The 54,827-nt window shown below is 63.2% G+C and carries 59 protein-coding genes and 4 tRNA genes (2 of these 63 cut by a window edge); 22 read left to right on the forward strand and 41 right to left on the reverse strand.

Annotation, left to right across the window (positions count from 1 at the left end):
- The 14 genes from JCM7686_RS14780 to JCM7686_RS24480 all read right to left on the reverse strand — a co-directional run.
- Nucleotides 1-134 carry the beginning of a phage major capsid protein gene (locus JCM7686_RS14780; RefSeq protein ID WP_020950959.1) on the reverse strand. It extends 1,132 nt beyond the left edge of the window, so the window shows 134 of its 1,266 coding nt (coding positions 1-134); it begins with the start codon at nt 132-134; its stop codon lies beyond the left edge, outside the window.
- A gap of 92 nt (nt 135-226) precedes the next feature.
- A complete protein-coding gene (locus JCM7686_RS14785) occupies nt 227-832 on the reverse strand; it encodes an HK97 family phage prohead protease (protein ID WP_041527304.1) in 606 nt (201 codons plus the stop codon).
- Nucleotides 816-2,039, reverse strand: a complete 1,224-nt coding sequence (locus JCM7686_RS14790) for a phage portal protein (RefSeq protein ID WP_201769408.1) — start codon at nt 2,037-2,039, stop codon at nt 816-818. Before JCM7686_RS14790 ends, JCM7686_RS14785 begins: the two co-directional genes overlap by 17 nt.
- Nucleotides 2,040-2,101: 62 nt before the next feature.
- Entirely contained in the window at nt 2,102-3,613 is a 1,512-nt protein-coding gene (locus JCM7686_RS14795) for a terminase large subunit (RefSeq protein WP_158442358.1), read from the reverse strand.
- 247 nt (nt 3,614-3,860) lie between these two features.
- Nucleotides 3,861-4,310, reverse strand: coding sequence for a hypothetical protein (locus JCM7686_RS14800; RefSeq protein ID WP_020951611.1), 450 nt, complete (start codon nt 4,308-4,310; stop codon nt 3,861-3,863).
- 200 nt (nt 4,311-4,510) lie between these two features.
- Complete coding sequence (locus JCM7686_RS24085) at nt 4,511-5,212, reverse strand: HNH endonuclease (protein ID WP_236635822.1); 702 nt, start codon at nt 5,210-5,212, stop codon at nt 4,511-4,513.
- A gap of 302 nt (nt 5,213-5,514) precedes the next feature.
- Entirely contained in the window at nt 5,515-6,222 is a 708-nt protein-coding gene (locus tag JCM7686_RS14810; RefSeq protein WP_020952174.1) for a hypothetical protein, read from the reverse strand.
- On the reverse strand, nt 6,219-6,791 hold the full coding sequence (locus JCM7686_RS14815; protein ID WP_020950963.1) for a hypothetical protein: 573 nt from the start codon (nt 6,789-6,791) through the stop codon (nt 6,219-6,221). The genes JCM7686_RS14810 and JCM7686_RS14815 overlap by 4 nt, the downstream gene beginning before the upstream one ends.
- A 250-nt stretch (nt 6,792-7,041) precedes the next feature.
- Nucleotides 7,042-7,671, reverse strand: a complete 630-nt coding sequence (locus JCM7686_RS14820; RefSeq protein WP_020950964.1) for a hypothetical protein — start codon at nt 7,669-7,671, stop codon at nt 7,042-7,044.
- Nucleotides 7,668-8,177 carry a helix-turn-helix domain-containing protein gene (locus JCM7686_RS14825; protein ID WP_020950965.1) on the reverse strand — a complete coding sequence of 170 codons (510 nt, stop codon included), beginning with the start codon at nt 8,175-8,177 and terminating at the stop codon, nt 7,668-7,670. Before JCM7686_RS14825 ends, JCM7686_RS14820 begins: the two co-directional genes overlap by 4 nt.
- Complete coding sequence (locus JCM7686_RS14830) at nt 8,174-8,587, reverse strand: SAM-dependent methyltransferase (protein WP_236635841.1); 414 nt, start codon at nt 8,585-8,587, stop codon at nt 8,174-8,176. The genes JCM7686_RS14825 and JCM7686_RS14830 overlap by 4 nt, the downstream gene beginning before the upstream one ends.
- A gap of 261 nt (nt 8,588-8,848) precedes the next feature.
- Nucleotides 8,849-9,085: a hypothetical protein gene (locus tag JCM7686_RS14835; RefSeq protein WP_041527391.1), complete on the reverse strand. Its 237-nt coding sequence runs from the start codon at nt 9,083-9,085 to the stop codon at nt 8,849-8,851.
- A 284-nt stretch (nt 9,086-9,369) separates the two neighbouring features.
- Nucleotides 9,370-9,639 carry a hypothetical protein gene (locus JCM7686_RS14840; protein ID WP_041527103.1) on the reverse strand — a complete coding sequence of 90 codons (270 nt, stop codon included), beginning with the start codon at nt 9,637-9,639 and terminating at the stop codon, nt 9,370-9,372.
- Nucleotides 9,640-9,719: 80 nt separating this feature from the next.
- Entirely contained in the window at nt 9,720-9,932 is a 213-nt protein-coding gene (locus JCM7686_RS24480; protein ID WP_148292631.1) for a hypothetical protein, read from the reverse strand.
- A gap of 88 nt (nt 9,933-10,020) precedes the next feature.
- On the opposite strand from JCM7686_RS24480, the gene JCM7686_RS14845 reads away from it, so the two are divergent.
- Nucleotides 10,021-10,353 (forward strand): hypothetical protein, encoded by a 333-nt coding sequence (locus JCM7686_RS14845; RefSeq protein ID WP_020951616.1) that lies wholly within the window; start codon nt 10,021-10,023, stop codon nt 10,351-10,353.
- A 291-nt stretch (nt 10,354-10,644) separates the two neighbouring features.
- On the opposite strand, the gene JCM7686_RS23580 is transcribed toward JCM7686_RS14845, so the two are convergent.
- A complete protein-coding gene (locus JCM7686_RS23580; RefSeq protein ID WP_051201580.1) occupies nt 10,645-11,136 on the reverse strand; it encodes a DUF2513 domain-containing protein in 492 nt (163 codons plus the stop codon).
- 207 nt (nt 11,137-11,343) lie between these two features.
- On the opposite strand from JCM7686_RS23580, the gene JCM7686_RS14855 reads away from it, so the two are divergent.
- The 10 genes from JCM7686_RS14855 (at nt 11,344) to JCM7686_RS25190 (ending at nt 16,768) form a co-directional block, all read left to right on the forward strand.
- Nucleotides 11,344-11,619, forward strand: coding sequence for a hypothetical protein (locus JCM7686_RS14855; RefSeq protein ID WP_041527392.1), 276 nt, complete (start codon nt 11,344-11,346; stop codon nt 11,617-11,619).
- Nucleotides 11,616-11,864, forward strand: coding sequence for a hypothetical protein (locus tag JCM7686_RS14860; protein ID WP_020951618.1), 249 nt, complete (start codon nt 11,616-11,618; stop codon nt 11,862-11,864). Before JCM7686_RS14855 ends, JCM7686_RS14860 begins: the two co-directional genes overlap by 4 nt.
- Nucleotides 11,864-12,067 (forward strand): hypothetical protein, encoded by a 204-nt coding sequence (locus JCM7686_RS24485; RefSeq protein ID WP_020952175.1) that lies wholly within the window; start codon nt 11,864-11,866, stop codon nt 12,065-12,067. Before JCM7686_RS14860 ends, JCM7686_RS24485 begins: the two co-directional genes overlap by 1 nt.
- Nucleotides 12,067-12,267: a hypothetical protein gene (locus tag JCM7686_RS14865; RefSeq protein WP_041527393.1), complete on the forward strand. Its 201-nt coding sequence runs from the start codon at nt 12,067-12,069 to the stop codon at nt 12,265-12,267. The genes JCM7686_RS24485 and JCM7686_RS14865 overlap by 1 nt, the downstream gene beginning before the upstream one ends.
- 168 nt (nt 12,268-12,435) lie before the next feature.
- On the forward strand, nt 12,436-12,690 hold the full coding sequence (locus JCM7686_RS14870; RefSeq protein ID WP_041527394.1) for an Acb2/Tad1 domain-containing protein: 255 nt from the start codon (nt 12,436-12,438) through the stop codon (nt 12,688-12,690).
- 71 nt (nt 12,691-12,761) lie between these two features.
- Nucleotides 12,762-13,088, forward strand: a complete 327-nt coding sequence (locus JCM7686_RS14875; RefSeq protein WP_020949522.1) for a hypothetical protein — start codon at nt 12,762-12,764, stop codon at nt 13,086-13,088.
- 27 nt (nt 13,089-13,115) lie between these two features.
- Nucleotides 13,116-13,970 carry a YfdQ family protein gene (locus JCM7686_RS14880; protein ID WP_020949521.1) on the forward strand — a complete coding sequence of 285 codons (855 nt, stop codon included), beginning with the start codon at nt 13,116-13,118 and terminating at the stop codon, nt 13,968-13,970.
- Between the two features lie 72 nt (nt 13,971-14,042).
- Nucleotides 14,043-14,300, forward strand: coding sequence for a hypothetical protein (locus tag JCM7686_RS14885; RefSeq protein ID WP_041527395.1), 258 nt, complete (start codon nt 14,043-14,045; stop codon nt 14,298-14,300).
- Nucleotides 14,297-14,992 carry a hypothetical protein gene (locus tag JCM7686_RS14890; protein WP_020951620.1) on the forward strand — a complete coding sequence of 232 codons (696 nt, stop codon included), beginning with the start codon at nt 14,297-14,299 and terminating at the stop codon, nt 14,990-14,992. The genes JCM7686_RS14885 and JCM7686_RS14890 overlap by 4 nt, the downstream gene beginning before the upstream one ends.
- Nucleotides 14,993-15,100: 108 nt before the next feature.
- Nucleotides 15,101-16,768, forward strand: coding sequence for a recombinase family protein (locus tag JCM7686_RS25190; protein ID WP_020951621.1), 1,668 nt, complete (start codon nt 15,101-15,103; stop codon nt 16,766-16,768).
- Here the strand turns inward: JCM7686_RS25190 and JCM7686_RS14900 are convergent.
- Both JCM7686_RS14900 and gltX read right to left on the reverse strand, forming a co-directional pair.
- Nucleotides 16,725-16,801, reverse strand: a tRNA-Met gene (locus JCM7686_RS14900). The two genes, JCM7686_RS25190 and JCM7686_RS14900, sit on opposite strands and share 44 nt — an antisense overlap.
- Nucleotides 16,802-16,931: 130 nt before the next feature.
- Complete coding sequence (gene gltX, locus JCM7686_RS14905) at nt 16,932-18,257, reverse strand: glutamate--tRNA ligase (RefSeq protein ID WP_020951622.1); 1,326 nt, start codon at nt 18,255-18,257, stop codon at nt 16,932-16,934.
- A gap of 77 nt (nt 18,258-18,334) precedes the next feature.
- Here gltX and JCM7686_RS14910 point away from each other — a divergent pair, with 77 nt between their 5' ends.
- Nucleotides 18,335-18,742, forward strand: coding sequence for a metallopeptidase family protein (locus JCM7686_RS14910; protein ID WP_020951623.1), 408 nt, complete (start codon nt 18,335-18,337; stop codon nt 18,740-18,742).
- A gap of 108 nt (nt 18,743-18,850) precedes the next feature.
- Here JCM7686_RS14910 and JCM7686_RS14915 read toward each other — a convergent pair whose 3' ends face one another.
- From JCM7686_RS14915 to rpmH, 10 genes are all read right to left on the reverse strand, one after another.
- Nucleotides 18,851-19,369, reverse strand: coding sequence for a SixA phosphatase family protein (locus JCM7686_RS14915; protein WP_020951624.1), 519 nt, complete (start codon nt 19,367-19,369; stop codon nt 18,851-18,853).
- 102 nt (nt 19,370-19,471) lie between these two features.
- The gene (gene argB, locus JCM7686_RS14920) at nt 19,472-20,371 is read right to left on the reverse strand and encodes an acetylglutamate kinase (protein ID WP_041527397.1); all 900 of its coding nucleotides are present in this window, start codon (nt 20,369-20,371) and stop codon (nt 19,472-19,474) included.
- Between the two features lie 109 nt (nt 20,372-20,480).
- A complete protein-coding gene (gene yihA / locus JCM7686_RS14925) occupies nt 20,481-21,131 on the reverse strand; it encodes a ribosome biogenesis GTP-binding protein YihA/YsxC (RefSeq protein ID WP_020951626.1) in 651 nt (216 codons plus the stop codon).
- Entirely contained in the window at nt 21,131-21,886 is a 756-nt protein-coding gene (locus JCM7686_RS14930) for an MOSC domain-containing protein (RefSeq protein ID WP_020951627.1), read from the reverse strand. Before JCM7686_RS14930 ends, yihA begins: the two co-directional genes overlap by 1 nt.
- Nucleotides 21,883-23,757, reverse strand: coding sequence for a membrane protein insertase YidC (gene yidC, locus JCM7686_RS14935; RefSeq protein ID WP_020951628.1), 1,875 nt, complete (start codon nt 23,755-23,757; stop codon nt 21,883-21,885). Before yidC ends, JCM7686_RS14930 begins: the two co-directional genes overlap by 4 nt.
- Nucleotides 23,758-23,931: 174 nt before the next feature.
- A complete protein-coding gene (locus tag JCM7686_RS14940) occupies nt 23,932-24,900 on the reverse strand; it encodes an EAL domain-containing protein (protein WP_020951629.1) in 969 nt (322 codons plus the stop codon).
- 60 nt (nt 24,901-24,960) lie between these two features.
- The gene (gene ttcA, locus JCM7686_RS14945) at nt 24,961-25,872 is read right to left on the reverse strand and encodes a tRNA 2-thiocytidine(32) synthetase TtcA (RefSeq protein WP_020951630.1); all 912 of its coding nucleotides are present in this window, start codon (nt 25,870-25,872) and stop codon (nt 24,961-24,963) included.
- Nucleotides 25,869-26,159 carry a membrane protein insertion efficiency factor YidD gene (gene yidD / locus JCM7686_RS14950; RefSeq protein ID WP_020951631.1) on the reverse strand — a complete coding sequence of 97 codons (291 nt, stop codon included), beginning with the start codon at nt 26,157-26,159 and terminating at the stop codon, nt 25,869-25,871. The genes ttcA and yidD overlap by 4 nt, the downstream gene beginning before the upstream one ends.
- Nucleotides 26,156-26,707, reverse strand: coding sequence for a ribonuclease P protein component (gene rnpA, locus JCM7686_RS14955; protein WP_084621174.1), 552 nt, complete (start codon nt 26,705-26,707; stop codon nt 26,156-26,158). Before rnpA ends, yidD begins: the two co-directional genes overlap by 4 nt.
- Before the next feature lie 35 nt (nt 26,708-26,742).
- The gene (gene rpmH, locus JCM7686_RS24100; RefSeq protein ID WP_017998233.1) at nt 26,743-26,880 is read right to left on the reverse strand and encodes a 50S ribosomal protein L34; all 138 of its coding nucleotides are present in this window, start codon (nt 26,878-26,880) and stop codon (nt 26,743-26,745) included.
- Nucleotides 26,881-27,146: 266 nt separating this feature from the next.
- On the opposite strand from rpmH, the gene JCM7686_RS14960 reads away from it, so the two are divergent.
- The 3 genes from JCM7686_RS14960 (at nt 27,147) to JCM7686_RS14970 (ending at nt 29,052) form a co-directional block, all read left to right on the forward strand.
- A complete protein-coding gene (locus JCM7686_RS14960) occupies nt 27,147-28,577 on the forward strand; it encodes a sensor histidine kinase (protein ID WP_020951633.1) in 1,431 nt (476 codons plus the stop codon).
- A 115-nt stretch (nt 28,578-28,692) separates the two neighbouring features.
- A tRNA-Arg gene (locus JCM7686_RS14965) sits at nt 28,693-28,769 on the forward strand.
- A gap of 206 nt (nt 28,770-28,975) precedes the next feature.
- Nucleotides 28,976-29,052, forward strand: a tRNA-Arg gene (locus tag JCM7686_RS14970).
- A gap of 161 nt (nt 29,053-29,213) precedes the next feature.
- On the opposite strand, the gene ptsP is transcribed toward JCM7686_RS14970, so the two are convergent.
- From ptsP to JCM7686_RS15015, 9 genes are all read right to left on the reverse strand, one after another.
- Complete coding sequence (ptsP, locus tag JCM7686_RS14975) at nt 29,214-31,457, reverse strand: phosphoenolpyruvate--protein phosphotransferase (RefSeq protein ID WP_020951634.1); 2,244 nt, start codon at nt 31,455-31,457, stop codon at nt 29,214-29,216.
- A 30-nt stretch (nt 31,458-31,487) separates the two neighbouring features.
- On the reverse strand, nt 31,488-32,744 hold the full coding sequence (locus JCM7686_RS14980) for an aspartate kinase (RefSeq protein WP_041527398.1): 1,257 nt from the start codon (nt 32,742-32,744) through the stop codon (nt 31,488-31,490).
- A gap of 136 nt (nt 32,745-32,880) precedes the next feature.
- Complete coding sequence (locus JCM7686_RS14985; protein ID WP_148292632.1) at nt 32,881-33,480, reverse strand: hypothetical protein; 600 nt, start codon at nt 33,478-33,480, stop codon at nt 32,881-32,883.
- Complete coding sequence (locus JCM7686_RS14990; RefSeq protein ID WP_020951637.1) at nt 33,477-33,923, reverse strand: hypothetical protein; 447 nt, start codon at nt 33,921-33,923, stop codon at nt 33,477-33,479. The genes JCM7686_RS14985 and JCM7686_RS14990 overlap by 4 nt, the downstream gene beginning before the upstream one ends.
- 39 nt (nt 33,924-33,962) lie before the next feature.
- On the reverse strand, nt 33,963-34,532 hold the full coding sequence (locus tag JCM7686_RS14995; RefSeq protein WP_020951638.1) for an SUKH-4 family immunity protein: 570 nt from the start codon (nt 34,530-34,532) through the stop codon (nt 33,963-33,965).
- 153 nt (nt 34,533-34,685) lie between these two features.
- On the reverse strand, nt 34,686-35,231 hold the full coding sequence (locus JCM7686_RS23585; RefSeq protein ID WP_020951639.1) for a hypothetical protein: 546 nt from the start codon (nt 35,229-35,231) through the stop codon (nt 34,686-34,688).
- A 5-nt stretch (nt 35,232-35,236) separates the two neighbouring features.
- The gene (locus JCM7686_RS15005) at nt 35,237-40,072 is read right to left on the reverse strand and encodes an RHS repeat-associated core domain-containing protein (RefSeq protein WP_020951640.1); all 4,836 of its coding nucleotides are present in this window, start codon (nt 40,070-40,072) and stop codon (nt 35,237-35,239) included.
- A 4-nt stretch (nt 40,073-40,076) separates the two neighbouring features.
- Nucleotides 40,077-40,505 carry a DUF1795 domain-containing protein gene (locus JCM7686_RS15010; RefSeq protein ID WP_020951641.1) on the reverse strand — a complete coding sequence of 143 codons (429 nt, stop codon included), beginning with the start codon at nt 40,503-40,505 and terminating at the stop codon, nt 40,077-40,079.
- Complete coding sequence (locus JCM7686_RS15015) at nt 40,505-42,535, reverse strand: type VI secretion system Vgr family protein (protein WP_020951642.1); 2,031 nt, start codon at nt 42,533-42,535, stop codon at nt 40,505-40,507. The genes JCM7686_RS15010 and JCM7686_RS15015 overlap by 1 nt, the downstream gene beginning before the upstream one ends.
- Nucleotides 42,536-42,925: 390 nt before the next feature.
- On the opposite strand from JCM7686_RS15015, the gene JCM7686_RS15020 reads away from it, so the two are divergent.
- Nucleotides 42,926-43,693, forward strand: coding sequence for an alpha/beta fold hydrolase (locus JCM7686_RS15020; RefSeq protein ID WP_020951643.1), 768 nt, complete (start codon nt 42,926-42,928; stop codon nt 43,691-43,693).
- A 178-nt stretch (nt 43,694-43,871) separates the two neighbouring features.
- Nucleotides 43,872-43,945, forward strand: a tRNA-Cys gene (locus JCM7686_RS15025).
- Nucleotides 43,946-44,195: 250 nt separating this feature from the next.
- On the opposite strand, the gene JCM7686_RS15030 is transcribed toward JCM7686_RS15025, so the two are convergent.
- The 5 genes from JCM7686_RS15030 to JCM7686_RS15050 all read right to left on the reverse strand — a co-directional run bounded on the left by JCM7686_RS15030 (nt 44,196) and on the right by JCM7686_RS15050 (nt 49,071).
- Complete coding sequence (locus JCM7686_RS15030; RefSeq protein WP_020951644.1) at nt 44,196-44,615, reverse strand: DUF1178 family protein; 420 nt, start codon at nt 44,613-44,615, stop codon at nt 44,196-44,198.
- A gap of 18 nt (nt 44,616-44,633) precedes the next feature.
- On the reverse strand, nt 44,634-45,899 hold the full coding sequence (locus JCM7686_RS15035) for a 3-deoxy-D-manno-octulosonic acid transferase (protein WP_051201583.1): 1,266 nt from the start codon (nt 45,897-45,899) through the stop codon (nt 44,634-44,636).
- A 169-nt stretch (nt 45,900-46,068) separates the two neighbouring features.
- Nucleotides 46,069-46,764: a ribulose-phosphate 3-epimerase gene (gene rpe, locus JCM7686_RS15040; RefSeq protein WP_020951646.1), complete on the reverse strand. Its 696-nt coding sequence runs from the start codon at nt 46,762-46,764 to the stop codon at nt 46,069-46,071.
- Nucleotides 46,765-47,214: 450 nt separating this feature from the next.
- Entirely contained in the window at nt 47,215-48,087 is an 873-nt protein-coding gene (locus tag JCM7686_RS15045; RefSeq protein ID WP_020951647.1) for a phosphoribulokinase, read from the reverse strand.
- Nucleotides 48,088-48,096: 9 nt separating this feature from the next.
- Complete coding sequence (locus tag JCM7686_RS15050) at nt 48,097-49,071, reverse strand: class 1 fructose-bisphosphatase (RefSeq protein WP_020951648.1); 975 nt, start codon at nt 49,069-49,071, stop codon at nt 48,097-48,099.
- A gap of 94 nt (nt 49,072-49,165) precedes the next feature.
- Between JCM7686_RS15050 and cbbR the strand changes: the two genes are divergently transcribed.
- From cbbR to JCM7686_RS15075, 5 genes are all read left to right on the forward strand, one after another.
- Nucleotides 49,166-50,092, forward strand: coding sequence for a LysR family regulator CbbR (gene cbbR / locus JCM7686_RS15055; RefSeq protein WP_020951649.1), 927 nt, complete (start codon nt 49,166-49,168; stop codon nt 50,090-50,092).
- Nucleotides 50,093-50,253: 161 nt separating this feature from the next.
- Complete coding sequence (gene hslO, locus JCM7686_RS15060) at nt 50,254-51,324, forward strand: Hsp33 family molecular chaperone HslO (RefSeq protein ID WP_020951650.1); 1,071 nt, start codon at nt 50,254-50,256, stop codon at nt 51,322-51,324.
- Nucleotide 51,325: 1 nt separating this feature from the next.
- On the forward strand, nt 51,326-51,919 hold the full coding sequence (locus JCM7686_RS15065; RefSeq protein ID WP_020951651.1) for a CoA pyrophosphatase: 594 nt from the start codon (nt 51,326-51,328) through the stop codon (nt 51,917-51,919).
- The gene (locus JCM7686_RS15070) at nt 51,916-53,100 is read left to right on the forward strand and encodes a CCA tRNA nucleotidyltransferase (protein WP_020951652.1); all 1,185 of its coding nucleotides are present in this window, start codon (nt 51,916-51,918) and stop codon (nt 53,098-53,100) included. Before JCM7686_RS15065 ends, JCM7686_RS15070 begins: the two co-directional genes overlap by 4 nt.
- A 12-nt stretch (nt 53,101-53,112) precedes the next feature.
- Nucleotides 53,113-54,827, forward strand: partial view of an ABC transporter ATP-binding protein gene (locus JCM7686_RS15075; RefSeq protein WP_041527400.1) — the 5' portion only. Its footprint extends 139 nt past the window's final position; only the first 1,715 of its 1,854 coding nucleotides appear in the window; its start codon is at nt 53,113-53,115; the stop codon falls past the right edge of the window.

Below are 54,827 nucleotides of genomic sequence, written 5' to 3' on the forward strand. Positions count from 1 at the left end.
GCCATGATCGTGTCGTGGCGCTGATCCAGTTCAGCGGCACGGCTCTCATCGGTGTTCTTGGTGATTTCATCCAGCGCGGCGCGGGCGTCGGTCACAAGCTTATTGCGCTTTTCGATCAGGTCTTTGAGGGCCATCTTGGCTTCCTTCTATGTGAGAACGCACAAAATCCGCCTGAAGCGGGTCAAAGGCAGGTACGCGCTGCCGACTCCGGAAAGACCGGGTGATTTCAGAGGATGCCGCGGAAACGCGCCTCGGCATTGGCGCGCCGCGCCGAAACTCGGCGCTCGGCGGCGGTGAAGTTCTGGGCCCGACGCTCTTTGCGGGCCGCGTCCAGCGAACGCATAGCGATCGAGGTGCCGTCATAGGCGGGCTCGGAGACGATGCTGACCTCGCGCAGCTCGACCTCATGGATCGTGCGCTTGGGCGTCTCGCCGGTTTCATCCCACTCTTCGCGCGTCACGCGGAAGCCGAAGGACATGCCGCGGATGTCGCCGCGTTCGATCAGGGTGCGCACGTCGCGACCGTCCGACGTGTCGGGCAGATCGATCTCGACCGCGAGGCCTTTGGCATCTTCGCTCAGGCGCAGCGTTCCGCTGGTCGAGCGGCCGAGAATGCGGCCACGGTCATGGTCAAAATAGGCCAGAACATCCGCCACCTGAAGCGTCTTGGTGAAGGCTCCGCGCGCCAGAACCTCGTCGAAATACCCGCCAATGCTGGTCACCTCGCCGAAGACGGCAGCGTAGCCGCCGACCGTCATCTTGCCGTCGGCATCCGCGCGGCGCTCGACCGGCAGGATGACGGAGCGCTTTTCGTCGTCAGGTTTTGTCGGCATCGACCTCTCCATCATCGGCTTGGGATTCGCTCGGCGCTTCTGGCGGCGGCACGCCAGCGCCATTGGCGGCACTCCCTAAAACCACGGTTGCGCCCTGCACCAACAATTCGTCAGCCGCCGGATTGCTGTGGCGGGGCCGGTTTTCCAGCTCGCGCGCTTCGTTCGGGGTCAGCTGACCGGTCTGGATGCCGCGGGCAATGCCCTCGATCCGGGTTTTGAAATCGCCGCGCATCAGGCCGGCGAGATTATGCTCGACATAGCGACCGCCAACCTCGTGCCTCGACTTGCGCCCGAACAGCTTCAGATTGGCCTCGCCCTCGAAGGCCTTCACCCATTGGCTCAGCAAGTGTTTGATCAGGCTGAGGTCTTGCTGTTCGACATTTGCGCGGATGCCGTGGCTGAGATCATGCAAGAATACCGGCGGCAATTGCCACACTCGCGAGAACTCCTGGATCTGGAACAGGCGCGCCTCGGTCATCTGGCCTTTGGCCGGATCGAAACCGACCTGCTTCAGCTCATGGCCGGGCGGGATCGGGAACACGGGCTTTTGCGAGGACTTCGCCGCGTCAATGGCGCGCGTCATGTCGGCCATGGCCCGCTTGAGCCCATCAGCGCCCTGCGGCAACGGCCCCGACAGAGCCAAAGGCGGCACCCCGCCACCGGCGAAGAAATTGCTACCGTAATCGCCCATGGCCAACGCGAGCTGGATTGCCTTGCGTGCCTTGTTGATCGGGCCGTCATGGCCGATCATGTCTTCCTTGAGCATGAAAGGCACGTCAATCACATCGGCCGCCGGATACCGCTTGCCGTCGAAGGTATAGACCAGCCGCATGTTGACGCGCTTGACGCTGACCTTGCGCGGATCCATCGGCCAGATCCCGACGACCTCGTCGCCCTTACGCTCAATCCAAGCCAGCCCACGGCCGCCGGTGAATACCTGCTGCCAGAAATACTGGCGCATCTTGAACCCGTCCATTTCCTCGTTCGGAAACTCGCTGATGGTCAGCGCGGTATCGCCGCTCAGGCGCTCGGCACCCTCTGCCGTGCGGCGGAAGGCATGGAGCGGAATCGCCGCCAAGGTGCGCGACAGAAAGGCCACGGCGCAGAAAACGGCTGGCACGGTCAAGGCGTTGCTGATCGTCACATGGGGCAGCGCCACCTTCTCGATCCCGAAGAACGAAAGGATATTGTCGGAACTGAGCGCCACGCTCGGGCTCTCTACCGTGGCGGAACGCGTCTCCGCGCGCCGCACTTCCAAGCCAAGAATGTTCATGGTCCCACCAAACTGAATTCGGGATCGTCCCAAGGGGAGACGACCGTCTCTTCCTCATCGGGATATTCGATTGCCCAGAGCGCGTTGATCAAAGCGACGACGCCATCGATCTTGTCTTCGGGGTTAGCCCTGGTCGGGAAAATGTAATCACCGCCCAGAACCCGCTTTTGCAGGACGTTGCCTGCCATCCATTCCAGCACCGGATCTCCATCCGTTACCAACCGGCCATCATCGACGGCGGAGATGAGCCGGTTGAACGGCTCATGCATGTTCTTGGCCTTAGTTTGGAGCTCGATGCAGGTCAGACCCTTCGCCTCGAATGTCGCCACCATCTGGTGAGCGAACTGCGGGTCGTAGATGACTTGTTGGACATTGAGATTGAGCAGCGGAAAGTCGAACTCATCCGAGGCCACTCCTATCAGCGCTAAAACATAGGCTTGCACCATATTCAGATCCAGCTCGCCCGCTTCCGGCGTGGTCAGGATCCTACCTTCTTCGGCCCAAGCCAGAAGTTGCTCGTTGCCGGGGGCTTCGATCACGGCCCGATTGAGGAAATGGCGCGCGAAAGCATAGAGCTTACGGCCTCGCAAAAACACGACGACGACATCTGCGAAGTCCTGCCGCGTCGCGAGATCGATGCCGACAAAGCAAGGCTCACCGGCGAAATCCGCGATCGAGAGCGCGGGATCGAACGCGGCCCGCCACCTGGTAAGATCCAGCGCCGATGCGCCGACGCTCGTCCAGATGTCGAGGTGCTTGCGCAGGAACTCTCCCATCGCGACGGGAGATGCGCTGGCCTTGGTCCATTGCCGCTGCATGTACTCCAGACTTTTCGCACGGCCTAGGCCCGGATTCGCTTTCGCCCAGGTCAGAGGATCGCCCGGATCGTCGCCCTCGTCGGCCTCGTAAATCAGCCCGAAATACTCCTCGTCCACCTGTGTGCGGTTGAGAATTCGCGTCAGATAGGTCCGCTGCTCGTAACAGACGCCGGCGGTGTTGCTGCCCGCCGTGGTGATTGCGATCAGCAAAGGCTGTTCGCGCGCGCCAAGCGCCGAATCCATCGAATCCCAGACATCGCGGTTTTGATGCTCGTGCAGCTCGTCGACGATCGCGCAATGCGGGTTCTTGCCGTCCTGCGATTTGGTCTGCGCCGCGACAGGCCGAAAGACCGCGGCCTCATCCGTCGTTTTGATCCGGTGTTGTTCAACCGTGAGGCCGAGCGCCTCGACGGCGGGCTTTCCTTCCACCTCGGCACGCAAAATCATGTTGCGCGCCGATTCGAAGACGATGCGGGCCTGATCGCTCGAGCTCGCTGCGGAATAGACCTCTGCCCCCGGCTCGCCGTCCACGATCAGAAAATAGAGCCCCATTGCCGACAGCAGGGTCGATTTACCCTGCTTGCGCGGAACCTCGACATATGCCGTCTTGAAGCGGCGCATCCCCGTTGTGGCATGAACCCAGCCCGCAATATTGGCGATGAGAAAGCACTGCCAATCGTCGAGCCGCACCAACTCGCGCCGCGCTGCCCATCGCCCTTTGATATGCGGCATGGCCTCGATGAAGGCCGCCATGTGCTCGGCCGCGTCCGGATCGAAGACATAGGGAAAGTCCGATGTGCATTGCCGATCGAGATCATCAAGGAAGCGCTGGCATGCCTGTATCACCTTGCGACACGACGGCAGATCCCCGGAAACGACCAGATCGGCATAGGCAACCGCGCGATCCGTGCAGGACCATGCGATCGACGCAGCACCGTCAGCCACCCACCGGCCTCCGGCGCGGACGGAACGGCGTCACCGCCCCAACCGGATCGACAGGCGCCGATGTCGCCTTCTCGGCGCCGGTCAGGAGGCTCATGAAGGAGGCCTGCTCCGAGCCGAGGCCCTCCTTGCGCGACGCCGGCGTGAAGAAAAGCTCGCGCTCAAGTGGCGTGAGCACCTTGTCCAGATAGGCGAGGCGCTGGACCTTCGGCGAACCGAAACCCTTCTCATCCTCTCCGTCATCGGTTTCCAGATCGAAGTTGATATCGTCCCATTTGAGACGGTGCACGGCATATCGCTGGACCTGCAACCATACCGCCTCGTCGAACGTTCCGTCGCGCAGCAGGACCGAAGCGAGAGAGCGGACAATCTCCATATGGCGTTCGGTGAAATAGTCCGGCACCGGCGGAAGCCGAGCAAGGATGTCATCCAGCTTGATTGTCATGACTAACTCTTGTTACCCCCCCCCTCAAAAATTGGCGCGCGAAAGAATTTACCCACCGCCGCCGGTCCTCCTGTGTTTCGGCCAGGTTTCCGCCCCTCCCCCTCCCTTTTGGCCCCAAAACGCCAATTTTGCCTGTTTTTTGGGCATTTTTTGGCGAAATCGGCCAAAATCGAGCCATCCGTGGCTACAATCGTGAAGGATTATCGCTCCCAGCGCCGAACCGCGGCGATGAGTGCAGCCGCAACCTCCGCCCGTTCGGCATCGGCGCGGATCCGTTCGATGCAGGACGCTTCCGGCGCATCGATAACCATCAACTCGGATCGCGGCCCCATCGCCTCGACCCACATCAGACGCTCAGCTTTGGTTGGCGCGGTGACGATCAGCCACGCCTTGCCTGAAACATCATCCGCTAACGAGCGGATCATCATATCGCGATAGGCCATTGCCTTGCGGAAGATGCCGGTACGCTGGTCATACCGTACACCTCCGACCCGAACCTTGATCTCATCGAGATCTATCACCTTGTCGCCAGAACCAGCACGCTCCTGCACCCATGTCGTTTTTCCGGAGGCCGGAGGGCCACAGACAATGGTGAGCGGTATTGCCGAAGGCCGGACACCCCGCGGTATACTGAAGCCCCAGTCTCGCGGAATGATCAGTCGGCCATCCGGCCCGATTGACGGCTGCGCCTCTGCCTTGAGCGCTCCCTGCGCCGCAGAACCCTCGCGCGCCGTCTTTGCTGCATGGCAGGGTCGACACAAGGATTGCAGGTTATCGAGATCATCCGTGCCGCCCTTCGACTTTGGCACGATATGATCGACGCTATGCGCCACAACCGGCCTGCCAGATCGAATGCATAGAACGCAGAGGCGCTTGTCGCGCTCGAGGATCGCGATACGCAAACGGTCCCAAGCGGCACCATAACCACGCTCATGACGATTGCCCGCCTGGCCATGCCAACCACCTGATGGCAGCCCTCTCTTCCCAGGCACATCGGAAACCGATCGATGTCTTTTGCACCGCACCGTCCCCACCTCGACAACGGTCCGACAACCAGGCACCGCGCAGGGCTTGCTGGGCATGACATCACCGAACGATAGGGAAAACGCAGTGCGCCCGGCTCGGGAGGATCCCGCCGGGCGCACTGATAGATGATAGAAAGATTGATAGGGCCGTGCGTCCTAAGCAGTCAAGAGGGTTTGACTTAGGCTGGCGCAAAATGTCCGCGCATGCGCTCGAGGACCGCAGTCAAAGACACGACAAGCATGTTGATATTTCGCGCGGTCCCAGTCCACCCATGCCGCTCCAGCACGTCGCGAAACGACCGTCCATGCAGGCAAATCTCATCAACCAGCACGCGGTCGTGAATGATCCGCGCGCCACCCTCACCCCGCGCCGAGGGCCGAACTCGACGCACCGCCATGGCGACACCGGCCCCGATGCGACGGCGCAAAAGATCGATCACCCTGCCCTCTTCGATGAAGGCATCAATGAACTCGCCACCCGAGCTTGAGCCACCGCGCCCAGCCTCAAGGCTTGAGCAGCGCATCCCGCCCGCATCATGGCGTTCGACCAGATCGCGATAGAGCCGCGCAACCTGAACCTGCCCCGGCGAGAAGGGCGGCGCCGCCTTCCTCCGAGCCGCTCGGCGGGCAAGATCGTCAAAGACATCTGCCGCGCGCACGGCGTTGAAGCCGCGCCAGCCCATCTCTTCGACCTTCCAGCCGGTGCTGTCCTTGGGATCCGGCACCATGCGCAGCGGCGTCACCACCACCTGCGGCCCCCGCGCGGGCGCCACCGGGATCAGCGGACCGCAGCCCTCGACCGGTGTGGCGCGCGACAGAACCGCATCGAGGCGCGCCCGTTCTTCCGCCGCCCTGCCTTGGGCCATCCGCCGATATTCCTTGGTCATGCTGCAGCCCCTTCCCCGATTTCGCGGCAACGCTGCAACGCCGCGTTGCGCCGATCCCACCAATCACAGTCCACCGGGCCGAGCTCGCCTTCTCTGGCCAAGCGGCCTTGCAGATCGCGATAGCGCCGCAAGGCACCGTCCGCGCCATCGCGGATCTTGCCGAGCGTCCAGTTGTTCGGCCAGTTCCTGTTCTTGCGCAGGTGATCCAGAAGCTCAGGGGCCCAACCCTCTGTGATGGCAGACTGACCGACGCCATGCGCGAAGACAGCCTGGATCAGCGGCGACGCCCCTCCATCCGGGGGCTGGATGACCGCAGCCCATTGCAGGATCAGGTTCGCGATCGGGAAGCGGTCACGATCCTTGCCGCTCGGATTGGCAGCAGCCTGCTCTTCGAGCGCCATCAGCGACGCATCCGACATATAGGCCAGCTTCTGGCACATGCCCTCGATCATCTCATCGAACTGCGCGACGGTCAGCGTCGAGGTCTTCGTAAGCCCGCGCCGCTTCAATGGCTCGACCAGAAGCCGCAAAACCCGCTTTTCGCCCTGTGCCTGTTCTTCGCTGTTCATGGCTATCCCCGTTTCTCAGCACGTCTCGACTTATCCACAGGCGCGCCCTTTCGATTGCGCGCTTAAGTTTCCTTTCCTTATCTTTTCATTTCTTCTCTTCTCTTCTCTGTCCGGAAGAATTCGGAGGAAATCAGGCCGGAACTCGGCGCAAACCTTCCCATTTCCTCCTGATTTCTTCCGAATTCCTTCCGCGTTCTTTCCGGTTCCTTCCGAATTTCTTCCGGCGGAAGAAATGGAAAGAATGGGATGTTCAGCCGCTGGCCCGGATTTCAGCCAGTTCCATTTGCTCCATCGCGTCGAGGACGATATTTGGGCGGCGTTGCTTCTTGGGGTGGTTCTCAAGAAGATACTGGTCGAGGCGCAGCACATAGATGTGATCTTCGGCCATGGCTTTCGTGCCGCCCGCCCGCACGATCTGATCAGGCAGCTGGGCGAGACGCTTCCGCTCCCGCTCAGACTCTAGCTTGTCATTATAGCTGACCGTCGCTTTGGCCGCGTCCTGCACCCATTTGTGCATTTCGAGATGGTAAAGGCGAACAGTGCCGTCTTCGCAAAGACACCGCCGCCACTCCCAGAGGGGGCCATACTCCCTTTCGCAGATCCGAATGAACTCATCGACCGGGGTATTAACCAGACCCGCAAGGATGCGGGGATCTTCCGGCAGCGTCCCAACCGGCTGCTGGTTTTGCGCGGCAAAGATCAGCTCAAGCGCCAGACAGCGCGAATCTCGGTCCGCCAACTGACGAAAATCGCAATTGCCCCAATACTGATGATGGAACTGCATGAAGTAGTGGCTCTTGAGCTCGATCCCTGCCGGAATTGGGCACTCCGGCAGAGCATCGACGGCAACCGGATGCAGGTTGCGGCGGGGCACGGTCATGCGGCACCTCTCTTCGCGGCTCGAGCATCGACTGCCATCAGCTGCGCTTGCAGGCGCTCGATGTTGCGATCAGCGATCCAGAGCCTCACCGTGCGTCGCGTAACCCCCAGATCTCGCGCCAAGGCGCAGATCGACGGCCACTCGCGCGCCCCGATCCGCACCGTCCGGCCGCGTCCGCGTCGGCCCGTCTGCGCATTGCCAGCGCCGATACCAAGGGTCTTGAGATGGCCGTGCCGGTTCAGGCAGGTAGAGACCGCTGATTTGACCACACCGGCGGCGGCTGCAACCTCCGCCTGGGTGCGGTAGAACTGCCCTTGCCACTCATACCGGACGGTATCTTTGGTAAGGAGGCCATCGAGGTTGCCATGGGTGCGTAAGCGCCAGAACACCGCGTTCAGCGATACGCCAGCCGCTGCCGCGACAGCCTTGGCCCCGTGATAGACCTGCCCCTGCCAATGATAGCAGCCGCGCCCGCGTCCGGGCTGACCGAGAGCGGAATCGCTCATGCCGCGGCCCTCCCGATAAATTCCGTCGCGCCGTTGGAAGGACGGGCATCGAACAGATACCAGCTGCAATTGTCCTTGCCGGTCATCGTGCTGTCTGGGATCCACTTGACCCGCCCGATCGAGACAATCTTGCGGAGGAGCTGCTTGAACTCAGCCGACTGCCGCGTGTACGCCCAATCGCTGTCAAACAGCAGCCAGGTCGGGCGCATGGCCGCGAAATGCCGGATCATCGGATGCAGGATCGAGCGGGTCCAGGGCGGGTTGGTGATGATGTAATCGACATCCTCGGCCCAGATGGCCAGATCGTCGGAGAGGGCATCACAGCACCGGACATCCTCATGACGCGGCGCGATATCACCCGCCCATTGGCAAGACATGCCAGCGGCCTCGAGCGTATTGACCAGCGCCATGTCTCCCGCACAGGGTTCGACAAAGCTGTCGCCCCATGTCAGATGCGGCAAAAGCGGCGCAACCGCTGCCGACGGCGTCGCGTACCAATCACGCTCCCGCCGCGGGAAATTCGATCGCTTACCCATGGAGGATCACCATGGACCGCAAGGTCACGGCTGCGCCCAAGGCGTAAAAAGCTGCCCACCCCCAATCTCGCTGGGTGGCACGAAAGAGCGCGAAGCTGACGCTGACGCCTAAAGCGAAGGGGTAAAAGTCATACATCACGCGGCAGCCCTCACCTTCCTCGGTATGGGGGCCGGATAGACCGCCAATACGACGCTGGCCGCCTCGCCGCTCTCGCGCAGATCTGCATCCCGGATCCGCGCGACCAGCACGCGAGAGAAGGAGACGCCTTTGCCGTGATCGCGGCTGATTTCGGAATAGCTGTCACCGCTCACGGCGCGGCGCAGGATCGCGAGGTCGCGCTCATCGGCTGTGCGAGAAGAAGCAATATACATTTTGTCCCTCATGCGCATTCGCGTTTGTTTGAGAAAAGGCGGGGCGGTCTGAGCAGAGACCGCCCCGCAGTTGGTCACCGGAGCCGGACAGGCTAGGCGGTGACGAAACCGGAGGGCCGCAAAATCTCCGGGTTATTCGCGGCTTGCGCCCTTGATCCGTTGGAAAAATCTTTCCGACTGCGATTTGAACCATTCGGCATCGGCAGCGGAGCGATCCGCCACCCGAAGCGCCCGACGATGCCGGGCCGCGTAATATCGCTGCGCCATGCGCCAGAGCACCCGCATCATTCCGCCTCCGGATCGATGATCTGAAACACCGCTTCGGCACCGACCAAGGCGACGACCTTCAGCACATAGCGAAAATGCGGGGCATTCTCCCGGCGGAGCCAGTTGCGCACCGTGCGCGAGGTGACCGGGCGACGATCCGAGGTCAGGACCTCAGCTGCACGTTCCGCCAGATCGTTCTCGGACTGCGCCTCTGGGAAGGCGCGCCAGAGCAAGCTGGCAAACCATGCCCGCTCGGCTTCCTCGCCGCTGCATTTTCGGAAAGACATTTCAGAAAGTCCTGTGCTGTTGTGTCCCCGTGCAGAAGGACGATCATCAGAACGAAGAGAGGATGTGGCAGGGCGAAGGCTCATGCTGCGTCCTCGGGAGGGAGGTTGCGACGTTCACGCTCTGCCCGGAGCTTTTCAAGAATGCGCCATTTAGTATCTGGCCAAACTCGTCCGCCGTTACGCAGACGCGGCACAAGGCGGCCATTTCCTGCAACAATGATGCCGACGCGATGCTCAGAGAGCCCTGTCGCGGCAATAAAGCTATCTATGGCATCGAGGAATGCATGGTCCATGTGAAACCATATACACGCACTTGCGTGCAATGCAATACCCGTAAGTGCGTGCAAGCTTTCCGGCATTCAAAATGCTAGCAATCACCACATGAAAGACGGTTGGATATCTCGGCTCAAAGCCGCAATCGACGACGACGGGCGAAGCCTGCGCGCCATCAGCACAGCTGCTGGCCTCGGACCAAACTATCTTGAGCAAACATTCAATCGCGGCTCTTCACCTGTACAGCAGAAGTTAGCAGCTATTCTTGATGAACTCGGCCAAGATGCTGCCGTTTTCGTTTACACAGGCGTTCGAGCCAACGCGCAGACAATCGAATATCTCAATCTTCTCGCCGAGGCCCCCGAAGATCTGAGGCAGTCGACACTTGATCTTTTGGCAAAACTTGGCCGCGAGAGGAAACTCCCGACCGGAGATGATTGAGGACCAACTCTTGTTGCTGTGAGTCTAACTTCATCCACGCACTAAGAGCTTTCAAAGTATCGCCACCCACAAGCTTGCCCTCCACCAAATCACACAGGAACATTAGGCGAACTTTGACAACAGGTAACCAATTGACTCGTTTAGCCTAAAATAAACCTGAGGACGAATCTGTGGATAACATTGCAACCAAACGGCGCGCGTGATGCTGGCGCTGCCTGCTGAGATGGTGGAGCGGGCTTAAGTTAGCGCAGAGGGAATCCGATCGGCCTGAGCCGCAGCAACCAGATCAAATCAGGTACCGCGAATCCTCGCGGCGGCGTAGGCAATCATAGCAGCTACCGCACTATCCTGCAGCGCCTTGTAAACACTGATCAGCCCACCTTTCCCAGCGGACGCCGCAAGCGCAACAGCCTCATCAAGCGCAGATTTGCTGCGGAGATTGTCCAGAAGATCGTGCCCAGTCATCCAGATGGTCCTGACGGTGTAGATTAAATAATCTTCGCCGTCTGTTCCCGTCACTTCCTCCAAGGACGCGTCCAAGAAACCGGCCTGACACAGAAGGGCGACATGATAGCCGATCTCTACATCGGTTTTTCCTGCTATGGGAATGTCATCGATTTCAGCACGCGGCGTTACCTGATTTTCCTCAATCCAGAGCAGAATATCCCTGACAAGCTCCATATCCAGCTTCATAAAATTGCCCCCCAGCTTCGCGAGAATCGCAGCGCACTTGCTCTCATTCTCAGCAGCCAAAGCCATGACGTCGATTCTTTTCAACTGCATCACTCATCCCTCGTCCGCCCCAACTGGCGGGCTTTTTCATGCGCCGCGACCCGGCGCGAGCGAGGCAAGCAACGCGGCCCACCCTGACCGCAGGATAGCAGGCACGAATCGGAGCGGCAAGAATTTGCACGCAGTTGCGTGCTTTCAGTTGCGCTGCACGCAAGTGCGTGCGATAGTGCCCCATCCCCAACCGGATGGAGTCCGCAGATGCACATTCCCACCGTCCTGTCTTCCGCCGATGCCGAGAGCGATCCGGCTTGTTCGGATGGAGACCTGATCATCCGCTTTAGCAATGGCGACTGCGCGGAATACGAAGGCGTTTCGCGGAAAACCTTCACGGCGATTTTTGAAGCTATGGCGTCAGACCAGGGCACTGGTCTGCAGGTCTGGGCGTTTTTCGTCATCGGGCCTCACCGATGCCTGATCGACATTCGACAAGTCGCGTCGATCGATTTCCTCGAGGTTTCGGAGGACGCAGCATGATCGCCCTCGCCCACCCGGTCAAAGCAGCCGCCCGCAAGGCCCCGCGCCTAGGCGCCATGCTCTCCGGCGCGTTCCGCGCGGTGGCGCTGGTCGCCGCAACAATTTCCGCCGTCATCCTCACCGTCACGGTCTGGCACGTCGCGGGCCGCGCGATCAGCTGGGCGGATGTGCAGAGCTTCGTCGCGCCGACCTCGCTGGAAACGCGTGGACGCTCGATCGAGCAGCTGGCCGAGGGGGTGCGCTGATGTCGAAAACGTCACCCACGCAGCTCATGGGGCCCGAGTTTGCCGCACAACTGCCGATGCTGGCAGTTCGGATGCTGATCACCGAGGACCTGCTGCGCCGCGCGCTGCATGAGGTCCCGGGGCTGCGCGACAGCGATCTAGGCAGCGCCATCATCACCGCAATCACCGCGCCGAACAGCCAGATCGCCGAGGGGGCGCTGTGATGGCGGCCCGGTTTCGCGCGGACCGGAACGGCTGGATCGTCGACAACCTGACCGGCCTCTACATCCTGCAGGTCGCCGTGCATGTGCTGGATGAAGACACCGCGCATCGGGTCACGGCATCAATCATCGCGGCGCTGCACGCCGAATTCGACCCCACCGGCCTTAATCCCAAGACCTGCCTCGCCCAGCCCACCGACTGAGCGCAGCAGAGCCGCCGAGATGGCAGTCCCGGTGGCGCCAAGAATTCCCGCCGCGCACCTCCTCCCTTGGCGCAGCAGGAAGCCCCCCGGGGTCGCGTGACCTCGGGGGCGATGTTCCCCACCAGAACCGCGTCCGGCGGCACCGGGCATTCCCAAAAGGACCCCAACATGAGCACGATCGACAGCTCGTCCGACCAACGCACCGCCAACAATGCCGTGCGCCACACCTATCGCACCCTCTCGGAAGCCGAGAAAGGCGCGATGCAGGCGGTCAAGGATATGGGCTCGGCCCTCATAGCCAAGCTGCACGAAATCGGCGGGACGGACCCTTCGGGCGATCGCCTGGCGTCGCGCGACCTGTCTTTGGCCAATACCCACATCGAAGACGCCGTGATGCGCGCTGTGCGCCACATCACCGCCTGACCCTCCGGTGACCGGTCCCGCGCGGACCGGCATCCCGCCCCCCTATTGCAACCTGCACAGAGGCAACCGCCATGGCGCGCAACGAACTCAACTTCCTCGAATTCATCCAGAGCTTTCGCCGTGGCGAACTGCTGGAAACCGGAGACAACAAGCTCTCCGAGCTGATCGAGGCGATCCGCGAAACCGGCAATGGCGGCAGCCTGACCATGAAGGTCGGCATCAAGGTCAACAAAGCCGGCCAGCTCGAAGTCGTGCCCGACATCTCGATCAAGAAACCGACCCGAAGCATGGGAACCGGCATTTACTTCGCCACCGATGATGGCCGCCTTACCCGCCGCGATCCCAACCAGATGGATTTCGAAGACGAGCTCGAACGCCGACGCGCGATCGACGTCTGACCCCTTCCCAACCCGAAAGGACCAACCATGTCTCAAAGCTCCGAACAATTCGGCCAAGTCACCGCGCTTGCCGCGGATCCACGCAGCGCCCTCGAAACCGTTCTGGAGGCCGCACGCATCGCGGCGCCGACCATCTTCGGCCAGGACGGCCGTGAATACGCTGCGCTGCCGAAAAGTTTCAGCCTACTCGACATTTCCGACCCGAACCGGCTTCCCTCGCGGGTCCAGCAAGCGGTCACGGTCGATGATCGCGCATCGCTCTCAGCTTATGCCAACCGCTTCAAATCTGATCGCTCGGTTATCATTGCGGATTTCGACGCGCTCACCGTGTCGGCACGCCTTGACTGGCACGAGCATAACCTTGGCGAAGACTTCCCCGCCCCCGGTTACAACGCCCATGCCGTCACGTTAAAGCTGCGCCCCTCGGAGGAGTTTGCCCGCTGGGATGCGATGGAAGGCAAGATCCATCCCCAAGACGAGTTCGCGCGCTTCCTCGAAGAGAACAGCGTCGACATCGGGCATCCCGAAGCCGCGACCATGATCGAGATCAGCCGCGACTTCGAGGCCACGGTCGGACAAACCTACAAATCCGCCCTGCGCCTGGACAACGGCGACCGCAAGCTGGTCTTCGAGACCGATACCAAGGTCCAGAACGGCGTCGTGATCCCCGAGAAGTTCACGCTCTCCATTCCGATCTACAACGGCGAGCAGCCGGAAGAACTGAGCTGCCTTTTCCGATGGCGCGCCATGGGTGGCGGCGCGGTTGGTCTCGGATTTCAATGGCATCGCGTCGAATACCAACGTCGCGCGCACTTCACGCAAATCGCACTCACCGCATCTGAGGAAACCGGCCTGCCCTTCTACATGGGCCGGTTTGCCTGAACCCCTAAGCGACCCTTCGGTGCCTGGCCCCGCGCGGGCCAGCATCCCGAGCGCCAGCTGATAGGACGCAAGATGCAAGAGCACAAACCCCTCACCCATCGCGGCATCGAGATCGTGCTGCCCGAGGTTCCCGGCGCACCGGTGACCTGGACGCATGATGAAAGCAACACGCATGGATTTGCCCGGAAAGTGGAGGGTGCGATCTGTCAGATTAGCCACTTTCTGGGGCCAGACCCGGAGTGCAGGGTTTGCCTCGGCACCGGAGCAGATGACTACACCGCGCTGGTCTATGTGCCGTGCCGTGTTTGCTATCCGGAGGCCAAGGAATGACGGGCACTCTCCGAATCCTGATCGGCTGCGAGACGTCTGGCATCGCTCGACGCGCCTTTGCGGCGCTTGGTCATGACGTCTGGTCCTGCGACATCGAGGCGGCAGAGGACGGCAGCAACAGGCATGTCCGCTGCGACATTCGCGACGGCATCCTGACCGAAGGATGGGACCTGCTTGCGGTCATGCACCCGCCTTGCACACGGCTGTGCCGTTCTGGGCGGCGCTGGATGAGCGGCCCCGGCAAATGGTCCCCGCCAAAGCGCCTCCCGAAAGGGCGAAGCTGGAGCGACATGCGCCTCCAGTTCGAGGAAGGCGTCAGCATTTTCACCGCCTGCTGGACCGCGCCAATCAATCGGGTCGCGATTGAGAACCCGGAAATGAACGATCTCGCGCGCGACCGGATGCCTGCCGATCTGCCCGCGCCGCACATCGTACAGCCGCATTGGTTCGGACACCCCGAGTACAAAAGCACGGGCTGGTATCTGCGCGGCCTGCCCGTGCTGGTCGCGACTGCGCCCCTGCCCGAGCCGGTGCGCGGATCAGATGAATGGAGGGCATGGAATCGGGTGCATCGGATGCCGCCGGGGCCGGAGCGCGCCCGCCTGCGCAGCCGATCCTATCCGGGGATGATGGAAGCCGCGGCGCACCAGTGGTGCCTCCGGGCCGTGGAAGAGATCAGGAGGACTGGGTGATGACTGCACGAAAGACCGCGCTGTTGACACCAGATGACCAAGAGGTTGTTGATCAGAGCCTTAGAGAGCTGATCATCAAACTCGCTCGCCGCAGAGCTTGGGAAGACCATGTCGCGGCGCTTGAAACGCGAAGGAACTGACCCATTGACCCGCAAAGCCGTCAGCTACAGCCGCTACTCCACGGACCTCCAAAACGAGCGTTCGATCGAGGATCAGGAAGCTCTAATTCGCCGCTATGCAGCGATCAATGGTCTGACGCTCGACCGCTGCTATTCTGACGCCGCACAATCTGGCGCATCGATCCTCGGACGCGACAGCCTGCTTCAACTGCTTTCAGATGCAAAGGCCGGAGCTTTTGAGGTAGTAATTGTTGAGGAATTGGATCGCCTGTCGCGCGACATGGAGGATCTCGCGGGCATCCATAAACGCCTGTCATTTGCTGGCGTCGAAATCATGGCTGTCCATGAAGGGGTTGCATCGACAGTGACCGTCGGCCTTCGGGGATTGGTCGGCCAACTATTTCGCGAAGACAATGCCCGCAAAATCCGTCGCGGTCTTAGCGGGCGTGTGAGCCAGGGCTTGTCGGCTGGCGGCCGAGCATTTGGTTATCGCCCCCATCCGAACGAAAAGGGGCGACTTCTCATCCAGGAGGAGGAAGCCGTAGTGATCCGGCGCATCTTCCGCGAGTTTTCCGAGGGCCGCTCGCCAATCGACATCGCGGTAAATCTCACCCGTGACGGTTGCCCGATGCCACGATCGGCAACGGCATGGCAATCGAGCACGATTTATGGCTGGGCCGAGCGGCGGTCCGGCATCCTGCGCAATGACCTCTATGCGGGGCGCATCGTTTGGAACAAGTCAAAGATGGTCAAGGACCCCGAGACTGGCCGCAGGGTCTCGCGACCAAACCAGCAGTGCGACTGGCAAATCACCGACGCGCCCGACCTGCGGATTATCGAGCAAGACCTCTGGGAAAAGGTGCAGGCTATGATCGAGCCGAAGCCTCACGCAACCCAATCCGACCGCGCGAAAATGCGCCGTCCGGTCAGACCTCTGTCCGGCTTACTGCGCTGCGGCGCTTGTGGCGGCGGTATGTCAGCCAAGGGCAAAGACAAAAGTGGGCGCACCCGGATCGAGTGCACCCGCCATTCGTCTAGCCGGAGCTGCCCCGCGCCACGGACCTGGTATCTTGACCTTGTTGAGGAGGCTGTGATCGGGCTCCTGCGCAGGGAGCTCGACAAGCCAGATCTGCTGAAACTCTATGTCGCCGAATACAATCGGGCTCGAGCTGAATTCGCTGCAGCAAACGTCCAAAGGCGCGGGAAAATGGAACGCCGCATCCATCAGCTAGATTCTGAGATCTCGCGGCTGGTCCAGTTTGTGACGCGGGGAATCGGTGACACGGATCGAATTGCACATGAATATGAGGCAAAATGCGCAGAGCTGACCGATGCCAAGCTTGAGCTGTCTTTAGAACCACCTCCACTCAGCGCGGTAACACTGCACCCGATGGCGATGGAGGGCTACAGGAAAGACCTACTGACGCTCGCCCCGATCATGGGGGCGGACCACAGCGGCGGTTCGGCAAGCTTTGCCAGCACGCTGCGCAAGCTCATTGAAAGCGTGACAGTTTCAGAAACAGCAGCGGGACAAATGGAGGTGATCGTAACGGGCCATCTACGGGCCCTGATCGACGCCCCGCGAATGTCTCGTAAACATTCGGGGGGAACCATGGTAGCGGAGGAGGGATTTGAACCCCCGACACAAGGATTATGATTCCTCTGCTCTAACCAGCTGAGCTACTCCGCCACGGGTGAAGCGGGTTTTATTGGTGGAGGCGGGGGGCGTCAAGCGTCGAAATCATGAATCTCGGTATTTTTTCCAGACGCCGCGCAAAATATTGAAAACAAAGAAAAAGGGGCGTCTCCGCCCCTTTCCGTTACGCCTTTGCTTTGACCACCTGCAAGAGCGGCATGACGTCCGACATGTCCGGACCATGCGCCTGCCCGGTCAGCGCCTTGCGCAGCGGCATGAAGAGCCCCTTGCCCTTGCGCCCGGTCGCTTCCTTGACGGCTGCAGTGAACTCGCCCCAGCTCGTATCGGTATAGGGCGGCGGCGGCAGCAGCTTCATCGCCTCGGCAATGAAATCGGCATCCTCGGGGTCGATCTCGGGCTCGGCGCCCTGATGGAAGATCGTCCACCACGCGCCGAGATCGTCGAGCTTGGTGATGTTTTGCGAGGCGACGCGCCAGAAACGCTCGGCCAGATCGTCCGGCACGCCAAGCGCCTTGATCCGCTCGGCCACTTCCGACAAGGGCCGGCGCTGGTTCGCTTCGCGCGTCAGCGGCAGCAACTCTTCGGGGTCGAATTTCGTCGGCGAAGCGCCGAATTGCTTGAGATCGAACCCGTCCGCCAGCTCTTCGAGCGACATCCGCAGCTCCATCGGCTGGGACGAGCCCAGACGCGCCATCATCGACAGCAGCGCCTCGGGGGCGATGCCGCTTTCACGCATGTCGCGGATCGAGAGCGCGCCGAGACGTTTCGACAGCTCTTCGCCCTGCGCGCCGGTCAAGAGGCTGTGATGGGCGAAGCGCGGCGGGATGCCGCCGATCGCGCGGATGATCTGGATCTGGGTCGCGGTATTGGTGACATGGTCCGCGCCACGCACGATGTCGGTCACGCCCATATCGACGTCATCGACGACCGAAGCGAACGTGTAAAGGATCTGGCCATCGGCGCGGATCAGCACCGGATCCGAGACGCTGGCGGCATCAATCGAGATATCGCCGAGAATGCCGTCATGCCATTCGATGCGTTCATGATCGAGCAGGAAGCGCCAATAACCGGTGCGGCCCTCGGCGCGCAGCTTCTCTTTGTCCTCGGCCGACAGCGCAAGCCCGGCGCGGTCGTAAACCGGCGGTTTGCCCATGTTGAGCTGCTTCTTGCGCTTCAGATCAAGCTCGGTCGGGGTCTCGAAGACCTCATAAAGACGCTTGCCGTCACGGAGCTGCTCGGCCACTTCGCCGTAACGGTCGAAACGGTCGGACTGGCGCTCCAGCCGGTCCCAATGCAGCCCGAGCCAGTCGAGGTCGCGCTTGATGCCATCGGCATATTCTTCTTTGCTGCGCTCGCGGTCGGTATCATCCAGACGCAGAATGAAGGTTCCGCCCGTCTTGCGCGCGATGAGATAGTTCATCAGCGCCGTGCGCAGGTTGCCAACATGGATGTGGCCGGTGGGCGAAGGGGCAAAACGGGTGGTGGTCATGGTGAACTCCTGTCTGCTTCGCTCTTTCACAACCGACCGATTTTGTCCATATCAAGGGGAAAATGCGGGAGAAAACTATGACCGACTGGAGCGAAGCAAAAGCGCCGGACCTTGCCGCCCTCGAAGCCATGGCGCGCGAGGTGATCGCGGGCTTTCCGGCCGAGTTCGCGGGCCATGCGCAAAGCGTGATTCTGCGGGTCGACGAGATCGCGCGCGATGAGTTTCTCGAAGAGCTCGACATTCACGACCCGCTCGAACTGACCGGGCTTTACGATGGCATTCCGCTGACCGAAAAAGCCCCGAGCGAGCCGCAATCCTTTCCCGATACCGTCTGGCTCTTTCGCCGCGCGATCATCGACGAATGGGCCAGTCGCGGAAATGTGACGCTTGGCGCGCTGGTGTCGAATGTCGTCGTCCACGAATTCGCCCATCACTTCGGTTGGTCGGATGAGGATATCGCGACCATCGATCGCTGGTGGGAATAGACGCGACCGCTTGTGACGCCTCCCCGGCGGGCTAGCCGGGGAAAAGGCGCAAGAGCCAAGGCCGGTGTCGGCCCCCTTCGCGAGGCCCGCAATTGGCGGGCCTTTGCGTCAGCTGCGCCCGTCGAAGCGCACGAAATCCAGAACCGAGCCCTGCCCCGCCTGCACCTCGTTCCAACCATCAATCTGGAAATCCAGCACCAAGGTCGCGGCGGTGGGATAGCGGCGGAATTCGGGATCCAGCGGCGGCCGTGCCGGCAACATCTCGGCCAGCTCGGCAATGCCCGGATTATGGCCGACAATCATCACGGTCGGCGCTTGGGCCGTGCGCAAAAGCGCCAGCATCTGGTCGGGGCTGGCATGGTAAAGACCGGCCTCGTCGCGCACATTCGGACGCACCTCAAGCGGCGCGGCAAAGACCGCGTCCCAGGTCTCGCGCGTGCGGGTCGAGGTCGAACACAGCACCTCTTCGGGCTCATAGCCGCGGCTGGCGAGCCAATCGCCAAGCTCGCGCGCCGAACGACGACCACGGTCATTCAGCGGACGGTCGTGATCCGGTTGCGCCGGGTCATCCCAAGAGGATTTCGCATGGCGTGTCAGTATGAGTCGACGGTATCCAATTGGAGTCATGAAAGCCCCTGCCCGCTCGTAATGATGTATCCCAAAGCCTGCCACAGCTTCAGAGGATGCGGCAAGCTCTGTCTCAAGTAGAAGGAAAACTCTGGACGCGCCTTAAAGTTCGCTGGCGCCCTGACGCAATCCGCGCGGCTTGACCCGCGGCGGCGTCGAGCGGATCAGACTGCCCGCGCCATGCTCGGTAAAGAGCTCCAGCAGCGAGGCATTCGGCACCCGGCCATCAAGAATAACCACCGCGCGCACGCCCTCATCCAGCGCCTTGAGCGCGGTTTCGGTCTTGGGGATCATGCCGCCAGCAATCGTGCCATCGGCGATCATCGCGCGGACTTGATCAGGATGCATCGAGGTCAGGACCTCGCCCGAGGCATCCTTGACGCCCGCGACATCGGTCAAGAGCAGCAGACGGTCGGCTTTCAGCGCCCCGGCAATCGCGCCCGCAGCCGTGTCGCCATTGACGTTGAAGGTCTCGTTATCGGCCATGCCGGTCGCGACCGGGGCGATCACCGGGATCAGCCCGGCCTTGTAGAGATCGCGGATGATCTGGACGTTCATCTCGACCGGCTTGCCGACATAGCCGAGCTCGGGATTGTCGGCCTCGCAGACCATAAGGTCGTCGTCCTTGCCCGAGATCCCGACCGCGCGCCCGCCCGCGTCGTTGATCGCCTGCACGATGCGCTTGTTGACCAGGCCCGACAGCACCATCTCGACCACCTCGACCGTGTCTTTGGTGGTGACGCGCTTGCCGCGCACGAAATGCGATTCGATGCCCAGCTTGTCGAGCATTTCATTAATCATCGGCCCGCCGCCATGGCAGACGACAGGGTGAATGCCGACCTGTTTCATCAGCACGATGTCGCGGGCGAATTCGGCCATGGCCTCATCATCGCCCATGGCATTGCCGCCGAATTTCACGACGACCACCGCACCCGAATAGCGCTGCATATAGGGAAGCGCTTCGGAAAGGGTGCGGGCGGTCGCGGACCAGTCTCGGTTCATCTCTTGCTTTCTCATTCTCAGCCCCTGCTCGTCGGACCGGACCCTAGGACGAGAGCAGCCCCCCGTCCAGAGCCTTGCGCGCACGGGTTGCAGGCTTGGGTCGCAGGCTTCAGTCGAGGCCCGCGATAATGGCGCGCAGCGTGGCAATCCCCTCGCCCTTGTCCGAGGAGGTCACGACCAGCTCGGGATAGGCGGCGGGGTGCTTTTGCAGCTCATCCTCGACCTGCTGGATGACTTTGGCCAAAGCCTCGCGGCCGATCTTGTCGGTCTTGGTCAGCACGACCTGAAAGGGCACGGCCGAGCGGTCGAGCAGCTTCATGATCTCGTGATCGACCTCTTTGACGCCATGGCGTGAGTCGATCAGCGCAAAAGCGCGTCGCAGGGTCGCCCGGCCCGCGAGATAGTTCTTCAGCAGCGCCTGCCATTTCGCGACCACCGCCACCGGTGCCTTGGCAAAGCCATAGCCGGGAAGGTCGACGAGATAGGCCTGCTCGCCAAGCGCGAAATAGTTGATCTCTTGCGTCCGGCCCGGCGTGTTCGAGGCGCGCGCCAGCCCTTTCCGGCCGGTCAGCGCATTGATCAGGCTGGATTTCCCGACATTCGAGCGGCCTGCAAAGCAGACCTCGGGACGGTCCGCCGGTGGCAGGCCATCCATTGCGACGACGCCTTTGACGAAATCGACGGGGCCCGCAAACAGAAGCCGCGCGGCCTCAGCGGCCTCGGCCTCAGGATCCGCGGCAAGGGGGAAAGAAACTCGCATCATCGCACCTCATCGCCGCAATGGATTGTGCCACCGGTCACGACCTGGGCATAGACGCCGAAATCGCGGTGGCCGAAAACGTGTTCAAGCGTCGCAGGCATGTCGATATCGATCAGGCCGGACAGAGCGCTCGCGGATGTGGCCGGGCAACGGGTGATCGGCTCGACCACGCGCAACTCGACCTCGCCGATCGTCAGGACCTGCCCGATCAGACTGCGCTCTTCTTCCGGCGCCCAGCCCTCGATCCAGAGATTGCCGCGCCAGCGCTCGACCCCAAAGCTCTGCCCCAGCTTTGCCTCAAGCGCGGCCAATGTCGACAGCGACAGGATCGAAACATAGGGCTGGCTCGCATCGGCAAACGCCACCGGCGCGCGTACGAGACGTGTCGGCGCGGGAAAGGCCTCGGGCCAGAGCGGCAGGATCCAGTCGATCAGGCGCTGCCCCTCGGTTTCAGGATCAAAGCTCAGATCGGGCCGGTCGGGATGCGAGAGCGTGATCTTGCGCCCCGGCTCGGGCTGGCCCCAGCCGCCTTGAACCGCCTGCAAGCTCGCGCATTTCGCACCTTGCAGAAAACAGCTTTTCGGCAGCCAGCGTTCGGGAACCGCGCCCGCATGACGCTCGCCCCCTTGATGCAGAAGCGCCCACAACCGGTCTCCCGGCAATGGGCGCGACGGCTGAAGCGCGACTGTCTCGAGCCGCTCGCCCCCGATCGATTTGATCGGGTGGCGGCGGATCAGCGAGAGCCTTGCGCTCATTTTCCCTTGCCTTTGCCAGCGCCGGGGCTGGCCTTGGGCTTGGATTTCGACAGGCTCGACTTGATGTTGCCGAAGAGGTCCGGGCGGTGCCCGTGCATCGACATGATCGTGTACTGCTGGATGATCGTGATCGTGTTGTTGGTGATCCAGTAAAGCACCAGACCCGAGGCGAAGCCGCCCAGCATCAGCATGAAAATCCAGGGCATCCAGGCGAAGATCATCTTCTGCGCCGGGTCAGCGGGCGTCGGGTTGAGCTTCTGCTGCAGCCACATCGAGATCCCGAGCACGATCGCAAGGATCGGCAGCGAGAAGGAATGGAGCATCGAGCCCTGCCCCGGCGCGGCCCAAGGCAGCATACCGAAGAGGTTCCAAAGGCTCGACGGATCGGGCGCCGAGAGGTCACGGATCCAGCCAATCCACGGCGCATGACGCAGCTCGATCGTGACGAAGATCACCTTGTAGAGCGAGAAGAAGATCGGGATCTGGATCAGCATCGGCAGGCAGCCCGCCGCCGGGTTCACCTTCTCGCTCTTATAGAGCGCCATGACCTCTTTCTGATATTTCATCCGGTCGTCGCCGGTGCGCTCCTTGATCGCCTCCATCTGCGGCTGGAGCTCCTTCATCTTCGCCATCGAGATGTAGGATTTGCGCGCCAGCGGGAAGACGAGGATCTTCAGCACGAAGGTCAGGCCAATGATCGCCCAGCCCATATTGCCGATCATGCCGTGGATCCAATGGAGCAGGCGGAAGATCGGTTTGGTCAGGAAATAGAACCAGCCCCAGTCGATCGAATCGACGAAACGCTGGATGCCGGGGGCGTCCTGATAGCCGTGGATGACCTCCCAGACTTTGGCGCCCGCGAAGAGATAGCTGTTGCTCGAGGCCGACTGCCCGGGGGCGACGGTGACCATCGGCATGCGCGCTTCGGTCTGGTAGATATCGGCGCCCGGGACGTATTTGACGACCGCGGTGAAGGCCGAACCCGGAGCCGGCGCAAGCGTCGTCATCCAGTATTTGTCGGTAAAGCCGATCCAGCCGTTTTCTTTGACTTCGATGACCTTGGCCGAGCCCTCACCCGCCACCGGGTCGAGATCGGTCATCTTCTTGTATTTCATCTCGAGAAGCTGGCCATCGGTCATGCCGACAGCGCCTTCATGGAGCACGAAGAAGTTCTGAGTGTCAGGTTTGCCGTGACGCGCAAGGATACCATAAGGCGCCGCCGAGAACGGCGCGGTGCCGGTGTTTTCCAGCGATTGCGAGACGGTAAAGAGATAGCGGTCGTCAAGCTCGAAGGTGCGGCGGAAGATCTGGCCCGCGCCGTTGTCCCATTTCAGCGTGACGGGTTTGCCCGGCGCAAGCAACGTGCCCGCATCGACCGTCCAAACCGTGCCGGGTCCCGGCACCAAAGCCGGATCGGTCCCCGGTCCCGGGGTCCAGCCGTAAACGGCGTAATAGGGTTTCTGGACGACGACGGCGGGCGCGCCACCTGCCGCAACCGGCGAGGATTGCGAGGCGAGCCCCGGCTGGGTCGTCGGCGAAAGCAGGCGCACATAGGGCGAGTTCGGATCGAGCGTCTCGTGGTAGCCGGTCAGCTCAAGATCGTCGACACGGCCACCGGCCAGCGAGATCGAGCCCTTCAGCGAGGGCGATTCGATGCTGACACGCGGCGCAGAGGCCGAAGGATCGTTCGAGCTTGCCGCCGCTGCGGTCCCGAGCTCCGGCGTCGCCGGGGCACCGGCCTGCTGGCTGGTCGCGGCGGGCGCTTCGGCCGGAGGCGGCGTATCTGGCGCGAAGAACACGGTCCAGACGATCATGACCAGCGCAGAAAGCACCATGGCCAGGATCAGATTGCGGTTGTTGTCGCTGTTCATGCCAGGGCGCATCCTTCGTCGAGCATCTTCCGTCGCATACCGCGCCGCTTCAACAGAACCGACCGGCCAAGGTCAAGGGAATTTGCCGATTTCCGAGGAAAGATCCAGCGAAATGCACCCGCCGCCGAATTCAGGGCCTCCACCGCACCAAGGCTGGCGGCCCCGGGGCTGCGCTTAGCTGACCCGACGCAAAGGCGTGGCAAGGACCGTCCTGCGGTCCTGATCGATCAGATAGCCCGCGACGGCGGCCAGCGGCAAAGCCGCGGCGACGCCCGGTCCTTGCACCTGCGCGACGCCGATCTGGGTGACGAAAGCAAGCTCACCCGGAGCCGCGATCGCGGCGGCCGAAACCTCAAGATCGAGATGCTCGGCCAGAGCCATAACCGCCAAAATCATGCGTTGCTTATCGCTGTCGCGGTCACAGTCGCGCAGGAAGGGCTCTCCCAGACGCAGGCGACGCAGGCCTTGCGGTTGGGATTTCGCCAAAGCCGTCGCGATGCCGCCAGCCCCGCCAATCCCGAATTCGTCGAACTCGACGCCGCAACCCGCCGCAGCCAGTCGGTGGAGCGCGCCAAGCCGCTCACGCTCGGACCCGCCGCCTGCCCCGCCCGCGACCGAGACAATAAGCCGCATCGGGGGCACGTCCTGACGGTCAAGCTCCCACAGGAGCAGATCCGCGAGCAAGGGCTCGGCCAGAAGCTGATCGGGCAGACGCAGGGTGAGCGCATCGACCCCGACGGCGGCCCGGTCCCATTGCCGCATCGCGGTCAGCCCTTGGGACAGCGCGGTGCGGGTCAGGTCCAGAAGCTGCGGTCCGTCGAGATGGAGAAGGTAGTCGTTCGCGCCGAGCAGTCCGATTTCCGGATCGTTCAAACGCGGCTCAAGCTCTAGCCCGATGATGCCGCCGGTATCGGTGCAACGGTGGGGATGAAACCACAGCTCGACATATTCTTCGGCATAAAGCGGAACCGCTGGCGCCCCGAGCGAGGCCCCTTCGGGCAGGTCCATGAGGTCCTCAAGCCATTGGCGCATTTCGCGCCCACGGTGCTTGGCCGGCCGCAGCCCCGCCTCTGTCTCAACTGGGGCCAAAAGCGCGGCGCGCCGCCCGACAAAGCCCATCAACCGCGCCAGAATTCGTTTCATTCCCAACCCCGAATCAGATCCGTTACAGGACGAATCTGCACGAGCCGGGTTGTCGTTCCGTTAATGTTCGCGCAGCTTCGGCACAGAATCGTCACTCTTGGTAAATTCACCCGGGTCGAGGTCGGTGAAATCGAAGAGTTTCGGATCGGGCAGATGCGACGGGCGCACATTCATCAGCGCGCGGAACATCACCTGACGCCGCCCCGGAGACCGGCTTTCCCACTCGTTGAGCAGCTTCTTCACCTGCATCCGCTGAAGCCCTTCCTGCGAGCCGCAAAGCGTGCAGGGGATGATCGGATAATCCATCGCGCGGGCAAATTTCTCGCAATCGGCCTCGGCGATGAAGGCAAGCGGGCGCAGCACGTTCAGATCGCCCTCTTCGTTCAGCAGCTTCGGCGGCATCGAGGCCAGACGCCCGCCGTGGAAGAGATTCATGAAAAATGTCTCGAGAATATCGTCGCGGTGATGCCCGAGAACCACGGCAGAGCAACCCTCTTCCCGCGCGATCCGGTAGAGATTGCCGCGACGCAGGCGCGAACACAGCGCGCACATGGTCTGACCTTCCGGCACCTTGGCCTTCACCACCGAATAGGTGTCCTGATATTCGATGCGATGGGCGACCTGACGCGCGCTCAGAAACTCGGGCAGGACGGTCGCGGGAAAGCCCGGTTGGCCCTGATCGAGATTGCAGGCCAACAGCTCGACCGGCAAAAGCCCGCGCCATTTCAGCTCATGGAGCACGGCAAGCATCGTATAGCTGTCCTTGCCGCCCGACAGACAGACCAGCCATTTGTCGCCCGGACGGACCATGTCATAGGTCTCGATCGCGGCGCGGACATCGCGGACCAGACGCTTGCGCAGCTTGCGAAACTCGGTCGAGCTGGGCGCGCCGTAAAACAGCGGATGGATCTCGGCGCCGTCGGCCAAAACCTCGTCGCGGTCGTCGATGTCGATCGGGTCTGGCGCGTTCATGGCTTGCTCCGCTTGTCAGATGTGGTCGGCTCGGATTGGCTGTCGTCGGGCGTGCCGTGATCAGGCGTGCCGGGCACCGGGTCATAGCCCTGCCCGCCCCAGGGATGACAGCGGCAAATCCGCCGCGCGGTCAGCCAGCCGCCATAGAGGCCGCCGTGCCGGTCGAGCGCCTCGAGCGCATAGGCCGAGCAGGTCGGCTGGAAGCGGCAGGCATGGCCGACCCAGGGGCTCAGGACCAGCCGATAGGCCCGAACCGGCAGGGCCAGCACATGGGCGAGCGGGCTCATGCCCGCGATCCCTCGCGCGCCCCATCGCTCTGGGTCGAGCTTCTCTGGGACGAATTTCCTTTGGCCGAATCCCCCCGCGCCGAGTCGGCAGCACGGGAATCGGGCTTTTTCGGGGCATGGATCCGCGTGAGCGCCTCGTGGAGATCGCGGCGCAGATCGGCGAAATCGCGGCTGACCGTGGCATTCGGGCGCCCGACCAGCACATAATCCCAGCCCGATTTGGCAAGGCCCGGCATGATTTCACGCGCGAGTGCGCGCAGACGGCGCTTGGCGCGGTTGCGCGCCACGGCATTGCCGATCTTTTTCGAGCAGGTGTAGCCCACGCGAATGACCGCGCTCCCCGTCTCTTCGGGGGCACGGCGCCGCGCCTGCAGCAAGAAGCCCGCCGCACCCTGACGGCGCGCCGAGGCCGCCCGCAGGAAATCGGGACGGTTCTTGAGGGTTTCCATCGCCACCTCGGCAGAAGCACAAGCAGAAATAGCTGATGCCGCCGTGCCAGAGCCCGACGACACAACCTGACGGTCAGCGGCGGGAGGCAGCGGCGGCATCGGCATAAGCCTTTCTTGCGCCCGAGGGCGAAGAATTACGCCGACAGGCTCTTACGGCCCTTGGCGCGACGAGCGTTCAGCACGCGACGGCCACCTTTGGTTGCCATGCGCGCGCGGAAGCCGTGACGACGGGCGCGAACCAGGTTCGACGGCTGGTAGGTGCGTTTCGACATCGTTCAAACTCCGGGGTCAAGGCGCGCGACAATGTGGGACAACCCCACGAGCAAGCGCCGGTCTATTCGAGGCTCGCTGGATAGTCGGCCCTTGGACCCGAGTCAACCACTGAAACCGGGCATTACGGGCATTTTCTCGGCGGATCTTTGCATGATACCCTGTTTAAGGGAACCAACTCACCCTCACGCTTGTTTGAACTGCGCGTGTGAAGGGCATATGTCCTACACCACGCCGCCGGATCTCGCGGCGAATGATAAAGGTTGAGATGTCGCTGAACACCCTATCCGGTCGCTTTGCGCTGCTGACGGGCATTTTCGTCCTTTTGGCCGAATTGCTCATCGTGTTCCCGTCGATCTCGAACTTCCGCCTCTATGCGCTCGAATCGCGGCTGGAGCGGGCGCAGATCGCGTCCCTTGCGCTTCTGGCGACCGACGAATCGCTGGCGAGCGATCTTGAATCCGAGCTTCTCGAGAATGCCGAGGTCTTCAACGTCGTCTTGCGCCGCAACGACATCCGCCAGCTTGTGCTCTCCTCGCCGATCCCCGGACCGATCGCCGCGACCTATGATTTGCGCGAACAGCCGTTCTGGACGGCGATCCATGACGCGATCGTCCAGATCGCCACGCCCGAGAATCGCGTGATCCGGGTTATTGGTGCGCCGGTGAAGCAAGCGGGCCAGCTCATCGAGATCACGATGGACACCGCCACTTTGCGCCATGACATGATCGATTACGGGCTGCGGATGCTGCTCATTTCGGCGGCTTTCGCGATCATTACGGCGATCTTGCTGAATATCGTGGCGCAACGGATGCTGCTGGTGCCGATCCGGCGCGTCATCAATCACATGACAGCCTATGCCAATGCGCCCGAGGATGCGCGCTCGATCATCACGCCGACCGCGCGGCTCTCGGAACTCAACGAGGCCGAGGTGGCGCTGGCGGCGATGCAAAAGACGGTGACCTCTGCGCTCAAGCAAAAGGCGCGGCTCGCGCAGCTTGGTCAGGCAGTGGCGCGCATCAGCCACGATCTGCGCAACATTCTAACCACCGCCCAGCTTTTCGCCGACCGGCTCGAGGCAAGCGAGGATCCGGCGGTGCGCCGGGCCGCGCCGAAGCTGGTGAATTCGATCACGCGCGCCATCAACCTGTGCGAAACCACCCTCGCCTTCGGCAAGGCGGAAGAGCCCTCGCCGATTCTGTCGCGGTTCAATCTCGCAGCTCTGGTGAGCGAGGTGGTCGAGGCCGAATCGATGAACAGCGGCGCGTCCGAGGACGGGGCCGAGGTCGAATTTCTGACCGATGTCGCGCCGAATGTGATGATCCGCGCCGACCGCGACCAGTTGAACCGCGTCCTGAGCAATCTCGTGCGCAATGCCCGTCAGGCGATCCAGGGCACGCGCAAACCCGGCACGATCGAGATCAGCGGCGGCGAGGATGATGCCGAATGGTGGATCCGCGTCGGCGACACCGGCCCCGGCCTGCCTGCCAAGGCGCGCGAATTCCTGTTCCAGCCCTTCTCGGGCGGCTCGCGCAAGGGCGGGACCGGGCTTGGCCTTGCGATTGCAGCGGATCTTGTGCGCAACCACGGCGGCAAGCTCGAACTGTTGCGCACGGACGAGGAAGGCACGGAATTCCGGCTGGCGCTGCCACGCGAGCTGGCGGGCATTCAGGTGCAAGAGCCCGCGCTGACGCTGTGACCGCCCCGGTCAGAAGAGATACCGCCGCCCCGCAGGCTCGGGCTCAAGAGTTTTCCCGAAACTGGAATTTTCCTCTTGCGGCCCCCGGAGCTGGCGCATAGATAACGCCCATCGCGGACCCGTAGCTCAGCTGGATAGAGCATCAGACTACGAATCTGAGGGCCGGGCGTTCGAATCGCTCCGGGTCCGCCATTTCCTCCCCCCTCAAACCACACTTCGCGCAGCATCCTTTTGGTGCTGCATTCGCCTGTGCGACCACCCTTTCGGGGCGTCACGGCTGTCGCATTCGCCTGCGCCGCCCCCTTCCCGAAAAAGCGTATCCGGGCGCGAAATGTCACCAAAATGTTGCAGGATTCGCTTGCGCCCGCCAGCGCCACGCACTAGACACAGCGCCATGCGGACCCGTAGCTCAGCTGGATAGAGCATCAGACTACGAATCTGAGGGCCGGGCGTTCGAATCGCTCCGGGTCCGCCATTTCCCCCTCTCTTTACGACCAGATTGCGATCTCGCGCCTGCATTCGCATGACCACGTCGATCTGCCACCTCTATCCGCATGTGAAAACAGCGCAACCTTGCGGGTCGCGCTGTTCTTGGTCTTGTGTGGTGCTTGGTTAACCCGCAGGCCGCGTTGCCGATTACTGGCGGGCGAGCCAATCGGTGATCACCGGGCGCAGGTTCGAGATCCCGCGGTCGCGCGCATCGTCGATCTGGGCGCGCAGAGCCTGAAGGTTGACGCGCCGGATCAGGTGTTTGACCGGGCCAATCGAGGCCGGACGCATCGAGAGACGCCGAAAGCCAAGCGCGGCGAAGGTCACCGCCTCAATCGGACGACCCGCATCCTCGCCGCAGAACGAGACCGGCACCTCGGCCTCGGCACAGCGCGCGAGGATCAGCTCGAGGAAGGTCAGATAAGGCGCGCTCAGCGTGTCATAACGGCGGCGCACGCGCTCATTCTCGCGGTCGGCGGCAAAGAAGAACTGCTTGAGATCATTGCCGCCGATCGAGATGAAATCGCACATCTCGAAGAAACGCTTGGGCGCATAGGCCATCGAGGGCGTCTCGATCATCGCGCCGACGCGCAGATCGGTCGGCATCCCGTGGCCAAGGCGCTGCTCGCGCGCGACCGATTCCATCAAGATGCGGTAGGCATCCTCGAATTCGCTCATCTCGGCGACGAAGGGGAACATGACGTAAAGCGGGCGGCCCACCGCGGCGCGGATCAGCGCCTGAAGCTGCATTTTCAGCACGCCGGTCTTATCGAGCCCGACGCGGATCGCGCGCCAGCCCATCGCGGGATTGGGTTCGTCCTGCGGCTTCATATAGGGCAAGACCTTGTCCGAGCCGATGTCGAGCGTGCGAAACATCACCGGCCGTCCCAGCGCGGAATCGAGCACATGCGAGTAAAGCTGCGCCAGCTCGCGCCGACGCGGCACATGGGTCCGGGTCAGGAATTGCAGCTCGGTCCGGAAGAGGCCAACCCCCTCCGCGCCCGAGTTCTGCAAGCTCGGCAGATCGGCCATCAGCCCGGCATTCATGTAAAGCTGCACCGTCTCGCCGCACAGCGAGGCGGCGGGCAGATCGCGCAGGCCCGCATAGCGCTTTTGCGCCTCGGCCTGCATCGCCACCTTGTCGCGGAAGGCGGCGGCAATGGTTTCTTCAGGGCGCAGATGCACGGTGCCCATATCTCCGTCGACCAGAATCGGGTCGCCGTTCAACGCTTCAGAGGTGATCCGGGCTGCATGGATGACCAGCGGGATCGCTAACGATCGCGCGACCACGGTGGCATGACTGCCGACCGAGCCCTCTTCCAGCACCACGCCCTTGAGCTTGCGGCCATAGTCCAGAAGCTCGGCTGGACCGATATTGCGCGCGACAAGGATCGGATTTTCCGGCATTTCCGCGCCGGTATCCTTGCCCTGCCCAGTCAGGATGCGCAAAAGCCGGTTCGAGAGATCATCAAGATCATGCAGGCGGTCACGCAGATAGGGATCGGCCGCGCTTTCGAGCCGCGAGCGGGCGAGCGATTGCTCTTTCTCGACGGCGGCTTCGGCGGAGAGGCCAAGGTCTATGTCCTCTTCCATCCGGCGCAGCCAGCTGCGGGAATGGGCGAAGAGGCGATAAGCCTCCATCACCTCGGTATATTCCTTGCCCGCCGCATCCGAGGCCGCGAGCATTGCATCGACATTGCTGCGCAGCATGGCGACGGCATCATTCAGCCGCGCGCGTTCCTTCTGCGGATCATCGCCGACGGGATTGGTGATGACGACGCGCGGCTCATGCAGCCAGACCCGACCCTCAGCCGCGCCCTCCTGCCCCGAGGCGCCACGGAAGATCTGGGCAAAGCGATGCTGCATCTGCGGCGCATCCGAGCCCTGATCGAGAAAAGCGCCAAGCTCGGCCATCTCGGCCAGAACCATGGCCACGACCTCAAGCCCGTAGATATCGTCTTCAGTAAACGGCTCGGCCACGCGCGACTGGACGACCAGCACGCCCAGTTTCTCGCCCACGCGCTGGATCGGCACGCCAAGGAAGCTCGGGAAAACCTCTTCGCCGGTCTCGGGCATATAGCGGAAACCGGGTTCGGCGGGGGCATTGGCGGTGTTGATCGAGCGTCCGCTTTTGGCGACGCGGCCCACCAGCCCCTCGCCCAGACGCAGGCGGGTCTTGTGGACCGACTGGGACTTCAGCCCCTCGGTCGCGCAAAGCTCAAGCGTATCGGTATCGCGGAACAGATAGACCGAGCACACTTCGGTGCCCATCGAATCGGCGATATGGGTGGTGATGTCGTCCAGGCGGTCTTGACCACCGCCCGGCGCGGCAAGGGTCTCGCGCAACCGCCTGAGCAGTTTGCGCGAGTCGCTGTCACTGCGTCCTGCCATACTTCCTCGCCTGTGGTTCAGGCCCGGAGATCAGGCCTTTTCAAGATCAAATGCATCATGCAGCGCCTGCACCGCAAGTTCCATATACTTGCGGTCGATCAGCACCGAAATCTTGATCTCCGAGGTGGAGATGACCTTGATGTTGATGTTCTCATCGGCCAGCGCCTTGAACATCCGCGCCGCGACGCCTGCGTGCGAACGCATGCCGATGCCGACGACCGAGACCTTGGCGACCTCGGAATCGACGACCAGCTCGTCATAGGCGATGGTGCCGGCGGCTTTCGCCTCTTCCATCGCCTTCTTGGCGCGGGCGACCTGATTGACCGGGCAAGAGAAGGTCATGTCGGTCACCGAACCCGGGTGATCGTCATAATCCTTTTCCGAGATGTTCTGGACGATCATATCGACGTTCACGCCAGCATCGGCCAGAGGCGCGAAGATCGCGGCCGAGATGCCCGGCTTATCCTCGACAGTGACCAGCGTGATCTTGGCTTCTTCGCGCGAATAGGCGACGCCGCTTACGACTTTCGATTCCATGATTTCATCCTCATCGCAGACCAGCGTGCCCGACATCTCGTCGGTTTCCTCGAAGGACGAGAGCACGCGCAGGCGGACGTTGTAACGCATTGCCAGCTCGACCGAACGGGTCTGAAGCACTTTCGCCCCAAGGCTGGCCAGTTCGAGCATTTCCTCGAAGGCAATCTTTTCAAGCTTGCGCGCTTTCGAGGTGATGCGGGGATCGGTGGTATAGATGCCATCGACATCGGTGTAGATGTCGCAGCGATCAGCCTCGAAGGCGGCGGCAAAGGCCACGGCGGTCGTATCCGAGCCACCCCGGCCAAGCGTGGTGATGCGGCCCTCGGGCGAGAGGCCCTGGAAGCCCGCGACCACGGCGACCTTCATGCCCTCGGCGAATTTCGCGTCAAGGTTGGTGCGCGGAATGTCGAGGAAGCGCGCCGAAGAGTGCTGCGCGGTGGTGTGGATCGGCACCTGCCAACCCTGCCAGCTGCGCGCCGGAACGCCCATTTCCTGCAAACGCAGCGCCATCAGACCCGCGGTGATATTCTCACCCGAGGCGACGACCGCGTCATATTCACGCGCATCGAACAAGGGCGAGGTCTGCTCGACCCAGCCCACCAACTCATTTGTCTTGCCAGACATGGCGCTGACGATAACAATGACGTCGTAACCGCGATCAACTTCACGCTGCACTTTTTGGGCGGCGTTTTTGATACGGTCCAGATCAGCGACAGAAGTGCCGCCGAATTTCATCACCAGAAGCGGCATTTCTTGCCCCCAGTAGCCCAAGATATACGGAGTGCCTTCTAGGGGGCGGTTCAAGCTTCCGCAAGGGCGGATCGCTCGGATCCCAAAGGCGCCGCCCGCTTTGCCGCGCGCAGGCCCGAACGGGCCGCTTTGCGCGTCAACGCACCCGCAGCGCGGTCGGATCAAAGCCCGCCAGCGCGCTCGGGTCCAAGGCGACCGGGCGGCCATCGCGGCGCAGGCCGCAGGGATAGAGCCCAGCCTCATAGGCCGCGAAAACCCGTTCCAGCAGCGGCTCGCCCTTTTTGCCCAACACAAAGCGCGCCAATGCCACAGATTGCAGGGTTTCGAGGATGTCATAAGCGACCGTGGCCCAGAACGCCTCAAAGGGCGTGATGGTCTTGCGGATCTTTTTCTTGTTCAGCTCGCGCTGGAACTCTCCACGCGCGTCCCAAACCTCTTCGCCTTCGGGTTCGATGAGCGCGCGCCCGGCTTGACCCTCAGGGGTCGCATAGAAAGGGGACACTGCCCCCTCAAGCGCGTCGCGCCAGATCGCATAGCCGGCCGGCAGCTCCTGATCGTTCTCAAACTGCATCGCGCGCTCAAGATCGTTGATGACCTCGCAATCGGCGACGCCCCCGTGACCCGAGAGCAAATTTGGGCTCAGGAAAAATCGCACCGGAGCAAGAACGAAATCGTCATCCATGACGCTGCTGCCCTGCGGTTGCATCGCGTCCTGACCGGCTGTGGCGCGGGTCAAACGGTCTCAAGAAACCTCTGCCAATCGTCCGGGGGGAGCTCTGGCGCAAGGGCCGCATAGCGGCACGCCTCGACGCAGGCGGCCAGAAGGTCATCGAGATCGCCCAGGGCTTCAAGCGCATCATTCTCACCCACAAGCGCCGTAGAAGACCCGCTCCGCGACATCACGATCGGCACGTAAAGCACCTGCCCGATGATGACCCATTCCGCCGCATCCTCAAGACCGCGCAAGCGATAGGCGTGCCCTGCCAGCGCCGCCTGCGGGAAGAGGTCAATCCGCCCGAACATCCCACCATCCGCCACGCGCAAAACCGCATCATAAGCCGTCGATCCCGAATGCGCGCTCGGATTACCCGTTGCGATCTCGCCGAAGGTCGGGCCAAGCGGGGCGCTGAGCAGCCTGTCGCGCAAGAGGACGAACCGCGCGGCCAGCTCTGGCGTCATGCTGTCTCCTTGAGGTTTCCAGTGCCGTTTTCGACTGGATCAGTCTTTCCACAACCGTCCGGCGCGGGCGTATTCGACCGAGGGCGTCACGATCTGAACCTGAAGCTCTTCGATCAGAAAGGCCATCTGCGGCCAGAAGGCGCCGTCGGCGGCGGCCTCCGGGTCTTGGCCCTGCACGCGGTCGAGAAACGCGCCCGAGATCCGGATTGCCGCGGGCCCAAGATCATCAAACTGCGCGCGCAGCTCGAAAAGGCTGGCGATGAACCAAGAATAACAGCGCAGGAAATTGTCGAGATCCGAATTCACGAAAGCCGTCAGCGCGCCGAAAACCTCCTCGTCCTCGGCGGCAATCACGCGAATGCTGCCGTCCTTGGCTTCGACCAAGGGCCCATAATCGCAGGTCCCGAAAATCTCACCGCTCAAGGTCTCCGAGGTGATCGCGACCTTTTCATCGGGGAAGCGGACGAAATGAAACTTCGTCAATGGATCATCGGCGAGAAACTTCAGCCGATCGTTTTCGAGATCCTTCAGCGACAGTTTCTCCGGCGCGTGCCGGGTCGTCGCAAAGCCAAGCGCCCGCATCTGCTCAAGCAGCTTCTCAGAAATCACGGCGTTCCTCGCAATGCATCCAGCGTCGATTTTGCCGGGAAGGAGATGAGGGTTACATCCTACACTCCGATGCCGACCTTCCCTTCCTTGCATCCATCGCGCCGCAACTGTGTTCCAAGGACCGGCTCTGATCTGGGTGAGCAAAAGTCGCCGTTACGAGACTTTCACCACCGCGGGATCAAAGCCCTCAAGCGCGCTTGGGTCCAAAGCAACCAGCTGGCCATCACGGCGCAGGCCGCAGGGATAGAGCCCGGCTTGATAGGCCTCGAAAACCCGTTCCAGCAGCGGCTCGCCCTTTTTGCCCAACACAAAGCGCGCCAATGCCACAGATTGCAGGGTTTCGAGGATGCCATAAGCGACGGTATTCCAGAACTCTTCAAAGGGCGTGATCGTCTTGCGGATCTTTTTCTTGTTCAGCTCACGCTGAAACTCTCCGCGTGCGTCCCAAACCTCTTCGCCCTCCGGTTCGATGAGCGCCCGCCCGGCTTGCCCCTCAGGGGTCGCATAGAAAGGGGACACTGCGCCTTCAAGCGCGTCGCGCCAGATCGCATAGCCGGCCGGCAGCTCCTGATCGTTCTCAAGCTGCATCGCAAGCTCAAGATCGCGGATGACCTCGCAATCGGCGACGCCCCCACGACCCGAGAGCAAATTTGGGTTCAGGAAAAACCGCACCGGCGCGAGAACGAAGCCCTCATCCATATCCGTCAAAACCCTGCCTTGGTCAAAATATCGCTCCAATAGGCATTTGCCCGCGCGGTCCCGGTCTTGGTGCCTCCGGGAGTCACGCTGCCAATCCAGTCCGAACTGCGGATCGGAACGCCGTTCATTTGATTCTGGCGCAGAACATTTTGCAGGCGCTGGATCTCGGACGCAACATGCTGAGGTCCAAGCGACAGATCGATCCGGTTCATGGCCGCCTCGACGGCATCATTATAGCCTTTGTGGCTGCCCTGATGTCGCGTGAGTGGGCTGACGCGATCCGCGTTGCTGGCGCTGTTTGCGCCGCGATCGGGCAGGAACATGCCATTGCCTGCCCCGTCGATGTCTTGACCGCCCATCCGCCAAGCCGGGTGATTGTCGAGCGCGCCCGGAATGACGTGCTGCGCCTGATAACCGGGCGCGCGGGTACCGCGCGGCATTCCCATGTCGTCCATCAGATTGGCGCGCAATTTGTCCGAGCAGCCTTTCAACCCCAAAGGATCGACCCAGCCGTTCGGGTCGGCGACATAGCCTTGCGGGCGGATGCCGCCCAGAAGGCCTATCGGGTCGGGTGACAGATATTGCGTCGCATCGGGGTCGTAATAGCGCTGGTTGTTGTAATAGAGCCCGCTTTCCTCATCCGCCCATTGCCCCTGAAAGCGGATCGGCAGCGGATCGGGGGCGTGATCGTCATTCGCGGCCGTGGGACGCGGGGCGAGCGGCTCGACTTCGCCCCAAAGCGAGAGCTCTTGGCGCCAAAGCACTGCCGCGCCGTCTTCGGCGAAAAGCTCGCGCGGGGTGCCGATATGGTCGGTGACGACATAGTGCAGATCATCACCCACCGCGCGCGCCATTGGCCGGTGCGAGCCCGGCTCGTAGAGCCAATGCGCGGCGTGCTCCCAATCGGCGCCCTCTGGGCCGAGCGGCGCCTCGGCGATGATCTGCGTGCCTTCCCAATGATAGGCGCGCCCGCCGCCTTCGGGGATATAGCCCGGCGCGGCCTTGTCCTCGCGCCCGCCCGCCATCAGCTTCAGCCGCTGAACCCGGCGCCCCACGGCGTCATAGATATAACGCCAAACCGCGCCCTCGGGCGTTTCCAGCCGCACGAGCTGGCCCTGCCCGTTCCAGCCCATGCGCCAGATTTTCGGGCGGAAACCGGGCTCGTCCAGACGCTTTTCAACGACACGGCCCGCCGCATCATGGCGATAGGAGATCTTGCCGCGCTGGCGGACGCGACCGGCGTCCTGCACCAGTTTTTCCTGCCCCATCGCGGTCGCGATCTCGGTCAGGTTCTGGTTCGGGTCATAGCCGAAGCGGCTGAGGCTCGCGCCCTCGCCCCGCGCGGTCTGGCGCGAGACGCTGACGACCTGCCCGCGCGGATCATGTTCGAAGCGCTTTTCGCCGGTGATGCGGTCGTTAACCGAGATCGCGCGCTGCGCCCGGTCCCAGAGATAGGTGCGATGGGCCAAAGCCCCGGCACGGGTGATATGCTCGTTCTGCCGCCCCCCGGTCAGCACGCCGAACCGCACCTCATCGGGCAGCGCCGAGAGCGGCCCTGCGATCTGCTCGACCATGAGGCCAACGGCATCATAGCCCTGTGCCAAGGCAAAGCCCGCCTGCGTGCTGCGCATGATCTCCAGCCCACGCGGGTCATAGGCAAAGGACAAGGCCTCATGCTGGCCGAGTTGTAGCTCGGAGAGCTGCCCGGCAAGGTTATATTGCGCGGCGAAGGGCAAGGCATCGCCCCGGCGCGCGGTCCGGCCAGGCTCTTCGCCCGCGTAATCGGACAGGATCTCGCGGCCATTCTGAGACTCGCGGATGATCCGGCCCATCGCGTCATAGCTATATTCGATCGCACCCTCGGCGCTGACCGCGCGGATCAACCGGCCAAGCGCATCATAGGCGAAGGTGGTTTTCGACAGCTCTGCGCCGCGCTGGACCACCATTTCGATCATGCGCCCGCTGGCCGAGCGGGTGTAGCGCCGGATCGCGCCATCGGGCAGCACGCTTTGCGCCAGCCGACCGGCGGCATCGTAGTGATAGCGCGTCACCAGCCCCGCATAATCCCGCTCGGCGGTGATGCGGCTGCAGGCGTCATAGCCGATCTCGTAGCGCTCGCCCTTCTGGTTCACGAGCGCGGTCAGCCGCAAGAGCGCGTCATGCTCGGTCTTCACGCTATGGCCGTTTTCGTCGATGATCTCTTCGCAAAGATCGAAGGCGCCGAAACGATAGCGCCGCCGCGCGCCCTCGCCATTGACCGCTTCGGCCAGCATGCCTTCGCTGTCATAGCTGGCCTCTGCGGTGATGCCATTCGCCAGCGTCACGCTGCGGATGTTGCCGCGCGGATTGTCCGGGCCGCGTTGATGGTCCCAGCGCGTTTCCCCGCCGATCTCGTCGGAAAACCGCACGAGCCGCCCCTCGCCGTCAAAGCGCATATGCTGCTCGAACCCGGCCGCCGTGCGCAGCATCCGGGGGCGCTGCAACATGTCATAGGCGAAGCGCTCTTGCCGCCCGCCGGGATAATCGATGCGCAGAACCTGCCCGGTTTCGAGCCTGCGGAAGCGGATGAAACTGCCGTCGGGCTGCTCGACCGAGCCCAGATTGCCGCTGGTGTCATAGCGGAAGACATGGCTGTGACCGGCCTTGTCGGTGTGGGACTGGATGCGGCCCGAGAGCGTATAGCTCCAGCTTTCGCTTGCGCCTTCGGGATCGGTGATGCGGATCAGATCGCCCCAGCGGTCATAGTCGAAGCGCGTGACATTGCCGAGCGGATCGGTGTTCGACACCACATTGAGATGGCGCCCCCATTCGGTCAGCCACTCGCCGCCCAAGGGGTCGATGCTGCGCCAGACGAGGCCCTGATCGTTCCAGTCGTAACAGGTGACAGCGCCGCTTGCATCGGTCATCACCGTGCGCTTGGCGGCCAGATCATAGGCGAATTCGGTGTTGAGATGGCCCGAGGCCGTCCAGTTGCGCGCCACCCGCCCATCGGGGCCGTATTCGTAATGCGCCTCGGTTCGGCCGGTATCGGCCCAGCCGGTCAGGCGCTCTTGCGCGTCATAGCTGTAGCGCAGTGTCCCGGTCTGGGCCGAGATCGCTTCGGTCAGGACATTGCGGTCGGTATAGCTCCAGACGAAACCGCAATCCGCGCTGTCCGGCGCATTCAGCACGGCGCGGCGGATCACCATGTCACGGCTTTCGACCGAGAGGCTGAAGCCATCAGAATGGCGCAGCTCGTGCAGGCCGCTCTCGTTGTAGATCAAGTCGATGCGGTTGCCGTTGCGATCCTCGATGCGCGAGAGCAGACGCCGCGCCTTGCGGCTGTGATCAAAGATCCAGAAGATCTGGCGGTGGCGGTCATAGACGTAAAGCGAGCCCGAGCGCTCGCCGGCAAGCGTCAGATGCGGAAAGCGGATATTGCCAGCATCGACCCCGTCTTCGGGCGCATGAAACGAGATCAGCACCCCGTCTTCGTCCTGATAGGCGATCTCTTCGCCGTTGAGCCGCAGATGCTGGGCCCAAGTCCCCGCCCAATGGCGGCCCTGCACGCCCTCGGCCCCGGGGCGATAGCTGCGCTTCAGAACCAGCGGGATCGTGCCCGGAATGGCGATATCGGTGCGGGTCTCGAAGACTTGGCCGGTCGCGACATCGACCGGGTCGCCGCCGGTCGTGCAATTCTCGTTGGGCTTGCCCTGATTGCCCTCGGCCTCGGTGCGCTTCGGGTTCGGGCCTTTGTCGGGATCGCCACCGGGCTTGGGTTTCGGCGGCGTACCATCTTCGCCGGGCTTGGGGCGCGGAGCCTCGTCATGGGGATGGGGCTTTGGCTTCGGCGGGCCGTTCACATCGGGCTTGGGCTTTGGATGCGGCCCGTTCGGATGATCGCCCTTGCCGCCCTTCGGGATCGGCAGAAGATCGAGCAGTGCAAGCCCGGTGCGCACGCCGCGCTCGGCCCAGCCGCCGTCGATATCCATGCGGATCGCGCTGGTGTCGAGGTCGATCGCGATGGTCTTGCAGCCGTCGTTGATCTTGCCGCTGCAGGTCGTCATATGGCCGATGCGGGCGATCGGCCAGTTGTTGGCAAAGACCGTCTTCGCGCCCTCGGCGACGAATTGCGGGCCGCCATGCTCGGTGCAGGCCACCAGATCAGTGACCCGCGCCACCGGCTTGTTCTGGAAATAGACATTGGGCGATCCCTTCATGATCAAGCCCTTGTTCTTGCCATATTGCCCGGCCGCCGAGGCAAAGCCCATGCCAAGCCCGCCGACAAAGCCTGCCGCGAGACCTGCCGCCGCGACCACGAGAAGCGTCGCCGTGCCTGCCGAGGCGATGATGATCGCGGCCACAGCCACCGCCGCGACCGCGCCCAGAACCATCGCGCCCAGAACCGCCCATTTGTTCACATGGGCGATGGGATGGCCGACGGTCGCGGGCATCTCGCCCTTGTCAACCATGCGCTGATAGCCAAAGGCCGAGCCGATCGTGCTCATCGCGAGATGGCCAAGGCCCTCGCCCAGGAAAGAGCCGACGGCCCCGCCAACAATCCCCGCGCCAAGGCCGACCGCCGCCGGAAGCGCCGCAGCCGCCGCCGCCGCGCCGGTCGCGCCAAGCGTCGCACCACCGGCAGCGGCGCCCACGCCTGCCACCAGCCCCGGCAGCACGACCGAGCCCACCATGACCGTATTCTGGACGCCCTGGCTTTCGACCACGTCCAGCGCATCGTCCCAGCCCGCCTCGAATTCCGAGCGTCCGGTCTGGTCGGGAAAGACCCGGCCGTCGCTGTTGCCCGCTCCGCGATGCGAGAAGCCTGCCCCTGCGGTCGCGCCGATGATCATTCCGCTCATGCTGTCAGCTCCGTCGTGGCTGCAGGTTCAAGGTCGAGACGATGCGGCGGACTTCGGTCTGCTGCGAGGGCGTCATCGCGCCCGGCACCGAAGCGGTGATGACCATGGCCCGGTTGTCGGCAAGCTGGATCGTGGTGATGATCTGGTGGATCGGGCCCTGCTTGGCCTTCCAGCTGCATTCGATTTCATAGGCGGCTGCGCGGCTGAGCGTCGCGGGCTTGCGCCCCATCAGCTTGAATTCGTCGAGCGCATCCTCGATCTGCTTGATCTGATCCTCGACATATTCGGAAAAGCCCATGCCCCAAGGCAGGGTGTCGCGGGTGATCGAGACCGTCAGCCCCGGCTCCATCGCCGCCGTGCTCGAGATCACATTGATCGTCTGATCTTTCCAGCTGTCAGGAAGATCGAGAGTACCTTCATTGAAGACAAACATCAGGCGGTGGCGTCCTTGTTGAGATGAATCATGCCCGCCATCTGATCGAGGATTTCCTTGGTCAGCGTGACCTGTGTGGCCCCGCAGCGCAGCACGATCTGTTCAGGCGTGATCTCGATCACGGAATCCGGGGTTTCGCCCTTGCCGACGCCAAGCGTGATGCGCTCGACCGCCTTATGGGTCGCGACCTTGCCCGCATCGTTGATGATGTTGTCGGTCGCGCGCAGGCTGAAGCTTTTCTTGGTGTCCTGCTCGATGTTGTTATGCGCGTTGTGGCGGATGAATTGCTCGGCGGTCAGCTCGAAATTGTCCTTGGCGAAATACGAGATATTCCCCGCCCCGCCCGCGCCGCCCTTCGCGGTCTCTTTGATCGCGGTCGCGGTGACCGCACGCACCAGCGCGATGTCCTCGGTCAGATTGCCCGCATCGAGCTTCTTGCTCTCGTCGCCCGCCACGATGCGCACCTTGCGATCGCCGCGATTGACCTGTGTGCTTTCGTTGTCCTCGATGACGCGGTTCATGTCCTTCTCGGCATGAAGGAAGATCTCTTCGATGCCTTGGGCATCCTCGAACATCAGCTCGTTCGACCCGCCGCCCATATGGGTCTTGGTCTTGAAGCCCGAACGGGTCTTGTTGGCCGGAAGCCCGTAGATATTGGCATTCGAAGCGTTGACCACGCAGCCGGTGACCAGCGGCTTGTCGGGATCGCCGTCAATGAAATCGACGATCACCTCCATGCCGATGCGCGGGATGACGACCTGACCGAGCCCCGCCCCGGCCCATTGCTGGCTGACCCGGCAGCGCATCGAGATCGCGCCATCGAGATCCCAGTGAAAGCGCACCAACACCCGACCATATTCATCGCAATCGATTTCGCCGTCGCCGACGACAATGGCGGTCTGCGGGCCCTGCACCACCGGAACCGGGGTTTGACGCGGCGGCGCATAGGGCGCCGAGGCGGGCATCAGGACGTAAGAGCCCGAATAGGAATAGCCATTCGATTCCGACCCGCCCGAGCCATAGCTTTCGGAGACGAAGCTGTGATGGGAGGCCAGACAGACCTGCCGCGGCTCGCCCAGGTTCGAGATCCCCTCGGCCTCGACGGTGACGATCATACCCGAGCCAAGCGAGATGCAATCGCCCGCCGCCCGCGTCCGGCGATCATCGCCCTGAAACTGGTCGTTGCGGATGCGCGCGATCTTGCGGCCCTCTTCGCGGTCGAGATAGACGCCGGGATATTCATAGCTTTCCAGCGCGCCGAACGCATGTTTGGCACTGCCCATCCGCTCGGCCAGCATCTCGGCGCGCGGCGTCTTGAAGTTGTAGTCGATCAGCCGGACCGCGCCGGTCTTGATCTTGCGATCGGGGGCAAGGTCCCAGAAATGCTCGGCATCGGGCTGGTGGTGGCCATCGACCGGCTTGAACTTGCGGCTGCCGCCGACGATGTCCTTGAGGCTGGTGTCGCTGTCGGTCAGCACCATGCGATGATTTCCGAACTCGTGCTCGAAGTGATACGAGATGCCGAAGCGCTCCATCATCCGGCTGGCGAAGGCAAAATCGCTTTCGCGGTATTGGACGGTATATTCCAGCACCGGATAATCGCCCTCGAGCTTCAGTTCGAGCGCAGGCTTGCCCGCCCCCTCATAGGGCGCGAGCACCTCTTTGACGATCTTGTCGACGGTCTTGTTGTGGAAGATCTTCTGGTTGAAGCGCTGATCTGCCAGCCAGAACCACGGGCGCAGCGACAGATTGAAGCGATAGCCGTTCTCTTCGGCCCCGGCATAGCGCGCGCGGGTGACGATCCCGTCGAAATGGCGCGGCCCAGAGCGGGTATCGACCGTGACCGTGGCATGGGTGCCCAGCAGCGCGTCGAAATCGACGCCCGGATCGGACGACAGCGCTTCAACCTCGTAGTCAAAGAGATTGTTCATGAAATCCGCGCCGAAGAAACGCAGCAAGACCAGCGACTCGGGGCCCAGAACCGTATCGAGACGGCCCAGCCGCGCGTCCTGTTTGAATGACATGTTCATCGGAGGGGACCTCTCCCGAGACGATTGGAATAAGCGGATAGCATGGCAATAAGCTCTATTTGTTGCTGCTAAATGGCGGTGTGAGCGCGGCTCTGTCAATCGTTTGGCTGAGTTGCGCGATCCTCGGGCAAGCCATGCGCCCAAGGGTTGCAACCCGGGCCAGAAGGCGCGGCGACAGAAATCCGAGGGCCTGCAAATGCTTGGCAGCGCCCCGATCCAAGGCCCGCAATCAGCGATTTGCCGCCCGTCCCGACCAAAGTGCCGCTATCCGACCCAAAGCACGCCTCACGATTCGTCCGTTCATGCGCCGCGGTGGATCGCGCAAACTTCGCGTCAAGATTGCTCCTTGGGGCAAGTCGCCTAAAGCGATCTGGACCGAAAGGTGAACACATGCGCAGACACAGCTTCGACCATGGCGGCGTGGTCTTCTCGTTTCTCGATGCAGGCGGGGCGGGCAAGCCGCTGGTCGCGCTGCATGGCCACTGGATGGGCGCGTCGGATTTCGAGGAGCTCGCTGCGGATCTGAGCCCCGACTGGCGCCTGATCGCGCTCGATCAACGCGGCTTTGGCGAAACCGACCACGGAGCTCCTCATAACATGGCCTCCTATGTTGGGGATGTGGTCGCTCTGCTTGAGCATCTCTCGATCACCGACCCGGTGCCGGTTCTGGGCCATTCCTTCGGCGGGGTCGTCGCCTATCATCTTGCCGCCAGCCATCCCGAGCGGGTTTGCGCAATGGTGATCGAGGATATCGGGGTCAAGATCGCCGATGATTCCGCGCCCTATGTCGCCGGGTGGAGCGGCACGTTCCGCCTGCGCGAAGCTTTGGAAGAGCAGCTTGGTCCCCGCCTCGCGCCCTATCTGCAAAAGTCGATCCGCCGGGTAAAGGAAGGCTGGACGCTGTCCTTCGATCCCGCCGAATTCCTGATCTCCGAGCAGGCAACCAACGGCGATCATTGGCTGATCTGGCTGCAAAGCCATTGTCCGGCGCTTGTCGTCTCGGGCAGCGAAAGCCGGATCTGCGATCCGACCGAGCTGCAAGCAATGGCCGCGCGCCGCCCGAATTCGGAATTCGCCCAGCTCACGGCGGGCCATTCGGTCCATCTCGACGCCCGCGCCGATTTCGCCCATCTGCTGAGGCGGTTTCTGACGGCCTAGGCCCGCGCGCACCACCGCATCGCTTTTATAAACGCAGCGTTTTCGGTGGATGCGCCGGGCAAGCCACGCCCGACCCATCCGGTCGCGCCCTAGGCACGGGTGCCGAGCGAAAGTCGCCTTCCAACTTGATAACCCCCTTGACCCCGCAAGCCGAAACCCCTAGCAAACGCAGCACGGTGGTGGGTTGGCGGAGAGGTTACGCACCGGATTGCAAATCCGTGAAGACCGGTTCGATTCCGGTACCCACCTCCAACCTCACAAACCTTTCCCAAAGACTCGCCGCTTCAATCGCTTGACGGTTTCGATCTCGATTTGACAGCGGCCCCCGATCATGGGCCCGACCGGTCTGCGGTGCCTTTCGCGCTTGGTGTCCAGTCGTTTAGAGGATCTCCACCTCACCTACATGCTTATCGTTTAGGGGATCTCCGCCTTACCTAGATGCAGAAACGCGAAAACGGCACCCGACAGCGTCAGGTCCCGCGCAGGCCCGTCTGCAGCTCTCTTAGTTCGTGCGGTGCCGCGGGGTGAAGGGCAGCGGCGCGACCGGGATACCGTCCTCGAGCAGCTTGCGCGCATCCTCGAGCTTGGCCTCGCCGTGAATCGCTCGCTCGGGCTTTGTGCCATCATGCATCGCGCGCGCTTCGGCGGCAAAGGACATGCCAACGTAATCCGAATTTTCCTCGACCTGACGGCGCAGATCGGCCAAAGCCTTTTCCTGCTCGGTCTGCGGGCTTTGCAGGTCCGGCGCGGTCGCCGCGCGGGTGGCGACATTCGGCGCCATCAGCGCCTTCTCGACCCGGATCGAGCCGCACAGCGCGCAGGACACCTGCCCCGCAGTCCGCAGGCTCTCGAACCCCTCGGACGAACGGAACCAGCCATCGAAATCATGGCCTTGGTCGCAGCGAAGACTGTAACGGATCATGGTAAATTCCTTTCGGAATCAGATATCGGAATTCCCGCGCCGCTGCGCAAGAGAGTCCGCGACCAAGCCGCGGATTTGATGCAGAAGCGGCGCAGGATCTCCGGCTTCGCGCATCAGAATGTCATGAGCCGAAACGCCCATGCGCCGGGCCTCGTCCGGGTTCGAGATCAGATCAAGCAGCACCGCCCAAAGCCCCTCGGCGGTGACGGCCCGGCTCGCGCCTTCGGCATCGAGCAGCGCATAATCCTGCGCGAAATTCGCCACATGCGGGCCATGGAGGACGGCGCAGCGATGCGCGGCAGGCTCCCAGGGCGTATGGCCGCCCTTTTCGACGAACGAGCCCCCGGTCAGGCAGATCTGCGCCGCATCATACCAGAGCGGCATTTCGCCCAAAGTATCGGCCAAGAGCACTTCGGCCTCAAGCCCGGCGCCCTGACTGCGCCGCGCAAAGCGCAGCCCCCGCGCCGCCATCAGAGCCGCGACCGCGTCGCCACGCACAGGATGGCGCGGCGCCAAGATCAGACGCAGATCGGGCCGCGCCGCGCGCGCCGCCAGATAGGCGTCAAGGATCGGCTCCTCCTCGCCCTCATGGGTCGAGGCGACAAGCAGCGTCACCGCGCGAGAGGGCCCCGGCGCGCCGGGCTTGATCCGGGCCGGGGCCAGAAGCTTCAGGTTGAGCCGCGGCGCGCAGGCCTCGAGGCGCAGACCGAGCGCCAGCAGCCGCTCCTCGGTGGCGCCGTCTTGCGCCGACAGAAGGTCGATCCCCGCAAGAACCGGACCGATCAGCCCGGGCCGCTTGCCCCAGCGCGCCGCCGAGCGCGCCGACATGCGCGCCCCGATCACGACCTGCGCCACACCGCGTGCGCGCAAAGCACTGGCGCGGTTCGGCCAGATCTCATTCTCGATGGTCAGCGCCAGCCGGGGCCGGGCCTCGTCCAGAAAGCGCGCGACCGCGCCCGGCACGTCCAAAGGCGCCAGCCGCGCCGTCAGCCCCCAGCTTTGCGCCAAAGCCCGCCCGGTCAGGCTGTTCGCGGTGACGAGAACCGGAAAATCGCGCGCCAGATCCTCGATCAGCACTTGCGCTGAAGTGAGCTCGCCGACACTCGCGCCATGGATCCAGATCCCGCCCGACGCAACCGGCCCCGCTAAAGCCATGCGCTCGGCAAAGTCGCGCCCCGAGACCAGCGCCACCGGACGCAACACCGCCCCGGCAACCGCCGTCAAAGCCCGATAAACCGCCGCGCCGCGTCCCGTCACCTTCGGCTGCTCTGCCCGTTTGGTCATGTCATCTCGCATCTGATCCCGACCAAGCCTATCCGCCCGAAGGTGCCGTGAAAACCACCCTTCCCCCACACGGCGAGGGCCAGCCCCTGCACATGCAAAAGGGCAGATCCGCACCGGATCCGCCCTCTCTCAACCTCGCAATCCCTCGGCCCCGCGCGACGTCACCGGCTCACGCGCCGACAAGCGCGCCTTCTGCGGCCTGACGGATCGCCCGAATATTGTCGCCGTAGGCCTCGGGGTTGGCGACCGAGCCACCGCGGAACACCGCCGAGCCCGCCACCAGCACATCCGCTCCCGCTGCCACGAGCAGCGGCGCCGTCACCGGATCGACGCCGCCGTCGATCTCGATATGGACAGGCCGGTCGCCGATCATCTGGCGCAGCTTGCGAACCTTGCCGGTCATGTCGATGAACTTCTGCCCACCAAAGCCCGGGTTCACGGTCATCACGCAGACCAGATCGGCGAGATCGAGCACATGCTCGATCGCCTCGGCCGGCGTGCCGGGATTAAGCGCCACCCCGGCCTTCTTGCCGGTCGCCCGGATCGCCTGAAGGGTGCGATGAATATGCGGCCCCGCCTCGACATGGGCGGTGATCAGATCCGCCCCGGCCTCGGCATAGGCCTCGATGAAGGGATCGACCGGCGCGATCATCAGGTGCACATCCATGAAGGTCTTCACATGCTTGCGAAACGCCTTCACGGCGGGCGGGCCGAAGGTCAGGTTCGGCACGAAATGGCCATCCATCACATCGACATGGACCCAATCGGCGCCCTGATCCTCGATGGCGCGGATCTCGCGCCCGAAATCGGCAAAATCGGCAGAGAGGATCGAAGGGGCGATCTTGATCCGACGGTCAAATGTCATGGCGGGTCCTTTCTGCGACGGCCTCCAAGACCGGGCCTGCGCCCTCAGACAAAGCGCTCCCGGATATCTGGCTCCGATATGGGCGAAACCACCCAGAGGTCAACCATCGGCAACCACCACAGCCCAGAGTTTGCAATTTTCGCCCCGCCCCGACGCCAAGACCAATCACGGCGCGACCACCAATCGCCCCCCCTTCAGCCCCCGTCGCGCGTCTTTCATGCCAAAATATCCTCCGGGGGTCCGGGGGCGGAAAGCCCCCGGCTTGCGCGCCACAGGAAAGCTCATCCCAAAGGCCGATCCGATTCTAGCGGCGACCGCTTTCTCGTCCCCCGCCGTCGCAGTTCTGTCCGTGCAGCGCGCCCTGCTCCCCCTCCTTAGGTCGCAGAGTTTCGCACAGCCGTGCAAAACCGCGCATCCACGTCAGCAACAGACCGCGCCAAATCCGGCGCCTCAGGCGCGCTTTGATTCGCCCACCATCCGCGCCACCAGCGGGGTCAGGATCAATTGCATGGCCAGATCCATCTTCGGCCCCGGAATCACGATCGAATTCGCGCGCGACATCCACGAGCCCTGAATCATCTGGGTGAGATAGGGAAAGTCGATGCCGCGCGGGTTTCTGAAGCGGATGACGACGAGGCTTTCGTCCGGCGTCGGGATCCAGCGCGCGGTGAAGGGGTTCGAGGTATCGACCACCGGCACGCGTTGGAAGTTGATGTCGGTTTCGGCAAATTGCGGGCAGATGACATGAACATAGTCATGCATCCTCCGCAGAATCGTATCGGTCACGGCTTCGGTCGAATAGCCCCGGCTGGCGCGGTCGCGGTGGATCTTCTGGATCCATTCCAGATTGATGACCGGCACCACCCCGATCTTGAGATCGGCCTGCCCGGCAATATCGATCCCCTCGCTGCGCACCGCGCCGTGCAGCCCCTCGTAAAAGAGCAGATCCGAATCCGGCGCGAGCTCTTCCCAAGGGGTAAACCCGCCCGGCTCGATGCCCCAGCTCTCGGCTTCCTTGTCGTCATGAATGTAATGCCGCGTCCGGCCCCGGCCCTCGGCGCCATAGCTGCGGAAGACCTCTTCGAGCAGGCCAAGTTCATTGGCGTCGATCGAGAAATGGCTGAAGGTGAAATCCCCCGCCTCCATGCGCCGCGCCAGCTCGGCTTGCATGGCCGCGCGGTCATAGCGGTGGAAGGCATCCCCCTCGATCGAGACGGCGCGCACGCCCTCGCGCCGGAAGATCTGGTCGAATGTATTCTTGATCGTGGTCGTCCCCGAGCCCGACGAGCCGGTGACCGAAATGATCGGATGTTTCTTACTCATCGTCGTCCGTCAGGCGCGGAAAAGCCCGCGATTGCCGAAAAGCGCCGAGACTTCGGTCTCGGGCAGATCGTGATAGGTGGCGACCCGGTCGACCATTTCGGACGAACCGAAGACGAAGGGGGTGCGCTCGTGAAACTGGCTGGCCTGGCCGCGCAGGACCGATTCACAGCCATCCGTCGCCCGGCCACCCGCCTGTTCAATGACAAAGGCAATCGGCGCGCATTCAAACAGCAGATGGAGCCGGCCATGTTCATTGTCCTTGCGCCGGTCGGCGGGCGAGAGATAGATCCCGCCGCGCATGAGGATGCGATGAGCCTCGGCGACAAGGTTGGCCACCCACCGCATGTTGAAATTCTGCGCCCGCGGCCCGTCCGTCCCGGCCAGACAATCATCGACATAGGCCCGCACCGGACGCGCCCAATGGCGATAATTCGAGGTGTTGATCGCGAAATCTCCCGATTCCTCGGGCAGCGCCAGACGGCATTGGATCAGCTCGAACTGCCCGGTTTCGGGGTTCAGACGATAAAGCTGGGTGCCATCGCCAAAGCTCACGACCAGCGAGGTCGACGGCCCGTAAAGCACATAGCCCGCCGCCAGGAGCTCTGAGCCCGCGCGCAGGAAGGTCCCTTCGGCATCCGCCGTCGCCCGGTAGATCGAGAAAATCGTGCCCAGCGCGAGATTGGTTTCCAACCCCGCCGCGCCATCGAGCGGCGACATCGCGACCGCAAGGCAGCCGCCCGGATTCAGCGCCAGCGTCTCGGGCTCGGCCAGCGAGGCATACCAGCGCACCCCGGCGCGCTGTAGTCCTGACTGAAACCGCGCCGCTGCCCGCTCTTCCAGCGCCGCGCCCTCGGCTTCCAACCGCTCTGGATGCCCGCCGCGCCGGATCAGCACAGCGACTTCGGCCGCAGCTGATGCAAGCTCTTCCATCACCGCTTGAAACGGCATGGGGATACGGGTCAGATAGATTGCGCTCGCCGTCATTCTCTCCTCCCAGACCAATGACTTCTGTCGAGGTTGACACGCCACGTTTTTCGCGAACATTTAAAAATGCGGAAACGGTATTCGGATAATCTGAATGGCAAGGATCGATGCGCTGACGTTACGGCAATTGCGCGCACTGCGGGCCGTGGTCGCGACGGGGACTCTCACCGCCGCCGCCCATGATCTCGGTCTCAGCCCCCCGGCCATTCACGGCCAGATCCGCTCGCTCGAGGATCTTCTGGGCAGTCCCTTGCTGCAAAAGGGCGAGCATGGCGTTTTCGTGCCGACCGCCGAGGGTCAGGCCGTGCTTGAGGCCGAGGCGCAGATCGCGATTGCGCTGGACGGCTGCGCGCGGCGGGTGGCGGCTTTGCGCAGCGGGCAAAGTGGCAGCGCGGTGCTGGGCGTCGTCTCGACCGGCAAATATTTCGCCCCCGGTCTGGTTGCACTGCTGCGCCGTCAGTTCCCCGATATCGAGGTCACCCTGCGCATTGGCAATCGCGATACGATCACCGCGGCGCTGAACGCCCGCGCGCTCGATCTTGCGATCATGGGGCGGCCGCCGCGCAATCCGCCGGTGGTGGCCCAACCCCTCGGGCCTCATCCCCATATCCTGATCGCCGCGCCCGATCATCCGCTTGCGGGCGCCGATCCCGCCATGCCCGACGAGCTTCTCGCCGAGACCTTCCTTGCCCGCGAAGAGGGCTCGGGCACGCGCATTATGATGACCCGTTTTCTCGACCGGATCGGCGATGGCCAGCCCTTCCGCGTGATCGAGATGGGCACGAATGAGACGATCAAACAGGCCGTCATCGCCGGTCTCGGGATCGCGCTGATTTCGCAGCATACAGTGACAGATGAGCTGCGCTGGGGGCGGCTGATCTCGATCCCGGCGATCGGGCTGCCGATCCAGCGCAGCTGGTATATCCTGCACCGCGAGGATGCGCAGATGACGCCTGCGACGGCGCGGCTGCATGACTACATTCTCTCGCTGCGGGGCTCGTTTCTGCCAAGCCCGCCCTGACGCCTCGGCAACAGAGACCTCGGACAAGGCCCGCGCGGACAGAGCCGTGCTCAACCTCTTGGGATTTGCGCAAGCGGCCTTATATAGGGGCCAACCTGCAACCTCCCGCAAACGAGGTCGCCCCGGCCTTCCGAGAGGCCGGCTTTTCCGAAGGACTGACCATGACCAAGATCAACCAGATCGCCTGGGACGATACGATCCTGCCGTTTCAGCTTGACCGCTCCGGTGTGCGCGGCCGCATCGCGCGCCTCGACGGCACGCTCGAGCATATTTTGTCGCGCCATCACTATCCGACCGCCGTGGGCGGTCTGGTGGCCGAGCTTGCGCTTTTGACCGCGCTGATCGGCCAGACCATGAAACTGCGCTGGAAGCTCAGCCTGCAAGTGCGCGGCAGCGGTGCCATTCGCACCCTCGCGACCGATTACTATGCCCCCGAAGCCGAGGGCGAGCCCGCACGTATCCGCGCCTGGGCGAGCTTTGACGCCGAGCGTCTGGACGAATCGGCTCCGGCTTTCGAGCAGATCGGCGACGGCTATTTCGCGGTGCTGATCGACCAAGGTCCGGGCAATACCCCCTATCAGGGGCTGACCCCGCTTGCGGGCGGCTCGCTGGCGAGCTGTGCCCAGACCTATTTCGCTCAGTCCGAGCAATTGCCGACGCGTTTCTCGCTGGAACACGGCCTCTCGCAGATCGCGGGCGATGCGCCGCGTTGGCGGGCGGGCGGCGTGATGCTGCAAACCCTGCCCGCGCAACCCATGCCCGAGGGCGAGGGCGGCAGTGGTGAAGGTGGGCTGATCCAGTCGGCGGACATCTTGCAAGGCGTCGAATCCGAGGATTGGAACCGGGCGAACTTCCTGCTCGATACGGTCGAGACGATGGAGCTGATCGGGCCTTCGGTGGCACCGACCGATCTGCTCGTGCGGCTGTTCCACGAAGAAGAGCCGCGCATCTTCGACCCTCAGGCGGTCAAATTCGGCTGCACCTGCACCGAGGACAAGGTCCGCAACACGATGTCGATCTATTCGCAGAAAGACATCACCCATATGACCACCGAAGCGGGCATCGTCACCGCCGATTGCCAGTTCTGCGGCGCGCATTACGAGCTTGACCCGAAAAGCCTTGGCTTTGAGGCGACAATCGACGCCGAGGGCAATCCGCTGCCCCCCAAAGACAGCGCCCCGCATGGCGGCGCTGTTGACCACGGCACGCCCCAGCAGGGGGCTGCCCATTAAGATGACGGATCTGCCGGTGCGCGACCGGCTCTTGCGGGCGCTTGATGTTCCGGCAGAGCCGTCTTCGGATTACGACTTCACCCCCGCCGCGACGGTGCCGGATGCGCCGTTGCGCGCGGCGGGGGTGCTCGCCGCATTCGATGCCCAGACCGGCCGGCTGATCCTGACCAAACGCTCGTCGAGCCTGCGCCACCACCCCGGCCAGATCGCGCTGCCGGGCGGCAAGGTCGATCCCGAAGACGCCGATGCCACCGCTGCCGCCTTGCGAGAGGCGCGCGAAGAGGTCGGGCTCGACCCGGCTCAGGTCGAGGTGCTGGGCCTTTTGCCGCCCCATCGCACCGTCACCGGCTTTTCCATGACCCCGGTTCTGGGCCTGATCCACGGCCCCTTCACCCCGACCCCCGAGGCAGGTGAGGTCGAAGAGGTCTTCACCGTGCCGTTCGCGCATATCGCGGGGCTCGATCATTACCGGATCGAGCGGCGGCTCTGGCGGCAGGATTGGCGCGCCTATCAGACCGTGCCTTACGGCCCCTATTTCATCTGGGGCGCAACGGCACGGGTGCTGCACTCCTTGGCCCGGCGACTGAACGCATGACAGAGCCGATTGCCCCCCCGCGCATCGACACCTCGGACCCCGATCTGCAACGGGTGTTGTTGGCCCTGAATGCGGGCGGGCATCAGGCCTATGTCGTCGGCGGCGCGGTGCGCAATGGGCTCTTGGGGCTCGCGATTGCCGATTGGGACATTTCGACCGACGCGCCCCCGGACCGCACCATCGAGCTTGGACAGGCAGCGGGGCTCAAGGCGGTTCCGACCGGGATCGAGCATGGCACGATCACGCTGATTACCAACGGCAAGCCCTTCGAGGTCACGACCTTCCGCCATGATGTCGAGACCGATGGCCGCCGCGCCATCGTCGCCTTCACCGCGAGCCTGAGCGAAGATGCGCAGCGCCGCGACTTCACCATGAACGCGCTTTACGCGCGCGCCGATGGCGCGGTCATCGACCCGGTCGGCGGCCTGCCCGATCTGGCCGCGCGTCGCTTGCGGTTCGTCGGTCACGCCCCCGATCGCATCCGCGAGGATTACCTGCGCATCCTGCGCTTCTTCCGCTTTCTCGCCCAATATGGCGACGCGGGTCAGGCCGACCGCGAGGCGCTCGCCGCCTGCGCCGATCTGGCTTCGGGCCTCGCGCAGATCTCGCAAGAGCGGATCGGGGCCGAAATGCGCAAGCTGCTGGGCGCGGCTGATCCTGCGCCCTCGCTCGCCCTGATGGCGCAGGCGGGAGTTTTGGAGGTGATCCTGCCCGGCGCCGATCCAGGCGATCTCGCCGCGCTGGTTGCGGCTGAACGCGCCGCTGGCATCGCCCCGGCATGGCCGCGCCGTCTGGCGCTTCTGCGCGCGCCTAACACGACCGAGGCGCTTCGCCTCTCGCGCGAGGAAAGCGCCCGGCAAAAGCATCTGAGCGAGGCGCCCCCCCTGCCCCTGCCGGAAGCGGCCTACCGTCTGGGTTACGATCTCGCGCTGGATCTGGCGCTGATCCGTCAGGGGCGCGGCGCGGCACTGCCTGCAGATTGGCACGCCGAAATCACCGCCGCCGCCGCCGAGACCCTGCCGCTCTCGGCCAAGGATCTCATGCCAGAGCTGCAGGGCGCCGCTCTGGGCCGGGGGTTGCAAGCTGCCGAAAAGGCATGGATAGACAACGGGTTCGCGATACCCAAGGCCGATCTGATCCGGATTGCAAGGCAGGCGACGGAACAAAGCGGCCTGAGCTGAGGTTTCAAGATGATGCATACATTTTTCGCCCGGATGATCGATGCCTTCCGTCCCGCTGAAGGCCCGCCGCCCCGGACCCTGCTCGCCTTCTTCCGCTGGTGCTTGTCCGGCGCATGGGGCGGGCTGACGGTTGCGGCGATTACCTCGGCGCTTGGCGGCATTGCTGATATCGTCTCGGCCGTGCTTCTGGGCCGTGTCGTTGATGCGGTCGTCGGCGGCACGCCCGAGACCATTCTGGGCGAGCATTTCGGCCTGATCGTCGGCTTCATCCTGTTCTTCCTTGTGATCCGCCCGGCGATCTTCGGCCTCTCGACCGCCTCATCGAGCGTCATCATCGGGCCGAACCTCTTCCCGCTCGTGCTCTCGCGGCTGCACCGCTGGACCATGGGCCATTCGGTCACCTTCTTCGACAATGATTTCGCGGGCCGCATCGCCCAGAAACAGACCCAGACCGCCCGCGCGGTCACCGATGTCGCGACCGAATTCGTGAACGTGGTGGCCTTCGCGCTGGCCTCGATCCTCGGCTCGGCGGCTTTCCTCGTGACGGTGGACGGCTGGGGCGCGGTGGCGATGATCGTCTGGCTGTTCAGCTATTTCGCGCTGATCCGCTTCTTCTTGCCGAAGATCCGCTCGCGCTCGGCCAAACGCGCCTCGGCGCGCGCCATGGTAACCGGGCAGGTCGTCGATACGATCACCAATATCAAGACGGTCAAGCTGTTTGCCCATGACGAATATGAAGACCGCGCCGCGCTTGGCGCCATGGTCGGCTTTCGCGAGCGCGCGCTGGACTTTGGCCGCGTCAGCACCTGGTTCCGCTTTTCGCTGATGCTTGTCGCGGGCGCCTTGCCGGTCGTGCTGATCGGCGGCAGCTTCATGCTGTGGCGCGACGGGCTGGCGACGGCGGGCGATATTGCCGCGGCGGGCGCGATCTCGATGCGTCTGAGCCAGATGACCGGCTGGGTCAGCATGGCGCTGATGGGGGTCTGGGGCTCGATCGGCGAGGTCGAGGACGGCATGAACACGCTCTCGCCACCCCATGCGCTGACCGACAAGCCCGGCGCGCAGGTGCTGGGCCGGGTCAAGGGTCAGATCGATTTCGACCATGTCAGCTTCGCCTATGGCCGCGAGATCGGCGGCATCGACGACGTCGATCTGCGCATTCGCCCCGGCGAGAAAATCGGCATCGTCGGCGCCTCTGGCGCGGGGAAATCGACGCTCGTCGCGCTGCTCTTGCGGCTTTACGATGTCGAGAAAGGCGCGCTGCGCATCGACGGCACCGATCTGCGCGAGGTGACGCAGGAAAGCCTGCGCCGCAATATCGCGATGGTCACGCAGGAAACCGCGATGTTCAACCGCTCGGCGCGCGACAACATCCTTTACGGCCGCCCCGATGCCAGCGACGACGAGATGATCGCCGCCGCCAAGGCCGCCGAGGCGCATGAATTCATCCTGACGCTGCAAGACCATATGGGCCGCAAGGGCTATGAGGCGCATCTGGGAGAGCGCGGCGTGAAGCTCTCGGGCGGGCAGCGCCAGCGCGTTGCTCTCGCCCGCGCTTTCCTCAAGGATTCGCCGATTCTGGTGCTGGATGAGGCGACCAGCGCACTCGACAGCGAGGTCGAAGCGCAGATCCAGGAAGCGCTCAACCGCGTCATGCGCGGCAAGACCGTGCTCGCGATTGCCCACCGCCTCTCGACCATCGCCGAGCTGGACCGCATCGTCGTTCT

Source organism: Paracoccus aminophilus JCM 7686, assembly GCF_000444995.1.
Classification (GTDB): domain Bacteria; phylum Pseudomonadota; class Alphaproteobacteria; order Rhodobacterales; family Rhodobacteraceae; genus Paracoccus; species Paracoccus aminophilus.

Excerpts from the sequence above, each read along its gene's own strand:
- JCM7686_RS15035 (WP_051201583.1), bottom strand. The coding sequence starts at position 45,899 with ATGACCAAACGGGCAGAGCAGCCGAAGGTGACGGGACGCGGCGCGGCG.
- JCM7686_RS24480 (WP_148292631.1), bottom strand. The coding sequence starts at position 9,932 with ATGGACCATGCATTCCTCGATGCCATAGATAGCTTTATTGCCGCGACA.
- JCM7686_RS25190 (WP_020951621.1), top strand. The coding sequence starts at position 15,101 with ATGTCGCGGCGCTTGAAACGCGAAGGAACTGACCCATTGACCCGCAAA.
- JCM7686_RS14845 (WP_020951616.1), top strand. The coding sequence starts at position 10,021 with ATGAAAGACGGTTGGATATCTCGGCTCAAAGCCGCAATCGACGACGAC.
- JCM7686_RS14855 (WP_041527392.1), top strand. The coding sequence starts at position 11,344 with ATGCACATTCCCACCGTCCTGTCTTCCGCCGATGCCGAGAGCGATCCG.
- ttcA (WP_020951630.1), bottom strand. The coding sequence starts at position 25,872 with ATGAACGCGCCAGACCCGATCGACATCGACGACCGCGACGAGGTTTTG.
- JCM7686_RS14885 (WP_041527395.1), top strand. The coding sequence starts at position 14,043 with ATGCAAGAGCACAAACCCCTCACCCATCGCGGCATCGAGATCGTGCTG.
- JCM7686_RS14825 (WP_020950965.1), bottom strand. The coding sequence starts at position 8,177 with ATGAGCGATTCCGCTCTCGGTCAGCCCGGACGCGGGCGCGGCTGCTAT.
- JCM7686_RS15050 (WP_020951648.1), bottom strand. The coding sequence starts at position 49,071 with ATGACGGCGAGCGCAATCTATCTGACCCGTATCCCCATGCCGTTTCAA.
- JCM7686_RS15020 (WP_020951643.1), top strand. The coding sequence starts at position 42,926 with ATGCGCAGACACAGCTTCGACCATGGCGGCGTGGTCTTCTCGTTTCTC.
- rnpA (WP_084621174.1), bottom strand. The coding sequence starts at position 26,707 with ATGCCGCCGCTGCCTCCCGCCGCTGACCGTCAGGTTGTGTCGTCGGGC.
- gltX (WP_020951622.1), bottom strand. The coding sequence starts at position 18,257 with ATGACCACCACCCGTTTTGCCCCTTCGCCCACCGGCCACATCCATGTT.
- JCM7686_RS15045 (WP_020951647.1), bottom strand. The coding sequence starts at position 48,087 with ATGAGTAAGAAACATCCGATCATTTCGGTCACCGGCTCGTCGGGCTCG.
- JCM7686_RS15015 (WP_020951642.1), bottom strand. The coding sequence starts at position 42,535 with ATGAACATGTCATTCAAACAGGACGCGCGGCTGGGCCGTCTCGATACG.
- JCM7686_RS15070 (WP_020951652.1), top strand. The coding sequence starts at position 51,916 with ATGACAGAGCCGATTGCCCCCCCGCGCATCGACACCTCGGACCCCGAT.
- ptsP (WP_020951634.1), bottom strand. The coding sequence starts at position 31,457 with ATGGCAGGACGCAGTGACAGCGACTCGCGCAAACTGCTCAGGCGGTTG.
- JCM7686_RS14820 (WP_020950964.1), bottom strand. The coding sequence starts at position 7,671 with ATGACCGTGCCCCGCCGCAACCTGCATCCGGTTGCCGTCGATGCTCTG.
- JCM7686_RS14835 (WP_041527391.1), bottom strand. The coding sequence starts at position 9,085 with ATGTATATTGCTTCTTCTCGCACAGCCGATGAGCGCGACCTCGCGATC.
- JCM7686_RS14930 (WP_020951627.1), bottom strand. The coding sequence starts at position 21,886 with ATGAGCGCAAGGCTCTCGCTGATCCGCCGCCACCCGATCAAATCGATC.
- JCM7686_RS14910 (WP_020951623.1), top strand. The coding sequence starts at position 18,335 with ATGACCGACTGGAGCGAAGCAAAAGCGCCGGACCTTGCCGCCCTCGAA.
- yihA (WP_020951626.1), bottom strand. The coding sequence starts at position 21,131 with ATGCGAGTTTCTTTCCCCCTTGCCGCGGATCCTGAGGCCGAGGCCGCT.
- rpmH (WP_017998233.1), bottom strand. The coding sequence starts at position 26,880 with ATGTCGAAACGCACCTACCAGCCGTCGAACCTGGTTCGCGCCCGTCGT.
- rpe (WP_020951646.1), bottom strand. The coding sequence starts at position 46,764 with ATGACATTTGACCGTCGGATCAAGATCGCCCCTTCGATCCTCTCTGCC.
- JCM7686_RS14915 (WP_020951624.1), bottom strand. The coding sequence starts at position 19,369 with ATGACTCCAATTGGATACCGTCGACTCATACTGACACGCCATGCGAAA.
- JCM7686_RS23580 (WP_051201580.1), bottom strand. The coding sequence starts at position 11,136 with ATGCAGTTGAAAAGAATCGACGTCATGGCTTTGGCTGCTGAGAATGAG.
- JCM7686_RS14890 (WP_020951620.1), top strand. The coding sequence starts at position 14,297 with ATGACGGGCACTCTCCGAATCCTGATCGGCTGCGAGACGTCTGGCATC.
- JCM7686_RS14810 (WP_020952174.1), bottom strand. The coding sequence starts at position 6,222 with ATGACCAAGGAATATCGGCGGATGGCCCAAGGCAGGGCGGCGGAAGAA.
- JCM7686_RS15065 (WP_020951651.1), top strand. The coding sequence starts at position 51,326 with ATGACGGATCTGCCGGTGCGCGACCGGCTCTTGCGGGCGCTTGATGTT.
- JCM7686_RS15010 (WP_020951641.1), bottom strand. The coding sequence starts at position 40,505 with ATGTTTGTCTTCAATGAAGGTACTCTCGATCTTCCTGACAGCTGGAAA.
- yidD (WP_020951631.1), bottom strand. The coding sequence starts at position 26,159 with ATGAGCCCGCTCGCCCATGTGCTGGCCCTGCCGGTTCGGGCCTATCGG.
- JCM7686_RS14960 (WP_020951633.1), top strand. The coding sequence starts at position 27,147 with ATGTCGCTGAACACCCTATCCGGTCGCTTTGCGCTGCTGACGGGCATT.
- JCM7686_RS14990 (WP_020951637.1), bottom strand. The coding sequence starts at position 33,923 with ATGACGCCAGAGCTGGCCGCGCGGTTCGTCCTCTTGCGCGACAGGCTG.
- JCM7686_RS15030 (WP_020951644.1), bottom strand. The coding sequence starts at position 44,615 with ATGATCCGTTACAGTCTTCGCTGCGACCAAGGCCATGATTTCGATGGC.
- JCM7686_RS14980 (WP_041527398.1), bottom strand. The coding sequence starts at position 32,744 with ATGCCGCTTCTGGTGATGAAATTCGGCGGCACTTCTGTCGCTGATCTG.
- JCM7686_RS14800 (WP_020951611.1), bottom strand. The coding sequence starts at position 4,310 with ATGACAATCAAGCTGGATGACATCCTTGCTCGGCTTCCGCCGGTGCCG.
- JCM7686_RS14875 (WP_020949522.1), top strand. The coding sequence starts at position 12,762 with ATGGCGCGCAACGAACTCAACTTCCTCGAATTCATCCAGAGCTTTCGC.
- JCM7686_RS23585 (WP_020951639.1), bottom strand. The coding sequence starts at position 35,231 with ATGGATGAGGGCTTCGTTCTCGCGCCGGTGCGGTTTTTCCTGAACCCA.
- JCM7686_RS15005 (WP_020951640.1), bottom strand. The coding sequence starts at position 40,072 with ATGAGCGGAATGATCATCGGCGCGACCGCAGGGGCAGGCTTCTCGCAT.
- JCM7686_RS24485 (WP_020952175.1), top strand. The coding sequence starts at position 11,864 with ATGTCGAAAACGTCACCCACGCAGCTCATGGGGCCCGAGTTTGCCGCA.
- JCM7686_RS14870 (WP_041527394.1), top strand. The coding sequence starts at position 12,436 with ATGAGCACGATCGACAGCTCGTCCGACCAACGCACCGCCAACAATGCC.
- hslO (WP_020951650.1), top strand. The coding sequence starts at position 50,254 with ATGACCAAGATCAACCAGATCGCCTGGGACGATACGATCCTGCCGTTT.
- argB (WP_041527397.1), bottom strand. The coding sequence starts at position 20,371 with ATGAACCGAGACTGGTCCGCGACCGCCCGCACCCTTTCCGAAGCGCTT.
- JCM7686_RS14840 (WP_041527103.1), bottom strand. The coding sequence starts at position 9,639 with ATGTCTTTCCGAAAATGCAGCGGCGAGGAAGCCGAGCGGGCATGGTTT.
- JCM7686_RS14940 (WP_020951629.1), bottom strand. The coding sequence starts at position 24,900 with ATGAAACGAATTCTGGCGCGGTTGATGGGCTTTGTCGGGCGGCGCGCC.
- JCM7686_RS14830 (WP_236635841.1), bottom strand. The coding sequence starts at position 8,587 with ATGGCGCTGGTCAATACGCTCGAGGCCGCTGGCATGTCTTGCCAATGG.
- JCM7686_RS14865 (WP_041527393.1), top strand. The coding sequence starts at position 12,067 with ATGGCGGCCCGGTTTCGCGCGGACCGGAACGGCTGGATCGTCGACAAC.
- JCM7686_RS14815 (WP_020950963.1), bottom strand. The coding sequence starts at position 6,791 with ATGAACAGCGAAGAACAGGCACAGGGCGAAAAGCGGGTTTTGCGGCTT.
- JCM7686_RS14785 (WP_041527304.1), bottom strand. The coding sequence starts at position 832 with ATGCCGACAAAACCTGACGACGAAAAGCGCTCCGTCATCCTGCCGGTC.
- JCM7686_RS14860 (WP_020951618.1), top strand. The coding sequence starts at position 11,616 with ATGATCGCCCTCGCCCACCCGGTCAAAGCAGCCGCCCGCAAGGCCCCG.
- JCM7686_RS14880 (WP_020949521.1), top strand. The coding sequence starts at position 13,116 with ATGTCTCAAAGCTCCGAACAATTCGGCCAAGTCACCGCGCTTGCCGCG.
- yidC (WP_020951628.1), bottom strand. The coding sequence starts at position 23,757 with ATGAACAGCGACAACAACCGCAATCTGATCCTGGCCATGGTGCTTTCT.
- cbbR (WP_020951649.1), top strand. The coding sequence starts at position 49,166 with ATGGCAAGGATCGATGCGCTGACGTTACGGCAATTGCGCGCACTGCGG.